This is a genomic window from Agrobacterium vacciniicorymbosi (genome assembly GCF_040427045.1).
Taxonomy (GTDB): domain Bacteria; phylum Pseudomonadota; class Alphaproteobacteria; order Rhizobiales; family Rhizobiaceae; genus Agrobacterium.
On record NZ_JBETMF010000003.1, the window covers coordinates 288,357 to 345,603 of the forward strand.

A 57,247-nucleotide genomic window follows, 5' to 3' on the forward strand; every position below is an offset into this window, starting at 1 on the left:
CCCGTCATACCAGGGTGAGTTCGTCTCGACCGTTACCAACCCCATGCCCTCAAGCATATCCCGGTCGAACTTGGCCGCGCCATCAGCATTGGTGTTGGATATATGGCCTGAAATCGTGAGAATCGGTTTGCCCGCAGGCTGTGGCAGGGAACCGGCCTGAGCAGTGGAAAGCCATGTGATCGCCAAAACGGCGCTGAGAATTAACCGCACAAAACGCATTGTTTTTGTCCTTCGATAGACCTCGATGGCTGACCACTCGCCACATCACGAGCTTTCTAAAATCTTATATCAGGATTCGATACAATATGCTTACTGAGATTTGATGAACATAAAGGCTTGGGCTTTTAGCATATTGAGCAGCGCCTCTGCTTGAAAAGCAATTGCGTCAGACACGTTTACCGAATGTTTTTGATAGTCGTTAGAAAAATCGGTAAATTTTTGCAAAATGGTTTAGGAAAATAAAACACTTAGACACCGGGCGTGGTAACGGCCACGCCCGGTGCTATCTGTGGTTAAACCTGGCTCCCAAAAGGAACCATGGTTCGAATCACCGTCCTTAGTTCAGGTCGAACCGGTCTGCATTCATCACCTTGTTCCAGGCGGAAACAAAGTCTTTGACGAAGCTGTGCTTGGCATCGGATGAGCCATAGACCTCGGCCAGTGCGCGAAGCTGCGAGTGCGAGCCGAAAATCAGATCGACGCGCGTGCCTGTCCACTTCGCTTCACCGGTCTTGCGGCTACGTCCTTCATAGACGCCTTCCTTGCCGGCAACCGGCGCCCACTGAACATCCATGTCTAGCAGGTTTACGAAGAAGTCGTTGCTCAGCGTTCCCGGACGGTTGGTGAAGACGCCCTGTTCCGGCTCACCCACGTTCAGCACACGAAGACCACCCAAAAGGATCGTCATTTCCGGGCCTGTCAGCGTCAGAAGCTGGGCGCGGTCGACAAGCGCTTCTTCCGGCTTCATGAACTGGTGGCGGGTCTTGCTGATGAAGTTGCGGAAACCATCGGCGCGGGGCTCAAGCGCTGCGAAGGATGCAACATCCGTCTGCTCCTGAGACGCATCGGTTCGGCCCGGCGTGAAGGGAACGGTGATGTCGTGACCGCCATCCTTGGCGGCCTTTTCAACACCAACGGCACCGGCCAGAACGATGAGATCGGCAATCGAAATCTTCTTGCCGCCAGTCTGCGCTGCATTAAAGTCGCGTTGAATGCCTTCCAGAGTGCCGAGAACCTTGGCCAACTGTGCGGGCTGGTTGGCTTCCCAGTTCTTCTGCGGCTCCAGACGAATACGCGCACCATTCGCACCGCCGCGCTTGTCCGATCCGCGGAAGGATGAGGCAGAGGCCCAGGCTGTGGAAACCAGTTCCTGCACCGTCAGACCTGACGCTGCCACCTTGGCCTTCAGGCTGGCGATATCGCCATCATCAACAAGCGGATGATCCACCGGAGGAACAACGTCCTGCCAGATCAGGTCTTCGGATGGAACTTCCGGTCCGAGATAACGAACCTTCGGACCCATGTCGCGGTGTGTCAGCTTGAACCATGCCCGCGCGAAGGCGTCCGCAAACTGGTCGGGATTTTCGAGGAAGCGGCGCGAAATCTTTTCATAGGCCGGGTCGAAACGCAGCGCCAGATCCGATGTCAGCATGGTTGGAAGATGCTTGCGCGACGGATCATAGGCATCGGGAATGGACGCCTCGGCGTTCTTTGCCACCCACTGCTTCGCACCAGCCGGACTTGCGGTCAGTTCCCATTCGAAAGCAAAGAGGTTTTCGAAGAAGAAGTTGCTCCACTGCGTTGGTGTCTGCGTCCAGGTCACTTCCGGGCCGCCAGTAATGGCGTCCTTACCGAAGCCGGTACCGAACTTGCTCTTCCAGCCCAGCCCCTGGTCTTCGATGTCGCCACCCTCAGGTTCCGCACCGATCAGCGAAGGATCGCCCGCGCCATGGGTCTTGCCGAAGGTGTGACCGCCTGCAATCAGGGCAACGGTTTCTTCGTCGTCCATCGCCATGCGGGCAAAGGTCGCGCGAATGTCGCGAGCCGATGCCAGCGGGTCAGGATTGCCGTTCGGGCCTTCCGGGTTGACGTAGATCAGACCCATCTGCACCGCACCCAGCGGCTCTGCCAATTCGCGCTCGCCGCTGTAGCGTTCATCGCCCAGCCATGTGCCTTCCGGTCCCCAGAACAGTTCTTCCGGCTCCCAGACATCGGCGCGACCACCGGCGAAACCGAAGGTCTTGAAGCCCATGGATTCCAGCGCCACGTTGCCGGTCAGGATCATCAGATCGGCCCAGGAAATCTGATTGCCGTATTTCTGCTTGATCGGCCAGAGAAGGCGGCGGGCCTTGTCGAGATTGGCATTATCGGGCCAGCTGTTGAGCGGCGCAAAACGCTGTTGACCGGCACCGGCGCCACCACGGCCATCGGTAATGCGGTAAGTACCGGCGCTATGCCACGCCATGCGGATGAACAGACCGCCGTAATGACCGAAATCGGCGGGCCACCATTCCTGGGAATCGGTCATCAGTGCGTGAAGGTCGCTTTTCAGCGCATCCAGATCGAGCTTCTTGAATTCTTCTGCGTAGTTGAATTCCTTGCCCAACGGGTCCGAAAGGGATGAGCCGTGATGAAGAATCTGAATGTTCAGCTGGTTCGGCCACCAATCGCGGTTCGATCTGACGGCTTTCGGCGTTTGGCCGTGGGCGACGGGACACTTAGCCGCGCTATCGGTTTTCTGGTCCATGATATCCTCCATGTCATTTATGAGTGGGCGTTCAAAAAAGAGAGTTCGCAGTCAAAAATCGCAGGATTTCAGTCGTCCCAGCCGCAACCTTCGCGACCGGCAAATCCAACCTAATCTCTCCCCAAGACCTTTTAACGACTGATATCCATAAATTTAAGTTGGATTTACTGATCAGCGCGATAAGCTAAGCTTATGAAAAATCTGACCTTGAAGCAGCTGCGTTATTTCGAAGCCCTCGCACGCCACCGGCGCTTTCGCCTCGCTGCGGATGCCTGCGCTATTTCCCAACCCGCTCTGTCTATGCAGATCAAGGAACTGGAGGAGGATGTGGGGCACGAACTGTTCGAACGCAGCGCCCGGGAAATCCGTCTCACGGGCTTTGGCCAGACATTCGCCATCCGCGTGCGTGAAATCCTGCGCGCCGTGGATGAGTTGGACGAATTGGCCCGGGTTTCGAAAAACTCGTTTCTCTCACGGCTGCGGATCGGCATCATCCCCACCGTCGCCCCCTACCTGCTGCCCACCATCATCAATGATCTCAACAAGGCCTTCGAAGGCATCGAGATTCAGGTGCGCGAAACACAGACCGCCAGATTGATCGAAGAACTGAAACAGGGTGATCTCGACCTTGCAATCGTTGCCCTGCCCATTTCCGAACCGGCACTGACCGAGCTCAAATTGTTCGATGAGGAATTCGTGCTGGTCCGGCGGCATGAGGATGGCGGAAAACCCGTGCCGGAGCGCACCGCCCTGCCCAAGATGCGGTTGCTGCTTCTGGAGGAAGGCCACTGTTTCCGCGATCAGGCTCTGTCCTTCTGCAATGTCGGCTCATCCCAGCCGCGCGAAGTTATGGAGGGAAGCTCCCTGTCCACACTGGTGCAAATGGTCAGCGCCGGTATTGGCATTACCCTCATCCCGGAAATGGCGGTGCCGATGGAAACCCGCTCGGCCCATGTTTCGATATCGCATTTCGAAGCACCCGCTCCGGTGCGTTCCATCGGAATGATCTGGCGAAATGCCTCCCCGCTCATCAAACAGCTGATGCCGATTTCCGAGGTCATCCGGGGTTCGTCCGAGAAGATGCGCGCGCTTTCAGTCGCCAGTTAGGCGCGCCAACATCGCATCTTGCCCAAGCAACATATTGATTTTAAGTCATAACTAATCGTGATGTTTTTTGCGCTTGCTTAAAAACACGAACGTTCGTATTGAAAACCATATTTTAGATTGTGAGCAATTATGGCTAGAACACGTAAGATCAGTGCAGATGATATTCTGGACGCCGCCGAACGCGTTATTTTGCGTCTGGGGGCCGTTGGCGTTTCCATCGATGCGGTGGCGCAGGAAGCGGGCGTCAGCAAATCGCGGGTCGTCTATGATCATAAATCCAAATCCGCGCTGCTGGAAGCCTTGATCGATCGCCGCCTGACCTCGGAAGAGGAGCGTGTCCGTGCGTCTGTGGACGCCAATAGCGACAAGGCGCATCCGGAGCTTTTCGGTCGCATCGCCGTTGCGGAAAAAGAACCGGACGATACCGACAAGGCCGTCTGCCTTGCCATGAGTGCGGCCATGTCGAGTGAAGAAAAGCTGCACGAAAAACTGCGGAACTGGACGCGCAAAGATCTGGCAGACATAGGCAGCGGCAAAAGACCCAAAGCAGCGCTGATCGCCTATCTTGCTCTGACCGGTTTTTACTGCACGGAATATTTCAATTTCTACCAGTGGGAACCAGAAGCCCGGCTGGAAATTCTCGACGATATTCGCGCTATATACCTGAACTCTCCTGACGAAACATGACGATCGCCTGCGGGTGATAAACGAGGACTATACAATGCACAGCAGAACATCTCTGCCGCGACTGCTAACCGTGATGGCTGCCGTTTCTCTGATGGTCGCCCCCCTTGCTGCCAACGCTCAGGAGGGCATGCAGATGCCACCGCCTGCCGTCAGCGTGCTGGAACTGACATCGAAATCGGTACCTGTGGTCAACGAACTGCCGGGCCGCATCGCCGCCACGCGCATTGCCGAAGTTCGCGCCCGGGTCTCCGGCATTTTGCAGGAGCGCGTCTTCGAGCAGGGCACGCTGGTGCAGAAAGACGATGTACTCTACCGCATCGACCCGCGCCTCTTCAAAGTTCGCGTCGCCAGCGCCGAGGCCGCCTTGCAGCGCGCCCAGGCCACGCAGAACAACGCCCGCCAGCAGCTTGAACGTCAGAAGAACCTGCGTGAGCGCAACGTTTCGACCGGCATCGATTACGATACCGCTGCCGTCAATCTGGCTCAGGCCGATGCCGACGTCGCGCTTCAGCAAGCAGCTTTGGATGAAGCACGCATCAATCTGGAATATACCGAAGTCCGCGCACCCATCACCGGCATCATCGGCGGCGCTCTCGTCACCGAAGGCGCGCTGGTCACTGCCGATGGCACGCAGAACCTTGCCCTGATCCAGCAGATCGATCCCGCCTATGCCGACTTCACCCAGTCTGCACAGGATATGATGGCGCTGAAACGCGCCGTGGCAGATGGAAAGCTCGCCAGCCCCGCCCCGGATCAGGCCAGCGTGCGTCTCGTGTTTGATGATGGCTCGCTCTACGCCCAAGCCGGTCGTCTGCTGTTCGCCAGCGCCAGCGTCGATTCCACCACTGGTCAGGTCACGCTACGTGCGGAGTTTCCCAATGCAGGCCGCGATCTTCTCCCCGGCATGTATGTTCGGGTGAGAATTGAGCAGGCCGTGCGTGAAAACGCCATCACCGTGCCTCAGCGGTCCATCGTTCGTACAGCCGACGGCAAGCCACAGGTCTATGTGGCCAAGGAAGACAGCACCGCCGAAGCCCGCCCTGTCGAACTCGGTCAAGCCATCGGTTCGGAATGGGTTGTCGAAAAAGGCCTGACGACTGGCGAAAAAGTCGTGGTCGATGGCGCGCAGAAGGTTCAGCCCGGCGGCAAGATCGCGCCAGAACCATGGCAGCCAGAAAAGCCAGCCGACGCGTCCGCGCAAGCACCCAAGCAGTAAGGTTACCCCATGGCACAGCTTTTCATAAAACGGCCGATCCTCGCCTGGGTTTTTGCGCTGTTCATTTCCATTGCGGGCCTCATCGCCCTGCCCTTCCTGCCGATTGCGCAGTACCCGAAGGTCGCGCCGCCGCAGCTGACGATTTCCACCACCTACCCCGGTGCTTCGCCGCAGGATATCTATCAGGGCGTCACCCGGCTGATCGAAGACGAGCTGAACGGCGTCGAAGGGCTGATGTATTTCGAGTCCACCTCGGATACGTCAGGTCAGGTTTCCATCAACGCCACCTTCCAGGCTGGCACCAACATCAATCAGGCCTCGGTCGATGTGCAGAACGCCATTCGCCGCGTCGAAGCCCGCCTGCCCTCCGCCGTTGCCGCACAGGGTGTGACCGTGGAAGAAGCCGCATCCGGCTTCCTCATGTTCATCACGCTCACCTCCACCGATGGCACGATGGATGAGGTGGCGCTTGGCGATTACCTCAACCGAAATGTCCTTGGCGAATTACGCCGTATCGAAGGTGTCGGTCGTGCCCAGCTGTTCTCGGCGCAGCGCGCCATGCGCGTGTGGATCGATGCCGACAAGCTCGTCGGCCTCAATCTTACCGCTGCCGATATCAACAGCGCCATTACCGCTCAGAACGCGCAGGTTGCCGCAGGCCAGATCGGCGCGGCCCCCAACCCTGTTACGCAGGATTTGACGGCCACCGTCCTCGTCAAAGGACAGCTGACCGATACCGAAGAATTCGGCAACATCGTGCTGCGCGCCAACCCGGATGGCAGCAGCGTGCGGCTGAAGGATGTTGCGCGTATCGAACTCGGCGCGGAGACCTATAACTTCTCCAGCCGTCTGAACGGTCAGGCCAGTGCCGCCGTCGGTATTCAGCTTTCCTCCACCGGCAACGCGGTGGCCACCTCCAAGGCCGTCTCGGCCAAGCTAGAGGAATTGTCGCGCTTCTTCCCAAGCGGCGTTGCCTATTCCGTTCCTTACGACACCAGCCCCTTCGTCTCCGCCTCCATCGAAAAGGTGGTCAGCACGCTGATCGAAGCCGTCGTTCTCGTCTTCGTGGTGATGTTCGTCTTCCTTCAGAATTTCCGATACACGGTCATTCCGACGCTCGTCGTACCGGTGGCGCTGCTCGGCACCTGCGCGGTCATGTATGCCACCGGCTTCTCCATCAACGTGCTGACCATGTTCGCCATGGTGCTCGCCATCGGTATTCTGGTGGATGATGCGATCGTCGTCGTGGAAAATGTCGAGCGCATCATGGCCGAGGAAGGTTTGTCGCCGAAGGCGGCCACGCAAAAAGCCATGACACAGATCACCGGCGCCATTCTTGGCATCACGCTGGTTCTGGCCTGCGTGTTCATTCCCATGGCTTTCTTCCCCGGCTCGACGGGTATCATCTACCGCCAGTTCAGCTTGACCATGGTCGTGTCGATCCTGTTCTCCGCCTTCCTCGCGCTGTCGCTGACACCTGCCCTTTGCGCTACCTTCCTCAAGCCCATCAAGAAAGGGCATCACGAAAAAGGTGGCCTTGGCGGCTGGTTCAACCGCAAATTCGATGGCCTGACCCATGGCTACACCAAGGCAGCCACAGGCGGCGCGCGCCGTGCGGGCCGGATGATGGTCATCTATCTCGCTCTCGTCGCGGGCCTCGGCTACCTCTTCGTCAGCCTGCCAAGCGCCTTCGTGCCGGATGAAGATCAGGGCTTCCTGATCGTTGATATTCAGGGACCACCGGAAGCCAGTGCCAACCGCACGACCGCGTCCATTCAGCAGATCGAAAAGATTTTCGCGGCTGAACCTTCGGTCAAGGATGTCGTCGCCATTCAGGGCTTCAGCTTCTCCGGCAACGGTGCCAACGCGGCTCTCGCCTTCGTCACCCTGAAGGACTGGAGCGAGCGCGGTGCCGATAATTCGGCGCAAGACATCGCCAATCGCGCCAATATGAAGCTCTTCGGCCTGAAAGACGCGACCACCTTCGCCCTTTCGCCACCGCCTATCGAAGGTTTCGGCACATCGGGTGGTTTCAGCTTCCGCCTTCAGGATCGTAACGGCATCGGCCAGGCAGCTCTTTCTGCAGCGGCTGGTGAACTGATGCAGAAGGCAAGCAAGAGCCCGATCCTCGCGGGCATGCGTATCGAAGGCCTGCCGGATGCTGCGCAGATCCTACTGGTCATCGACCGCGAGAAGGCCAACACCTTCGGCATCACCTTTGCCGATATCAACAACACCATCACCGCCAATCTGGGTTCGTCCTACATCAACGACTTCCCCAATTCGGGCCGCATGCAGCGGGTCATCGTGCAGGCACAAGACCGCGACCGTCTTCAGGTTGAGGACCTGATGAAGCTTAACGTCCGCAATTCCAGTGGCGGCATGGTGCCTCTCAGCTCCTTCGCCATCGCACAGTGGCAGAAGGGTTCTCCGCAGATTGTCGGCTATAATGGTTATCCGACCATCCGTATCGCCGGTTCACCGGCCCCCGGCAATTCCACGGGCGCTGCCATTGCCGAAATGGAAAAGCTCGCCTCGGAGCTTCCCGGCGGCATAGGTTATGAGTGGACCGGTCAAGCGCTGGAAGAGATCAAGTCGGGCACACAGGCGCCCTTCCTCTTCGGCCTCAGCATTCTCTTCGTGTTCCTGCTGCTGGCAGGTCTCTATGAGAGCTGGTCTATCCCGCTTGCTGTGATGCTGGTCGTGCCGCTCGGCATCATCGGCTCGGTGCTTGCGGTCATATTGCGGGATATGCCCAACGACATCTACTTCAAGGTGGGCCTGATCGCGATTATCGGTCTATCGGCCAAGAACGCGATCCTGATCGTGGAATTTGCCAAGGACTATTATGCGGAAGGCAAATCTCTGCTGGATTCCGCCGTGGAAGCCGCCCGCGTACGCTTCCGCCCGATCATCATGACCTCGCTCGCCTTCACGCTCGGCGTCGTGCCGCTTGCCATCGCAACCGGCCCCAGCGCCGCCAGCCAGAACGCCATCGGCACCGGGGTTCTCGGCGGCATGGTCTCGGCCACCATCCTCGCTGTCTTCTTCGTCCCGGCCTTCTTCGTCTTCGTCCTCACCTTGATGCGAACGAAAAGGCCCGTGGAAGACCCGGCACCGGATGAGCCGAAACCAGCTCAGCCTTGATCAGAAACAGAAACGCCGCAGACATCGTCTGCGGCGTTTCTGCATGGGGAGGAAAATAAAAGCGATCAGCAATCCCGGCCGCTGGAATAACCATCGACGATGCAGACCGAACCCGGCATGGGCTGGGTGATGCTGCGGCGGATGCTGTAGGATTTCTTGGGCTGTTCCACGCGGTGGATCGAACCGGTGCTGATCATATCGAAACTATCCGGCACCTGCGCGAAACGCGAAGGCGGCATTTTGCCGGCCAGCATCGGCGTGACGATGAGAGAAAGAGCAATGGCCACCATACCGAACAGCAGCGCGACGTTCAAAACGCCGATCCTGCGTGATTTCTCGGAATAGGATTGGCGATCCTCGACTGTTTTCCAGAAATCTTCGTTCATATCAGGCCTCGCTACGCGCCATTTACCAATTATTCAGCCTCTGAATTTGCCAGAGGGTGCTAAACGAAAGGTTAATGGCGGCCCGTTTTGGCACGCACGAAGATGTGTAAGTCCCTTCTTCACAGGATTATTTTAAAAAAGCCTTTACAATAAGTCCTGAAGATAAGGGATCAGCGGCTCATCGGCGGGCGGCATGGGATAATCCCGCAGCGCCTGCGGCTTCACCCATTTGATGGGCTGACCTTCCGCCCCGCGCGGAATGCCCTCGTAACGACGGCAGACGTAAAGGGGCATCAGAAGATGAAATGTCTCATAGGTATGGCTGGCGAAGGTCAGCGGAGCAAGACAAGCGACCTTGGTCTTGATGCCAAGCTCTTCTTCCAATTCCCGGATCAGCGTTTCCTCGGGTGTTTCGCCGCTCTCCACCTTGCCACCGGGAAATTCCCACAGCCCGGCCAGCGACTTGCCCTCAGGTCGCTGCGCCAGAAGAATGCGACCATCCTGATCGATCAGGGCGCATGCGGCAACGAGCAGTATTTTTCTGCCGGTTTCGGCCATCAAGCTGCGTCCTTGCGCCAGTAGCGATAGGTATAGGCCGTGGTAAAACCGAATTTTTCGTAGAGCTTTATGGCCGGGAGATTGGTGGAGACGACCTGAAGCCAGGCGGTCTTTGCGCCGCTAATCCGTGCCCAGCGCAGCGCCGAGGTCAGGATTTGCGAACCCGTTCCCTGCCGTCTGGTCTCGGCAGCCACATCAAGCGAAAGAATACCGGCAAGATCATTATCCTGCACGCAGATCACCGTCGCCTGCGGCTCGCCTTCCACCTCTTCCTTGGTGAAGAGGCCAAGCGTCGGCTTGATGGAGCTGACGATTTCCGCAATGGCTGACCGCAAAGACGGGTCGTCTCCGCTCACCTTCAGGCTCGCCTCGACAAAGCGGCCAATATCGTGGCTGGGCAGGTGTGCCAGGGTTTCCGGCAGTTCGGCGGAAACGATATCGGCGGTCATCACATCGACCTCCTCAAACACCGTCCAGCCGTCGTTGAAAAGATGCTCGCGCAACTGCGGCGGCATCAGCGTCGTTTCCCGCACGATCAGCGGACGCCCAAAGTCTTCAAAACGCTTGCGCGCCTTTTCGAGACGAACATCGCAATTGCCGTAATCCGAGGGATCGAGCGGCACGACGCAATTGATGCGTTTCGACGGGTGCGAACCGGTCAGCCGGATTTGCCAGCTGCCGTCATAGATCACGGATGAGGCGGGCCAAGCCCGGAAGCTGACGGCTTCCAGACGGCGCACGAGGGGAAGGTTGACGGGCACACTGCGCATATCGAGAGACCCCATCGATCAGCTCCGGTAGTCGCCATTGATCTCGACATACTCCTTGGTCAGATCGCAGGTCCACACGGTGGCGGTGCCATTGCCAAGACCAATGTCAACCTTGACCGGAATATCCTCGTTCTTCATCACTGCGCTGGCTTCTGCTTCGGAGTAAGCCGGGTCGCGTTCGCCATTCACAGCCACGCGCACATTGCCGAACCAGATGGCGAGGCGGTCGCGGTCTGCCAGTTCACCGGACTTGCCCACGGCCATGACGACACGGCCCCAATTGGCGTCCTCACCGGCAACAGCCGTCTTCACCAGCGGAGAGTTGGCGATGGAGAGCGCAATCTTTTTCGCAGCCGCATCGCTTTCTGCGCCCGTCACGGTGATTTCCACCATCTTGCGCGCGCCTTCGCCATCGCGAACGACTTGCAGCGCCAGGTCTTTCAACAGCGCGTTCAAGGCATCGCGGAAAGACGCAAGCTTCGGGTCTTCAGCACTTTCGATGCGCGTCTGACCGTCCGCACTGGCGGCACCGGTCGCAAACAGCATCAGCGTATCGGATGTGGACGTGTCGCTATCGACAGTCACCGAATTGAAGGTCGGGCCAACGCCTGCCGCCAGCAAGGCCTGCAGGGCGGGTGCGGCGATGTCCGCATCGGTCACGACGAAGGACAACATCGTCGCCATGTCAGGCGCAATCATGCCAGCGCCCTTGGCAATGCCGTTGATGGTCACGGTCACACCACCGATTTCGGCGGTACGGGTCGCGACCTTCGGATAGGTATCCGTGGTCATGATGGCCTTGGCGGCTTCCTGCCAGAAATCGCCCTGGGCATCTGTATTCATCTGGCCCAGAACGCCAGCAAACTTCATGGCGTCCAGTGGCTCACCAATGACGCCGGTGGAGGCGAGGAAGACTTCGCTTGCCGAACAGCCCACGGCTTCAGCCGCAGACTTGCCGGTCAGTTCGGTCGCGGCCTTGCCCTTAACGCCCGTAAAGGCATTGGCATTGCCGGAATTGACAACAACCGCGCGGGCAACGCCGCCTGCCAGATTGGTGCGGCAAAAATCCACCGGGGCGGATGGGCAGCGCGATTTCGTGAAAACGCCTGCAACACTGGCAGGCTTGTCAAACACCATCAGCAGAACATCGGTGCGGTTCTTGTACTTGATACCGGCGGCAGCCGTTGCCATGCGCACACCGCGAAGGGCAGGCATGTCAGGATAGGATTTCGGGGCAAGCGGAGAAACGGCAGCGGACATTGCGATGGAACCTGCATTTTTCGTGAAGAGATGAAATGAAACAGGGCGGCTCATCGCCGCCCCGCATAGTGCCTAAGACTTACTGCTGCGCAGGCGCATCGGCCTGCTGCTTGCTGGCGTCTTCATAACCCTTGCGCAGCGTCTCGTCAGGAATTTCGATCTTCTGCTCGGCCTTGGCCTTCTCGATCAAAGCGACATACTTGTCGCGCATGACGAGCTGACGAACCTGTGCTTCGACCTGGTCGAATGCCGGTGGCGGAGCAACGCGCTTGTCTTCCAGCTTGATCACGTGGAAGCCGAACTGCGACTTGACCGGTTCTTTGGTGTAGGCACCCTTTTCAAGCTTGAACGCAGCTTCTTCGAATTCAGGAACCATACGGCCCTTGCCGAACCAGCCCAGATCGCCGCCGTCATCCTTGTTGGAATCGGTGGACTTCTCCTTGGCCAGCGCTGCGAAATCCTTGCCAGCGTCCAGCTGCTTGATCACATCCTTGGCTTCCTCTTCGGTCGCAACCAGAATGTGGGCCGCCTTGACTTCCTCTTCCTGTGGCAGAGCCGCGACTTCCTTGTCGTAGCGGGCCTTCACTTCAGCATCGGTGACGGCGTCCACAACGTGCTTGCGGAAGTAAGCGTTGTGCAGTTCACGGTCGGAAATGAAAGCCAGACGCTTCTTGAAGTCTTCGGTCTTTTCCAGACCTTCGGCTGTGGCATCCTTCACCAGCAGCTTCACGTCGATGGCACCGGAGAGGGCCGCGACCTTCTTCTGTTCATCGGGAAGCTGGGCAAGCTGCGGATCGAGATTGCTCATGGCCAGGTCCAGTTCGGACTGGCGGATTTCCAGATCGCCGACTTTCGCGACCACGGTGTCTTCCTGCGCGAAAGCGGGAAACTGAAGACCAAGCGTAGCCACGATGACAGCAGCCGCAATTCTATTATAGCGCAACATATTAAACCTTTCGGAGACAATGCCGGCTCCAGACGTGGTTTTCCGGCTGAAAAAACTTCCAAACACCGGAATGTGGCCATTCTGTAACGGGCAGAACCGTTGACATCATTTGCCCCCCCTCTTATCTGTCGCGTAACCTCGCGTCCAGATACGTTTCAGGGTCAAGTCTGTCATTTGTACTTTATTGCAGTGCCAGACCGCCACGCCCCGGAAAAAACGGAATTTCAGAAAGGGCCACTAAGATGGTCAGTCTCGGCGGAATAGCCCGCAAGTTGTTCGGTTCGGCAAATGAACGCCGTGTCCGCTCCTATCGCAGCAATATCAACGCCATCGGCGCACTCGAAGAGCAGATGAAGGCTCTTTCGAACGACGAGTTGGCAGCCAAGACGGTGGAGTTCCGCCAGCAGCTTGCCGAAGGACAGACGCTCGACAGCCTTCTGGTGCCGGCATTTGCCGTGGCGCGTGAAGCGTCCCGCCGAGTCCTCGGCATGCGCCCCTTCGACGTCCAGTTGACCGGCGGTATGATTCTCCATTCCGGCGATATTTCTGAAATGAAGACGGGTGAAGGCAAGACGCTGGTGGCAACGCTGGCGGTTTACCTCAATGCGCTGGAAGGCAAGGGCGTTCACGTCGTGACCGTGAACGACTATCTCGCCCAGCGCGACGCCGCCACCATGGCACGCCTTTACAGCTTCCTCGGCCTGACGACCGGTGTCATCGTGCACGGTCTGGACGATGACCAGCGTCGCGAGGCCTACGCCTGCGACATCACCTACGCCACCAACAACGAACTCGGCTTCGATTATCTCCGCGATAACATGAAGTACGAAAAGTCGCAGATGGTGCAGCGCAGCCACCATTACGCCATCGTCGATGAAGTGGACTCCATTCTGGTGGATGAGGCGCGCACGCCTCTTATCATCTCCGGCCCGCTGGACGACCGCTCGGAACTCTACAACACCATCGACGCCTTCATTCCGGTACTGACACCGGAAGATTACGAAATCGATGAGAAGCAGCGTTCGGCCAACTTCTCCGAAGAAGGCACCGAAAAGCTCGAAAACCTGCTGCGGGACGCAGGTCTTCTCAAGGGCGAATCACTTTACGACGTCGAAAACGTCGCGATCGTTCACCACATCAACAACGCGCTGAAGGCCCACAAGCTGTTCCAGCGTGACAAGGACTACATCGTCCGTAACGGCGAAATCGTCATCATCGATGAATTCACCGGTCGCATGATGCCGGGCCGCCGTTATTCCGAAGGTCAGCATCAGGCGCTCGAAGCCAAGGAAAAGGTGCAGATTCAGCCGGAAAACCAGACGCTGTCTTCCGTTACCTTCCAGAACTATTTCCGCATGTATAAAAAGCTTGCGGGCATGACCGGTACGGCATCGACCGAAGCCGAAGAATTCAACAACATCTACGGCCTCGACGTCATCGAAGTGCCGACCAACCTGCCGATCCAGCGTATCGACGAAGACGACGAAGTTTACCGGACCGGCGAAGAGAAGTTCAAGGCGATCATCGAGGAGATCAAGGCTGCGCATGAGCGTAACCAGCCGGTTCTCGTTGGTACGACCTCGATTGAAAAGTCCGAACTTCTGGCCACCATGCTGCGCCAGACGGGCTTTGAAAACTTCCAGGTTCTGAACGCCCGTTATCACGAGCAGGAAGCCTATATCGTTTCGCAGGCTGGTGTTCCGGGTGCGGTCACCATCGCCACCAACATGGCCGGTCGTGGTACCGATATTCAGCTCGGCGGTAACGTCGATATGCGTCTCGAGCGTGAGCTCGAAGGCATGGAGCCGGGCGAAGAGCGCGATGCGCGCGAAAAGACGATCCGCGAAGAAATCAAGGTTCTGAAGGACAAGGCACTTGCTGCCGGTGGTCTGTTCGTCATCGCGACAGAACGCCACGAAAGCCGTCGTATCGACAACCAGCTGCGTGGTCGTTCCGGCCGTCAGGGCGACCCCGGCCGTTCGAAGTTCTACCTCTCGCTTCAGGACGACCTGATGCGCATTTTCGGCTCCGACCGCATGGACTCAATGTTGCAAAAGCTCGGTCTGAAGGAAGGCGAAGCCATCGTCCATCCATGGATCAACAAGGCCCTCGAGCGCGCTCAGAAGAAGGTCGAAGCCCGTAACTTCGAAACCCGTAAGAACCTTCTGAAATATGACGACGTCCTCAACGACCAACGCAAGGTCATCTTCGACCAGCGTCTGGAACTGATGGAGGCCGAAAATATCGGTGAAACCGCATCGGATATGCGCAACGAGGTCATCGAAGTTCTCGTCGCAAAGCATGTTCCAGAAAACGCCTATGCCGAGCAGTGGGACATCGTCGGCCTCAAAGCCGCCGTCGAACAGGCACTCAATCTCGACCTGCCCGTTGATGAGTGGGCGAAGGAAGAAGGCATTGCGGAAGACGATATTCTGCAGCGCATCACCGAAGCGGCAGACAAGGCCGTGGCTGAAAAGACCGAACGTTTCGGCCCAGAGGTCATGACCTATGTCGAGCGCTCGGTCATCCTCCAGACCATCGACCACCTGTGGCGCGAACACATCGTCAACCTAGATCACCTGCGCTCCGTTGTCGGTTTCCGTGGTTACGCCCAGCGCGATCCATTGCAGGAATACAAGGCTGAAGCCTTCGAACTCTTCCAGGCGCTTCTCGCCAACCTGCGTGAAGCCGTTACGGCACAGTTGATGCGCGTCGAACTCGTGCGCGACCAGCCGCAGCCCGAACTGCCGGAAATGACGGCCCATCACCTCGACCCGCTGACCGGCGAAGATGATTTCGCACAGTCCGCCCAAGGCGAACCAGCCGTCTTCGTCCCACCCGAACAACGCGACCCCAACAACCCAGCCACCTGGGGCAAAATCGGCCGCAACGAAGCCTGCCCTTGCGGCTCCGGCAAAAAATACAAACATTGCCACGGGATTTTTGAGCAGGCGTAAGCCGACTTGAAATAACGACAGTTTCGAATGGCCTGCAAACCAGTTTGCGGGCCATTTTATTGTGAAGCAGAGTGCCGTTGGCCAAAAATGGTCGCGTATACCAACCGCTACCCACTTACCGCCCTTCCATTTTCCGCCTAAGACGGTCGATATCCTCAACCTCGTTTTTTTAGGTGAACACCATGCGTCATTTTTACATTGCATGCCTTGCAGCAGCCACTTCCATTGCGTTGGCGACACCGTCCATGGCGGAAGATCTGGTGTTTACGTTGAAGAACGGGACCGATTCGGTTCTGACCCATTTCTTCACATCGCCGGTGAACGAGAACAGCTGGGAAGGCGACGTTTTTGGTAATCAGACCCTGAATCCTGGCGAGAGCATGAGAATCACCATCGCCGATGGTCGTGAGGTGTGCAAATACGACATGCGTTTCGAGTTTCAGGACAGCCCTGATCTGGATACGACCACCGATACGCAGGATTTGTGCGAACTCGGCGAATACACGATCGAAGAGTAAGCTAGCCCCGATCACGGTCCAGACGAAGGCTCCTGCGTCGAGAAGCCGCTGCGGGCGGATTGTGGATGTGGAGCTTCGTCTATAATTCGTTTGACGCTGCGGATCGGCTCTCCTATCCGTTTTGCCAGCTTTCCATTGCCGGACGTGAAGACATGAAACCCGCAGAACTGGCCGCCTATATGTTTCTCGCCGTGGCGTGGGGCTTGTCATTTCTGCTCGTCCTTCATGCGGTTGCTGCCTTTGGCTGGGTCGGTGCCGTGACGCTGCGGTGTTTTATCGCCAGTTTCACGCTGCTAATCATTGCGCGGATGACCAAGCGAAGGCTTGACTTCAGCGCTGGCTGGCGAGCCTTTGCGGCGGTTGGCGCCACCACGGTTGCGGGCCAGCTGATCGGCCTCTCCTATGCGACACCAGTCATCGGCACCGCCATGGCGGCCATCCTCGTAGCCAGCATACCGCTGTTTTCCATGCTGATCGGGCAACTGTGGGGGTTGGAGAAGATATCGCCACAAAGCCTTCTCGGCTTGTTTTTCGGTTTCAGCGGCATCGTCATTCTCGTCGGTTTTCCTGCCGTGCCCGTCACATCGAGTTTTGTCATCGGCTGTATCGCCTGCCTGCTCGGATGCATCTGCGCCGCCTTTGGTAGCAATTATGCAAGCCGCCACCTCAAAAGCTCGGGCTCGTGGGAAATCACCATCGGCTCTTTTCTGGCTGGTGGCCTCATCACTCTACCATTCCTCATCGCGGTGCCTGTGCCGACAACGCCGAGCCTTTCGGACTTCGCTTACCTCTTCAGCCTTGCAATCATCATGAGTGCGCTGACTTACGTCACCTATTTCCGACTTGTTTCCCTAATTGGCGCGACGAAAACCATCAGCGTCGAATTCGTCGTGACAGTCATTGCGGTCAGCGTCGGCGCGGTTGTGCTGGACGAACCCCTGTCTGCCATTCAGTTCGTCGGCGCTGTCATTATCATTGCCGGTTGCGCGCTGGTTCTGGGGCTTTATCCCAAGCGCCGCAATGCTCCGATTTTGCCTTAAGATCAAAGAGTTGAGTCACATATTTCTACGCACGCGCAATTTACTATCGCCGTACACTCAACATTGCTAATGTTTCGATGTAAGATTGAAATAGTTAGATCGTTAAAATTGAAAACATGATATGGATCGGTTCTCGACTGAAAAAGTTGATGCTTAGGAACGGGTCGCGTTTGCAACCAGATTGTCGCGGAAACGCATGAGAAAGACGGTATAAGGCAGGAATGGCAAGCGACCCTAACGATCCAGATATGCGAGACAATCGTTTCGCGATGCTGCTGGCGAAAGCTGCGTCGGATCGTCCGGCCGCAGACAGCAGTGTCCGTGTCGGTCGTGCCGGGCGCGAATTCTGCATTTACCCCGCACAACTGGGCTACGATCTTCAGGAAGAACTGGATTTCCTGTCGAACCGGGTCATGGAACCCAATATCTTTTTTACCGGCAAGCTGCTGGCCCCCGCCATGCCCCGCGTCGATGACCGTTCCGTGCGTTTCGCACTGATGCGCGATGAGAATGGGGCGCGCAGCCGCATGCGGTTTCTGATGCCCTTTACCGTGGAAAAGCCCGGCTTTTCTGTAGGCCCCTCCATCTTGCGCGCCTGGGCCAATCCGTTCGGCCCTCTGGGTACACCGCTGGTGGATTCCGAAGGTGCAGCCGAGACCATCGATAACCTGCTGGACGCGCTGTCACAGCCGGACCTTCGTCTACCCGAAATCCTCGTTCTGCCCCAGCTTCGTCTGGATGGGGCATTCGTGCGCATGATCAAAGCGATCGCACTCAGCCGCAACCTGCCTCTGGCCACCGCCGAGCCACATCGTCGCATGATGCTGGAAAGCCAGGTGGATGCGGAAGCCTATCTGCACAACACGCTTCCACCCGTGCAGCTGCAGACCTTGCAACAGCATTGGCAGCATCTGGAGGGTCTAGGCTCTCTCTCTCACGACATCGCCCGACAGCCGCAGGATATCAGGCTGCGCACCGAAGAATTTCTGGCGCTGGAAGCCAGCGGCTCCAAGGGCCGCAAGCGCTCCGCACTCGTCAGCGATCGTTATCGCGCGGCCTTCGCCCGTGAGGCGATAACCAATCTGGCAGAGATCGACGCAGTTCGTATTCACACGCTCAATCTTAACGGCGTTGCGATTGCATCAGCCGTCGTCTTCATGACCATGGGTGAGGCCTATGTCTGGAAACTGGCGGTCAATGAAGATCACGAGCGTCATTCCATCGACCGCCTGCTGATGCAGCGCCTGACGGAATGGCATCTGGACGATGCCAATATTCTTAGAACCGACAGCTGCGGTGCTTATGAAGATCGCAATCTGGATGGCTTCTGGGGCGAGACTGCCGAAATGGGCACGTTGGTCATTGGTCTGGCGCAAAACAGCGACCGTGATGTGCGTCAGGTGGCAGCGCAGGTTCATATGTATCGCAACACCCGCAACCTCGCCAAGGTTCTGCGCGAGCGTATCATGTCTCTCGGTCGCAAGTAACGGCCTGAAAGCAGGCAGAGAAAAGGGGTGACGTGCACCCCTTCTCTTCATCAAAATCCTCAGCGAGATGCTGTCTGGATCATTTTGCACAGCTTCGTCAAAGCTGCGTCATATCCACCGCCCAGAATATCCACGCAACGCTTGGCAAGCTTTATCTGCTCGGTGCGCGACATGTTGTTATAGGAGTTGATGGCTTCACGGATCGCACCGGGAGGTACTGTTCCCGGGTTGACCGGCCCGCCGGGAACACCCGGTGTGCCAATGCCTACGCCAACATTCACGCCCACGCCGGTCGTTCGTCCAACGCCGACATTGGCATTCGCGTTAAGCCCTCTCGCGCCACCCACGGACGCGTTGACATCGGCGTTCACGCCACTTTTTCCACCAACGCTAGCGCTGGTATTGGCATTGACGCCGTGACTACCGCCGACTGAAGCACCGACATCGGCCCCAAGTCCGCCGCCGCTTCGACCGCCAACATCGGCGCCCGCATTCACACCGCCGCTTCCTCCCACAGAAGCACTGGCACTGACCCCGCCACGGTCGTTACCGCCCACACTTGCACTGACGCCTCCCACGCTGACATCCAGTGCCTGCGCCTGAAACGGCAGCGCCAGACAGGCCGTGATAAACAAAGAAGATGTTATTGTTCTCATTTCTCTCTCCTCCTCCGTGGGTTGCGTTAGACACAAAGACAATCTAACCCACTGGGATTGCTAATATATAAGTATTTGCTTTAATTAAGAAGGCCGCACAATTAGATATCACTAATATTTGATTGAGATGGATCATTTTGGGACAGGTCTGACCTTGACCGGCGCAAAACTGCTATCGAATCATTAAACAGCAGCTTCAGGAGCCGCATATTCCGACTGATATGCGTCGTATGCGGCCTGTACGAAGTGCCTTGGCAGCTGACACCAAACGCTTAATTCCACTAGGGTGAGCAAAGCATTCTTCCTCTCAGCCCCTCCATGCAACAATCATTTTTCCAGCGGTCGGGCCGGATAAAATCATTGCTATCAAGCATTTGATTTCTCATGGACACTGCGAGGGCCGAGGCTTTACACTGTGCCGCGCGGCATTTTCGACAGCCGTTCCATTTCCGGAGTTTGCCATGCTTTCAACACCGCTCTCACGCCGCTCTCTGATGAAAAGTGCTGCCATTCTGGCGGCGTCCACAACGCTTGTGCGGCCGGGCTTTGCGTGGGCGGCAGGTGGCAGCGGGCGGCTTGTGGTGGCCGCGGATTCGGAGCCGAAGAACCTCAACCCGGCCATCGTCGCTTCGAACGGCGTGTTTTACATTTCCAGCAAGATCGTGGAGCCGCTGGCCGAAGCATCCTTCAAAGGCAAGGATGGGCTGGAGCCACGCCTGGCTACGGCCTGGGAAGGTTCTGATGATGGCTTGAGCGCCACGTTCAAGCTGCGCGAAGGCGTGACATGGCAAGATGGCAAGCCCTTCACCTCCGCAGATGTCGCCTTCTCCGCGCTATCGGTCTGGAAACCTCTGCAGAATCTGGGACGGCTTATCTTCGCCAATCTGCAATCGGTCGATACGCCTGACGATCACACCGCGATTTTCCGCTTCTCCAAACCTACGCCGTTTCAGCTTATCCGCAACGCCCTGCCGGTCGTCACCAGCGTCATTCCAAAGCATCTCTACGAAGGCACGGATATCGCCACCAATCCCGCCAACACAAAGCCTGTCGGCACCGGGCCATTCGTCTTTGCGGAATATAAGCCGGGCGAATATTACCGGCTGACTCGCTATGACAAATATTGGGCGAAGGACGCGCCAAAGCTGGAAGAAATCATCTACCGCGTCCTGCCGGACCGTGCAGGCGCAGCGTCTGCGCTTGAAGCTGAAGAAATTCAGCTGGCCGCCTTCTCTGCCGTGCCCCTGTCCGATCTCGCCCGCATTGCCAAGGAACCTGGCATCAAGGTCATTGCGGATGGTTATGAGGCGCTCACCTACCAGCTCGTCGTGGAAATCAACCATCGCCGCAAGGAGCTGGCAGACCTCAAGGTTCGCCAAGCCATTGCCCACGCAATCGACAAGAAGCTGGTCATAGACACCGTCTTTCTCGGTTATGCCACCGCTTCCACCGGCCCGGTGCCGAAAAATGCCCCTCAGTTCTACACATCCGATGTCGAGACCTATGATTTCGACGTCGAGAAGGCCAATGCGCTGCTGGATGAGGCCGGTTACAAGCGCGCCACAAATGGCACGCGCTTTTCACTGAAGCTGCTGCCAGCACCCTATTTCAACGAGACCAAACAGTTCGGCGCCTATCTGCGCCAGGCGCTGGCGGAAATCGGTATCGATGCGGAACTCGTCAACAACGATGCCGCCGCCCATCAGAAGGCTGTCTACACCGATCACGCTTTCGATCTGGCAGTTGCGCCGCCCGTCTTCCGGGGTGACCCGGCAATTTCCACTACCATCCTTGTCAGATCCGGCACGCCTGCGGGCGTCGGCTTCTCCAATCAGGGCGGTTATGAGAACAAGGAACTGGATGCACTGATCGACAAGGCGGCAGAAACCGTCGATGAAAAAGCCCGCACAGACCTTTACAAGCAGTTCCAGAAACAGGTCACGCAAGACCTGCCGCTCATCAATGTTGCCGAATGGGGCTTCATCACCGTGGCGCGCGATACGGTGCAAAACGTTGCCAGCAATCCGCGCTGGGCCGTTTCGAACTGGGCGGACACGGCTTTACAGGAGTAGCGGTGAAGCGAGCAGCACGCATTGTCGGTCGCAGAATGCTCAGCGCCATTCCGGTGCTGGTCATCGTGCTTCTCTTGACCTTCCTGCTGCTTGAAAATGCCTCTGGCGACGCGGTTGATGCCTATCTGGTGTCGATTGGCGGCGGTGACGCTGCCTTGCGGGAAACGCTGCGTGCCCAATACGGGCTCGATCAGTCCATGCTCGCAAGGCTGTGGCTCTATATCTCCTCCGTGGCCAGGCTCGATCTCGGCTGGTCCGTCGCTTTCGACCGACCGGTCCTGTCGCTTATTCTCGAGCGTCTGCCCAACACGCTGTTGCTCATGGGCAGCGCAACGGCGCTGTCCTTTGTGCTTGGCTCGGCCCTTGGCATTATTGCCGGGGCAAGACCGGGCAGCGTGCAGGACCGTGCACTCTCCACCCTGTCACTGGCGCTTTACGCCATGCCGGGCTTCTGGCTTGGCCTCGTGCTGGTCATCGCCTTCTCCGTCAAGCTGCGCTGGTTTCCCACATCGGGCATCGAGACGATTGCCTCGGGCAAGCAGGAGCTGGAGCGGGCTCTGGATATCGGGCGGCATCTCGTTCTCCCCGTCGCAAGCCTCGGCTTCATCTATCTCGCCCTCTTCCTGCGTGTCATGCGCAGCGCCATGGCAGAAATCTGGCGGCTGGAATTCGTGGCTTTCGCGCAATCGAAAGGCCTGTCCCGCAGCCGCATCGTGCTTCGCCATGTTGCCCGCAACGCTGCGCTTTCGCTCGTCACCGTTCTCGGCCTTCAGTCTGCGGCCATGCTCGGCGGCAGCGTCGTCATCGAAAGCGTCTTTGCCGTTCCCGGCTTCGGCAGACTGGCACAGGAGGCTGTCACCGGGCGCGACGCCCCGTTGTTGATGGGCATCATCCTGACAAGCGCCGTCTTCGTCATCCTCGTCAATCTGGTTGTCGATCTGCTCTATGCCGTGCTTGATCCGCGCATCGGCGCGCAGGAGGGCAGCGCGTGAGGTTTTTACGAAACATCACCCGAAACCCGGAGGGTCTTATCGGCCTGCTGATCCTCGTTCTCATCGCCGGTGCTGGCATCGCTGCACCGTTTCTGTTTCCCAAAGACCCGCTCTCCATCGTCGGCGCGCCACTCACGCCGCCTTTCGTCAATCCCGCATGGCCACTTGGCACGGATAGTCTTGGGCGTGATGTGCTAGCCGGGTTGTTCCACGGCGCGCGCGTGTCGCTTGCCGTCGGCATCAGCGCCGCCGCCGCCGCCCTCTTCATCGGCGCGGTCATGGGCACGCTCGCCGGCTTTGCCGGAGGCCTTATCGATGAAGCTCTGATGCGCGTCACCGATGCCTTTCAGATCGTGCCCAGCTTCCTCCTCGCTCTCGCCTTCGTCAGCACCATCGGCGCATCCATACCCGTCGTCATTCTCGCCATTGCTCTCGGCGCGTGGGCCGATCCGGCGCGGCTGACGCGGGCACAGGTTCTCTCCATCCGCGAGCGCGATTATGTGGCCTCTGCCCGCACCATCGGCATGCACCCGCTGGAGATCGCCTTCCGGCAAATCCTGCCAAATGCCCTGCCGCCGGTTTTGGCGCTGGCTGCCATTATCGTCGCCGCCGCGATCCTCACCGAAGCCGCCCTCTCCTTCCTTGGCTTGGGTGATCCCAATGTCGTCACATGGGGCTCGATGATTGCGCAGGGCCGAAATGTCCTGCGCTCCGCCGCCTATCTCTCCATCATTCCAGGCATCGCGCTGCTGCTCACGGTTCTCGGCGTCTATCTTCTGGCAGAAGGCATCAACAAGGCGCTGGCAGCGCAGGTGAAGACGCCATGAGCCAGATCCCGCTCTGCTGCATCGAAAACCTCAGCGTCACCTATGCCGGAGCAACACAGCCAGCACTGAAAGACCTATCCCTTTCGCTGGCGGCAAATCGCCGTCTCGCGATTATCGGGGAAAGCGGCTCCGGTAAAAGCACCCTTGCAAAACGGTTCGCCGGTTTGCTGCCACGCAGCGTCAAATCCTCCGGCACCATCACATGGAATCTGGAGCCCGCCACAACGCCCCGCCCCGGTCGCGATATCGGTTATGTCTTTCAAGACCCCGGCGCCAGCCTCAATCCGGTGCTGACGATTGGCGAACAGGTGGCCGAAGCCGCCGTCCGCCATCTTGGCCTGTCGTGGAAACAGGCGACCGCCCATGCCCGTGATCTTCTGGAACAGGTGCAATTGCCGCACCCCTCATCGCTGCTCAAGGCCTATCCGCACCAACTCTCCGGCGGCCAGCGCCAGCGCGTGGCGATTGCAGCCGCCATCTCCGCCCGCCCCAAAATCCTGATTGCGGACGAGGCGACGAGCGCGCTCGACACCATCACACAGGGTGCCATCGCCCGACTGCTCGACAGGCTGGTGCGTGAAAACGGCATGATGCTGATCTTCATCACCCACGATATCGCCCTCGCCTCGTCTCTGGCGGATGATATCGCCGTGCTGAAATCAGGCCGCTTGATCGAAGCGGGCGAAGCATCCCGCATTCTGTCACACGCGACTGACGCCTACACCCGAACATTGATCGCGGCGCATCTGGATCTCTCCACGCCGCCGCTGATCGAGAGTGTGCGCTGATGGCCGCGCTCCTTGCCGTCGAAGGCCTGTCAAAAACCTACCGCGCTCAAGGTCGCGAGATACAGGCCGTTGCCGATGTCTCCTTTTCTCTCGATCGCGGTGAAACGCTCGGCCTTGCCGGCCCATCCGGTTGCGGCAAATCCACCCTTGCCCGCCTCATCATGCGATTGATCGAGCCAGATACGGGTAGCGTCACATTCGAAGACCGCAACTGGCTGGCGCTGTCAGGATCAGACCTTCGCCACGCGCGCCGCCATATGCAGATGGTGTTTCAGGACACACACGCTGCCTTCAATCCCCGCTCCACCGTAGAAACCGCCATTGGCGAGCCGCTGCGCATTCACCAGATCGTGCCCGCCCGAGATCGACCCGCAGAAATCGCGAAGCTTCTGGAGCGTGTAGGCCTGTCGCCGGATTTTGCGGCGCGCCCTGTGCTGGAACTTTCTGGCGGTCAGCGGCAGCGTGTGGCGCTGGCGCGCGCGCTGGCACCGCGCCCCGCTCTCCTCGTCATGGATGAAGCTGTGTCCGCACTCGATGTATCGGTGCGTGCGCAGATTCTGGACCTGCTCGTTTCCATCCAGCGGGAAACCGGCCTTGCCTGCCTGTTCGTCTCCCATGATATCGCCGTCATCCGCGCCGTCTGTCACCGCGTCGCGGTAGTGGAAGCAGGCCATATTGTCGAATATGGTGAGACCCGGCGCATCATTTCCGCCCCGCAATCCGATACCGCCCGACGTCTGATTGCAGCTGTTCCCAAGCTCCAGCGTGATCAAGGAGACCACCATGCCCAACCGTGACTGGAGCCATCTGCTCGACATCCCCTCTTTCCCGGCAGAGCGATACGCTATCCTCGCCGACCGGCTGGGCAAGCTCATGGGCACGAAAAACGATGTGTTGCTGATTCAGGCGGAAGCCGTTCTGGCATTGGAGGCGGTAGCGACCAGCCTTGCGCATCCCGGCGTCACGGCGCTCAACATCGTCACAAGCCCCTATGGCACATGGTTCGGGCAATGGCTGGAACGCGGTGGCGCAGCGGTCCATAATCTCACCGCCGAGCCCGCCTGCCCCATCACAGTCGAGGCGGTCAAGGCCTCCATCGAGGCCAATCCCGGCGTCACTCTTTTGTCTGTCGTCCACGCGGAATCCGCCAGCGGCATTCTCAACCCGCTGGAAGAGATCATCGCGCTTGCCAAACAACGCGGCATTCTCACGGTCGTTGATGCGGTCGCATCCATCGGCGGCCATGCGCTCAATGTGGATCGCCTCGGCATCGACATTGCCGTCATTGGCCCACAGAAATCGCTTGCCGGCCCAGCGGGCATTTCCGCCCTCTCCGTCAGCCCAAAGGCGTGGGGCCTCTTGCAGCACGATAAGGCTCCCCGGATCTCCATGCTCTCTCTTCTCGATCAGAAGGAGCAATGGCTCGACCTCGGGCGACCTGCACTGCCCGGTACGGCCGCCCCGCTTGAACTCTTCGCCCTTCAAACCGCTCTGGACCGGATCGAGGCAGAAGGCATCGAGGCGGTTCAGAAACGCCACCGCCTCGCCCGAGACGCAACCCGCGCCGGACTGGAAACGCTCGGCACCACTTTATGGACACCGGCCACATCGGCATCCGCACTGATCACAACCGCCATCCTGCCGCCCGACATAAACCGCGACACATTCCTCTCCCGCCGAAACATCGCTGGTGCGGATTTGACGGCAGGCGTTGGACCCGGCACGGAACATTTGTTGCGGTTGAACCATACCGGCAGGCGCGCAACGGAAGAGGCGGTTCTGGCAAATCTCACCGCATTTTCTCAGGCGCTGGAGGCGCATGGACACCGCGCCAACCTCGACAACGCCCTCAAAACCGCAACCGAAATCTACCGTTCAAGCCGCTTCGCTTGAACGCACTGTTTTTCAATGTAGAAATGAAGCTTCGTATATTAGCGGTTTTTAGAAATGAATTTTCTAAAGTCGTCCACAGCTGTAACAGACTAATCCGCTAGCCAATCTTGACGAAATCGTGGCAACGCGCAAAACTTTACACCTTGTTAAAGATTGTGACGAAGAGGAACGAAAAATGGTTGCTGGCTTCAATATGCTTTCATTCGATCTGTTCGGTCTTGGTCGCAAGGCCCAGGAAGAAAAACTGAAACGCGACAGCGGCGCGCCTTCAGAGTCAAAGACCAAAGACGACTCGGAACAGCACGACCGCGATCAGGAACACGAGCTGTTCTTCTGGTCGCTCTATCCAGTGATTTAGAGAGTTTCATTGAATTGAGGGGCGTGTCTGCGATCTTACTCCCAAGCCAACGCTAACAAGACGCCCAACAAAAAAGCCCGACATCGCTGCCGGGCTTTTCCTTTTCCGTCTCAACTGGCCTTTGCCAGCTTCTTTGCTTCCACGCGGGCGCGGATGGAGTCCACGTCGGCTTTGGGGGTGGCGGCGAAGAGAGTGCGGGTATAGCTGTGCTTGGGGTCGGAGAAGACCTCGTCGCGGGTGCCGTATTCCACGGCCTCGCCGAAATACATCACCATGACTTCATCCGCGATGTATTTCACGACGGACAGGTCGTGGGAGATAAAGACATAGGTCAGGCCAAACTCGTCCTGCAGGTCGGCGAGTAGGTTCAGCACCTGGGCCTGAACGGAAAGGTCGAGTGCGGAGACCGGTTCGTCCAGCACCAGTAGCTTCGGGTTCAACATCAGAGCGCGCGCAATGGCGATACGCTGGCGCTGGCCGCCGGAGAACATGTGCGGGTAGCGGTTGTAATGCTCCGGCCCCAGACCCACACGCACCAGCATGTCGTTTGCCTTTTCGCGACGCTCGGCGGCGGACATGTTGGTGTTGATGAGCAGCGGTTCGCCCAGCACGTCACCGATTTTCTGGCGCGGGTTCAGTGAGCCATAGGGGTTCTGGAACACGATCTGCACCTTCTGGCGCATTTCGGCGGTCAGATGACCCGGACGCGTATCGACCTTCTGGCCGTCGATCAAGAGATCGCCGGAGGTCGGCTCATCGATGAAGGTCAGCATGCGGGCGAGCGTGGACTTGCCGCAGCCGCTTTCGCCGACGATGGCGAGCGTCTTGCCGGTTTCCAGCGCAAAGGACACGCCCTTGACCGCATGGACGGTCTTGGCCGGCTTCATGAAGCCACCGGGCAGGTGATAATCGCGCTTCATGTTGCGGATTTCGAGCATGGTGTTTTTGTCGGTCATGCTGTTTCTCCCGCGGATGTCGGGGCAGGTGTCGGTGTACCATCGAAGAATTGCGAAACGGTGGTCAGGCGATCACCCGTCGCATTTTCAGGAAGGGCAGCCAGAAGCGCCTTGGTGTAATTGCTCTTGGGGTTTTCAAACAAAGACAGCACATCGGCTTCCTCCATCTTCTTGCCCTTATACTGCACCACCACGCGGTCAGCCGTTTCAGCCACCACACCCATGTCGTGGGTGATCATGATGAGGCCCATGCCGTTTTCGGCCTGAAGCTTCATCAGAAGGTCGAGGATCTGCTTCTGGATCGTCACGTCGAGCGCGGTCGTCGGCTCATCGGCGATGAGGAGCTTCGGATTGCAGGCGATGGCAATCGCGATCATCACGCGCTGGCACTGGCCACCAGACATCTGGTGCGGGAAGTGCTTCAGGCGCTCTTCCGGGTCCGGCAGACCGACGAGCTTGAACAGCTCGATGGCGCGCGCATGGCGGGCCTTTTTGTCCAGACCCATGTGAATGCGCAGGACTTCCTCGATCTGGAAGCCGACCGTGAAGCACGGGTTGAGGCTTGCCACCGGCTCCTGAAAGATCATGGCAATATCCTTGCCGATCAGCTTGCGGCGTTCCGACGCGCTGATCTTCTGGATATCCTTGCCTTCAAACAGCATGCGGTCGGCGGTGATCTTCGCGGTCCAGGGCAGAAGGCCCATGACGGCGAGCATCGAGACCGATTTACCGGAGCCGGATTCTCCGACGATGGCGAGAACCTCGCCCTTTTCGACGGACACGGAAATGCCGTCCACGGCACGGAACCAGCCGCTGGCGGTTTCGAACTCGACGGTCAGATTATCGACTTGCAGAAGTGCCATGTCAGGACCTCTTCAGTTTCGGGTCAAGCGCATCTCGCAGACCGTCGCCTACCAGATTGATGGCGAGAACGGTGATGAGGATGGCAAGGCCGGGGAAGGTGACGACCCACCAGGCGCGCAGAATGAATTCGCGTGCTTCGGCAAGCATGGTGCCCCATTCGGGCGCTGGCGGTTGTGCGCCCATGCCGAGGAAGCCAAGGGCGGCTGCATCGAGAATGGCGTTCGAAAACGACAGCGTGGCCTGCACGATAAGCGGGCCCATGCAGTTGGGCAGAATGGTCTTGAACATCAGGCGCAGGGGTCCGGCGCCAGCCAGACGTGCGGCGGTGACGTAATCGCGTTCCTTTTCCGTCATCACGGCGGCGCGCGTCAGGCGCACGAAATGCGGCTGAAGAACGAGCGCGATGGCGATCATGCCGTTGGTGAGGCCGGGGCCGAGAATAGCGACCAGAACCAGCGCCAGAAGCAGCGACGGGAAGGCGAGGATGATGTCCATCAACCGCATGATGACCGTGTCCAGCCAGCCGCGATAGTAACCGGCGATAACGCCGATGATGATGCCGGTGGACAGGGACAGTGTCGTGACGAAGACGCCGATGAACAGCGAATATTGCGCACCGTGGATCAGGCGCGACAGGATATCGCGACCCAGCGGATCGGTGCCGAGCGGGAAGCTCCAGTTGCCGCCTTGCAACCATGCGGGCGGCAGGAGGATAGTCTCGCGATACTGCTGAAACGGCGAATGCGGCGCGATGAACGACGCAAATACCGCCACGAAGACGATGATGGCGAAAACATAGAGGCCGATGACGGCGCCGCGGTTTTCGGAGAAGTAATGCCAGAATTCGGACAGCATCTGGCGGCGCATCGCCGCGCTGCTGACCGGCTGGCTCTGAGTGGTTTCAGCCATGGGAAAAGTCACCTCTTAGTGGCGGATGCGCGGGTTGATCAGGCCATACAGCACGTCGACAATCAGATTGACGAACATGATGATGCCGGCGATCAGCAGCAAGCCACCTTGAATCACGGGATAATCGCGGCGGAAGACGCTATCGACCATCCATTTGCCGATGCCCGGCCAAGAGAAGATCGTCTCGGTCAGGATCGCACCCGCCAGCATGACGCCGATCTGAAGACCGATCGTCGTGATGACCGGGATCAGCGCGTTGCGCAAAGCGTGCAGCCCGACAACACGGAACGGCGAAAGGCCCTTGGCGCGGGCGGTGCGGATATAATCGTCCGACAGCACTTCCAGCATGGCCGAGCGCGTCTGGCGCGCAATAACGGCAAGCGGAATGGTCGCCAGCACGATGGACGGCAGGATCAGGTGGCTGACGGCAGAGGCAAAAGCGCCCTTCTGGCCCGACAGCAACGAGTCGATCAGCATGAAGCCGGTGACGGGCGGGAAGAAGAACATCAGCGAAATGCGACCCGATACCGGAGTCCATTGCAGAATGCCCGCAAACAGGATGATGAGCAGCGGTCCCCACCAGAAGATCGGCATGGAGTAGCCGACGAGCGAAACGCCCATCATGGTCTGGTCGAAGAACGAACCGCGCTTGATGGCTGCGATCACGCCGGCGGGAACGCCGATGACGATAGCAAGGATGATGGCGCACAAGGACAGTTCGACAGTCGCTGGAAACAGCGCAAAGAACTGGTCGATGATCGGCGACTTGGAAACGATGGATGTCCCGAAATCACCCGACAGGATGCCCTTCAGATAATCTAGATACTGGACGACCATGGGCCGGTCCATGCCAAGGGCGGCGCTGATCTGCGCATGCCGCTCCGGCGACATGACGCGTTCACCCGACAGCAATGCGACGGGATCGCCCGGCAGGAGCCGGATGAACATGAACGCGATAATGGAAACCCCGATGAAAGTCGGGATGAGCACGGCAATGCGCCGCACGAGAAAGCCAATCATGAAAAACCTTCGATCTGTTCCGCCTGGAACCTATGCGCTGGCAGTAGCGACCTTTTCGGTCTGCTTCTTTGTTGTTTAGGGATGCTTCAGAACGCAAGTGCCGCGCGCCTTGAGACAAGACACGCGGCATTTGCAGATGCGTCGAATGTTACTCGGAGATATCCACGTTTTCGAACGTGAAGTCACCCAGCGGGCTCTGAACGAAGCCCGTGACTTCCTTGCGCATCGGAACGACGGACAGGGAGTGGTCAATGGTGGCCCAAGGTGCCTGCTTCTTGAAGACGACCTGCGCCTCTTCGTAAAGCTTGGTGCGTTCTGCCTGATCGGTGGTGATCTTGGCCTTCTTCACGAGAGCGTCGAAGTCCTTATCGCACCACTGTGCACGGTTGTTGCCGCCAACGGCATCGCAACCAAGCAGCGTGTCGAGGAAGTTGTCCGGATCGCCATTGTCACCGGTCCAGCCGAGGAACACGGCGCCGTCACGGTCCTTTGCCTTCGAACGGTCGAGATATTCAGCCCATTCGTAGGAAACGATCTCAACCTTCACACCAATCTTTGCGAAGTCGTCCTGGATAACTTCGGCAGCGCGGCGGGCGTTGAGCATGTAAGGACGCGAAACCGGCATTGCCCAGACCTTCATCGAAAGGTCCTTGACGCCTGCGTCTGTCAGCATCTTCTTGGCTGCTTCCAGATCGTAGGTGTCGTCTTCAACCTTGTCGTTATAAGACCACATGGTTGGCGGCAGCGGGTTCTTGGCAGGTGTTGCCATGCCCTGGAACACGGCGTCAACGATGGCCTTCTTGTTGATGGCCTTGTTCAGCGCCTTGCGCACTTCTGGCTTGTCGAAAGGAGCCTGCGTGGTGTTGTAGGCGAGGTAGGCAACGTTGAGGCCTTCCTGCTCCATAACCGTCAGGGTCGGGTCTTTCTTCATGGAGGCAACGTCAGCTGCGTTCGGGTAAGGCATCAGGTGGCATTCGCCAGCCTTGAGCTTCTGGAAACGAACGGCGGCATCGGTGGTGATGGCGAAAACGAGATCATCGATCTTCGGTGCGCCGCCCCAATAGTCCTTGTTGGCCTTGTAGCGGATGACGGCATCCTGCTGGTAGGCGACGAAGGCGAACGGGCCGGTGCCGACTGGCATCTGGTTCAACTGTGCCTGCTTGCCATCAGCAGCCAGCTTGTCCGTGTATTCCTTCGAAACGATGGAAGCGAACGGCATGGCAAGGTTGGCAAGGAACGGTGCTTCAGGACGGTTCAGTGTGAACTTGACCGTCATGTCGTCGACCTTTTCGACGGACTTGATCAGCTTGGGGAAGCCCATGCCTTCGGCATATTCCCAGGACGTGCCCGGCACATACTGGTGCCATGGGTTGTCGGTCTTGATCTGGCGCTCAATGGAGAAAACGACGTCGTCGGCATTCAATTCACGCGTTGGCGTGAAGAAATCTGTGGTCTGGAACTTCACGCCCTTGCGCAGCTTGAAGGTGTAGACGGTACCGTTCTCGGTCACGTCCCAGCTTTCAGCCAGGCCAGCAACTGGCTTGGTGGTGCCGGGTTCGAATTCCAGAAGGCGGCTGTAAACGGTGTGGGCAGCGGCATCGAAAGTGGTGCCGGCGGTATAGAGACCGGGGTCGAAACCTTCCGGGGAACCTTCAGAGCAATATACGAAGGTTTTTGCGCTTGCAGCGGCAGGTGCAAAGCACGTCGCCGAAAGCAAGGCTGCAGCGATTAGGCCAAGTTTGTATCTCATAATTGAGCTCCCAATTTTTGTATCCGGCTCGCTTATTCCGCGACTACCGATGCAACGTGGTTATAAGAAACTTTGCACATACTCAAGCGGGCAACCGAAACGATTCAAGTCATTTTTGACCAAATGTTCAACTTCCCGCGATTTTGATACTAATTTAGGCGTATGGATTAGAATCTTTGTTTCGAAAACAGGAAATAACCACTGTGTTTTTGTCAGAAACACCTGCGCCAAACGAATGAAAGCGCCCTGAACCATCAGAGCGCTTTCAACGTGAAGACCATATGACAGGCGTCAGGCCTGGGTTATCTTGTCGCCGACGACCCGCCAGTTGACGAGGTTTTCCAGCACCTTTTTGATATGCTCTGGCTTGCGGTTTTCGTAATCGACGTAATAGGCATGTTCCCAGATGTCGATGCCGAGATAGGCGGGCCTGCCGACGGCAACCGGATTATTGGCATCTTCATAACCGACAAGCGCGAGCTTGTTCTGGTCATCGCGGGTCAGCCATACCCAGCCGGTTCCGAAGACTTCGTCGGATGTGGCAACGGCTTTTTCGATGAACTTGTCGTAGTCACCAAATGCGGCGTTCAGCTCGTCTGCGGCCTTGCCATCCGGCCTGTTCGGGCCGCCGGGCGTAAATTGCTCCCAGTAGACGACATGGTTCCACGCCTGTGCTGCGTTGTTGAAAATCTTCTTGTCTGCGGTTTTGCCAGCGGAGGCTTTAACGATCGCCTCAAGCTCCATGTCTGCGTAGGGCGTGCCTTTGGCCAGCGTATTCAGCTTGTCGAAATAGGCCTTGTGGTGCTTGCCGTAATGCAGGGCGACTGTTTTGGCGGAAATGTGCGGGGCAAGCGCATCTTCGGCAAAGGGCAGCGCGGGTTGCTTCAGCGGCAATGCGGCTTGGGCAATGGAAGGCGCGGAAAGGGCGGATGCTGCCGCCGTTGCGGCGGTTGCCGCCATGATGGCGCGTCTTGTCATTAACATGTGTCGGTCTCCTCTGGGTGTGTCCTCGAGAGCAAACAGGTTCACCCTTGAAAAGTTTCTTTTAGACCTTGCTTATTCGGGTTCTTCGCGATTTTGTTATCCGCAACATGCATGTTGAGAGTCGAGGAGGACAGAATGCAGTCTCAGGGAAAATCGGGCGAAGAGCGCGCACTTGTTCTGGAAGAAATGGGCAAGCTGTCCCTGCGTTCATTTCCACTGGAGGAGCAAGTCGGCCCTCACGATGTGCGCATCGCCATCCACACCGTGGGTATTTGCGGCAGCGACGTGCACTATTACACCCACGGCGCCATTGGCAATTTCGTGGTGCGCGAGCCGATGATTCTCGGCCATGAGGCATCCGGCACCGTGACCGAGGTCGGCTCGCAGGTGACGACGCTTGCCGTGGGTGACCGCGTGTGCATGGAACCGGGCATCCCGGACCCGATCAGCCGCGCAAGCCGCACCGGCCACTACAATCTCGACCCAGCCGTTCGGTTCTGGGCAACGCCGCCGATCCATGGTGTGCTGCGCGCATCCGTCGTGCATCCGGCTGCCTTCACCTTCAAGCTGCCTGACAATGTCTCCTTTGCCGCAGGCGCGATGGTGGAGCCCTTGGCCGTTGGCGTGCAGGCGGCAACGCAGGCCAAAGTCAAGCCGGGCGATATCGCCGTCGTTATCGGTGCCGGTCCCATCGGCCTCGTTACCGTGCTGGCAGCGCTCGCCGCCGGTTGCGCCCGCGTTATCGTCTCGGATGTCGATCCGGTGAAGCTGGACATGGCGCGTGGTCTTGGGCCGGTCGAAACCGTCAATGTGCGCGAGCATAATCTGGCCGAGCAGGTGTTGAAATCGACAGCGGGTTGGGGGGCGGACGTCATTTTCGAATGCTCCGGCGCGGAAGCGGCCATTACCCATGTGTTCGAACCGCTGCGGCCTGCTGGCACGGTCGTCTTCGTGGGCATGCCGACCAAGCTTGTGGCCTATGACGTGGTGGCCGCGCAAATTCGCGAGGCGCGCGTCGAGCATGTTTTCCGCTACGCCAACGTGTTTGGCCGCTGCGTGGACATGCTGGCCTCCGGCGCTATCGATGTCGCGCCGCTGATCACCCGCACCTTCGAATTCGAAGACAGCATCAAGGCGTTCGATATCGCCGCTTCTGCCCCTGCGGGCGAGGTGAAGATGCAAATTATCATGCCTGAGTGATGATTGAGGGTTGCACGAAATTTACGAGCGGTTAGCTTGTGTGCCGTTGACGGGCGGAGGCTGGAACCGTTCAACTGTATCGATGCAGGAGGAATAATTCATGAAGACGATCAAGGGACCGGGGCTTTTTCTCGGTCAGTTTGCGGGTGATGCTGCGCCGTTCAATACGTGGGATGGCATTACCAAGTGGGCGGCTGAAAAAGGTTATCTGGGCGTGCAGGTGCCAACCTGGGCCGGACAGTTGATCGACCTGAAAAAAGCAGCGGAATCCAAGGATTATTGCGACGAATTTGCCGGTGTCGCACGCCAGAACGGCGTTGAGGTCACCGAGCTTTCCACTCACTTGCAGGGCCAGCTGGTAGCCGTGCACCCGGCCTATGACGAAGCCTTTGACGGATTTGCCGCACCCGAAGTGCGCGGCAACCCCAAGGCACGCCAGGCATGGGCCGTGGAGCAGGTAAAGCTAGCGCTGAAGGCATCGCGCAATTTGGGCATCAACGCCCATGCCACCTTCTCCGGTGCGTTGGCTTGGCCGTTTATCTACCCTTGGCCGCAGCGTCCCGCCGGTCTGGTAGAAGCCGCCTTCGATGAGCTGGCCAAGCGATGGACACCGATCCTCGATTATGCCGACGAGCAGGGTGTCGACGTCTGCTACGAAATTCACCCCGGCGAAGACCTGCATGATGGCGTGACATTCGAGATGTTTTTGGAGCGTGTGAAGAACCACAAACGCGCCAACATGCTCTACGACCCCTCGCATTACGTGCTGCAATGCCTGGATTATCTCGACAATATCGACATCTACAAAGACCGCATCAAGATGTTCCACGTCAAGGATGCCGAGTTCAACCCGACCGGTCGTCAGGGTGTTTATGGCGGGTATCAGGGCTGGGTTGAACGGGCCGGACGCTTCCGGTCGCTGGGCGACGGACAGGTGGATTTCGGCGCGGTATTCTCGAAAATGGCCGCCAATAATTTCGATGGCTGGGCTGTTGTTGAGTGGGAATGCGCGCTGAAGCACCCCGAAGACGGCGCTGCCGAGGGTTCTGAATTCGTTAAGGCGCACATCATCCGCGTTACGGAAAAGGCGTTTGACGACTTCGCTTCCAGCGGTACGGATGATGCCGCCAACCGCCGCATGCTGGGCCTTTAAGAGAGTTTTCGAGGATATTTCATGGCTATTGAAGGAAAGACGACCGACAAGGCGAACAAACGGATTCGCCTTGGCATGGTGGGTGGCGGCGCAGGCGCCTTCATTGGCGGCGTGCACCGCATGGCGGCACGGCTGGACAATCGCTTCGAGTTGGTCGCAGGCGCTTTGTCGTCCACGCCCGAGAAATCGAAAGCATCCGGGCTGGAGCTTGGGCTGGACGAAGACCGTTGCTACGGCTCCTTCGAGGAAATGGCAGAAAAGGAAGCGGCACGCGAAGATGGCATCGAGGCCGTTGCCATCGTCACGCCCAACCACGTGCACTACCCGGCGGCGAAAGCCTTTCTGGAGCGTGGCATCCACGTCATCTGCGACAAGCCGCTGACCTCCAATCTGGAAGACGCCAAAAAGCTGAAGGCCGTGGCCGACAAGGCCGATGCGCTCTTCGTGCTGACGCATAATTACACCGGCTATCCTATGGCGCGCCATGCGCGTGAACTGGTGGAAACCGGCGCGCTGGGCGACATCCGCCTCGTGCAGATGGAGTATCCCCAGGACTGGCTGGCAGAACCCGTCGAGCAGACCGGTGCCAAGCAGGCGGTGTGGCGTACGGACCCGGCTCAATCCGGTGCCGGTGGATCGACCGGTGATATCGGCACACACGCCTATAATCTCGGCTGCTTCATTTCCGGCCTCGAAGCCGATGAGCTGGCAGCGGATGTGCATACATTCGTGGAGGGCCGTCGTCTGGACGATAACGCCCATGTCATGCTGCGCTTCAAGGCCAAGGACGGTAAAGCGCCTGCAAAGGGCCTGCTATGGTGCAGCCAGGTGGCCGTAGGCAACGAGAACGGCCTCAAGGTCCGCATTTACGGCACCAAGGCTGGCATCGAGTGGACACAGGCGGACCCGAACTATCTGTGGTTCACCAAGCTTGGCGAGCCGAAACAGCTGATCACCCGTGGCGGCGCCAGTGCCGGTGCAGCCGCCGCCCGCGTCAGCCGCATCCCCTCCGGCCACCCGGAAGGCTACCTCGAAGCCTTCGCCACCATCTACACCGAAGCCGCCAATGCCATCGATGCACGGCGCAACGGTACGGAGTTGGATAAGGCGGTTGTTTATCCGACCATTGATGACGGCGTTAAAGGCGTTGCCTTTGTCGAGGCTTGTATTGCTTCGTCGAAGCAGAATGGTGGATGGGTGAAGTTGTAAGGCTAATGGGGTTGGGCCACATCAACGGCACGCGATGTCGGGTGTGGCTCAGTTCTTGCTGCCTACTTTTATCGCTCACTTCACCGCAACTTGGCTGGAGAATTGCTTGGCGGCATGCACCGCTCCAAGCCCGTCTCCTTCTGCAGCCATTCTTATGCACGGGCTTAAGTTTGTTGGTCTGCGATCTCTGCTATTGGAGTGGTGAGCATGCCTCTTGCCAATCTCCCCCGTGGGGGAGATGCCCGGCAGGGTAGAGGGGGGTAAGCGGCGTACACCGACCTTTCGATGGAGCAGGGCAACCACACCCTCCGCCCTCATGCTGAGGCGCTTTGACCGTAGGGCAAAGCCTCGAAGCATCCGCCGCAAACTCTGCCCCGGGCACGCACTGCCCCAAGTCCGCAACCCTCGTCCTTCGAGGCCCCTGCGGGGCGCCTTTCCTTCGACAGGCTCAGGATGATGGATGAGGGTTGCTGTCGTCGCACCCTGCCTGCAGCCTCCAGCCTATTACTCTGCACTATCAAAAGGTAGGGCTGCCACACCCACCGCCCTCATGCTGAGGTGCTTTGGCCGAAGGGCAAAGCCTCGAAGCATCCGCCACGCGCACTGCTCCAAGCCCGCAACACTCGTCCTTTGAGGGGCGCTTTGCTCCCGCCTCAGGATGAGGGTTGCTGCGGTGTGCCTTGGCTTTCCACGTCAACTACAGTGATTCTGTGTTACACCTAGAGCAATCGAGAAGCCTGTCGCGCGCCCGTCCCCTGCCTTTACCTAAACCCGACAAAAGACCATGCGGCGCGGCACCTCCAAGCATCCCAACCACAAAAACGAAAAAACCCCGGCAAGACCGGGGTTCTTTAACTCACAAAAGCACGCGCAGATTACTCGGCGGCGTTTTCCAATGTTGGGGCTTCGCCGCCTTCGGTGCCTTCGGCTGCTGCTTCGCCATCTTCGCTGCCGGCTGCGCGGCGGGGGCGACGGGGGCGGGGGCTGGTGCTGCGGGGGCGGCGGGGGGCGCGCTCGGTTGGAGCGGTGCTGACCTGCGCTTCCTCTTCTACGGCAACTTCCTTGGGCGTGCCTTCGATGACAGGCTGCGGAGCGGAGCTGGCGTCGTAGACGGGGGATGCGGCAACCGGAGTGGCAGCAACGGGCGAAACAGTATTTTCATCCTGCTCTTCGCGCGGCTGGCGTTCCTGACGGGCGGGACGCTCGCGACGGTCGCGGCGTTCGTTCCGGTCCTGACGCTCTGGGCGATCCTGTCTGTCCTGACGCTCCTGCCGTTCAGGCTGGTCATTGCGCTGCGACTGATCGTTACGCTGGGCGCGCTGCTGGTTGTGATCCTGTTCGCCGGGCATGGAAACGATGACGTCGTCGTTGTCATCGCCGTCGATATCGTCACCATCGCGCTCCTGCTGGAACTCACCGCGATCATCGCGCTGGAAGCGCTCCTGCATCTGCGCCTGGGCAGAAGCAATGATACGGTTGTAGTGTTCCGCGTGCTGCAGATAGTTTTCGGCCATGACGCGGTCGCCGGAGCTTTGGGCATCCCGCGCAAGCGTCGAATATTTTTCGGCTATATGCTGGGCCGTGCCACGGATCTTGACGTCGGGGCCGGAGCTGTCATAGGTGCGGGTCAGCGGGTTACCGCCTTTGCGGTTAAAATTGTTGTTGTTGTTATTGCCGCCACCGCCGCCATTGTTATTGTTGTTGCTACCACGCCCCCGGCCGCGCTTGTTTTGCTGTCCTGGCCTCATCAATTGCTCACCTGAATTCTGTTTTGCTGATAATTCTCGTTGTTACGATGCAATCCGGAAGGAGGCGCCCGAAGTCCTGATTTCCGAAATTGCTCCCATCGCGCGTCTTGACCCAAGGACCAAGACCTCGCGTATAATGCCCGGATGCGCAAATGCTGCATCGAGCCGCCTGCGAACAAAGTTTACTGATTCACATGCCGGGAATGCCCAGCCTTTCAGGGTTCTCAAAAAGAAACCCGCTTCGGGACTGATCCATACCATGGCGAATCTAAAATTCGCCTTCAGCCACCCAGCATGTGGCCGCAAACTAGCCCGCTTCCTGCGGAAATCCAAGCCTTTTCTTTTGCTTTGCAAAATATCCTTGAACAAAACAGATATAGGAACGATCAAACCTATCTGCAAAAGATCAAGCCGCGGTCGTTGCCACCATAATCCTTGATCGCTTCGACACTGTTATAGCCGTGCGCCGCAAAGATGGCCGTGACATCCGCCTTCTGATCATAGCCGATTTCCAGCCCGATCAACCCGCCATCTACAAGGAAATCCACTGCTTTTTCGGCAATTGCGCGATAGGGAGAAAGACCGTCTTCGCCGCCATCGAGTGCCGCCATCGGATCGAAATTGCGCACATCCCGATCAAGCGTCCGGATGACATCGCTTCTTATATAGGGTGGATTCGACACGATTATGTCGAAGCGACCGGAAATGCGCTCAAACCAGTTGCTTTCCACCGTCTCGAAGCGATCTTCCAGGCCGTGGCGCTGCGCGTTGTTGCGCGCCGTTTCCATGGCGTCGCGGGAGATATCAGAGCCGACGCCCGACGTGCCGGGGCACTCATGCAAGAGCGCAAGGCAGATGGCGCCGGTGCCGATGCCCATGTCCAGAATGCGGGCCTGCCCCCGCCGGGCGACGATGCCGCGCAGATGCGGCAGCAGTGCATCCACCAGCACTTCCGTATCGGGCCGAGGCTCCAGCGTGCCGGGCGAGAGGATGAGATCGAGGCCGTAGAATTCACGGTGGCCGAGAATGCGGTGGACCGGCTCGCCTTCTCCTCGGCGGACAATCATGGTTTCGATACGGGCGATGTCATCGGCACTGACGATGCGACTTGCGTTCAGCACGAAATCGGTCAGCGAAAAGCCGATGACCTCCCCGATCAGCAGGCGCGCATCGGTCAGCGGATCGGCTACGCCTGCGGCATCGAGCCGTTGGCGCATCTGCGCGACCAGCTGCTGGACGGTTTGCGGTGACGATGTCAATGCTGCTCGCCGAGCTGGGCCAGCTGACCGGCCTGATAATCGGCAATCAGCGCATCGACCATTTCATCGATATCGCCTTCGATCATGCGGTCGAGCTTGTAGAGCGTGAGGTTGATGCGGTGGTCCGTGACGCGGCCCTGCGGAAAGTTATAGGTGCGGATACGCTCAGACCTGTCGCCGGAGCCGACCTGGCTTTTTCGGTCTGCGGAACGTTCGCTGTCAACCTTCTGACGCTCGATATCGTAAAGGCGCGAGCGCAGAACCTGCATGGCTTTGGCGCGGTTCTGGTGCTGGGATTTTTCCGATGAGGTGACGATGAGGCCGGTGGGCAAATGGGTAATGCGCACCGCCGAGTCCGTGGTGTTGACGTGCTGGCCGCCAGCGCCGGATGCGCGCATCGTATCGATACGAATATCTTCGGCGCGGATTTCGATGTCGATTTCTTCGGCTTCCGGCAGCACCGCGACAGTGGCGGCCGAGGTGTGGATGCGACCGCTGGCTTCGGTTTCCGGCACCCGCTGGACGCGGTGGACGCCGGATTCAAACTTAAGCTTGGAGAAAACGCCACGCCCGGTGATGGTGGCGATGATTTCCTTGAAGCCACCCGCCTCGCCTTCGCTGGCCGAAAGGATTTCCACCTTCCAGCCCTTGGTGCTGGCGAAACGCTCATACATCCGAAACAGATTACCCGCGAAAAGCGCGGCTTCCGAACCACCGGTGCCAGCGCGGATTTCGACAATGGCGCTTTTCTCATCCGCGGCATCCTTGGGCAGAAGAAGGATCTGCATGTCCTTCTCGAGCCCGTCGATTCGCTCCGACATCTCGGGAAGCTCGGCTTCGGCCAGATCGCGCATGTCCTTATCCGTGGACTTGTCGGCCAGAAGGGCTTCGAGATCGGCCACTTCGGCAAGCGCCTTCTCATATTCGCGGATGGTTTTGACCACCGGCTGCAATTCCGAATATTCAGACGCCAGCTTCACATAGACATCGGCGGCAGGGCCAGCCGACATGCGCGCTTCGATTTCACCGAAACGCCGCTCAAGCTCACGCATTTTTTCGACGGGAAGCTTCGCCACCTGTCACGCACTCCAATTTTTCTTGGCTTTCAAATAGGGATGGAATGGGTCGCTGCAAAGCGCAAAAGCAGCTGACGCGTGCTTTCCACCGACTTGTTATCGTCCAGTGCCGCTTCCAGCTCTTCCGACAGGGCCGCCACATCCAGCCCCAGCAGCATGGCCTTGACCGGGCCAATGGAGGTTGGGGACATGGAAATGGAGCGGAAGCCAAGCCCCATCAACGCCATGGCTGACAGTGGTTTGCTGGCCATTTCGCCGCACAGCGTGACCTGCGTGTTGTTGCGCGTACCGGCACGGACGATATCACGCAAAATGCGCAGGAAGGGCTTGCCGAGATTGTCGAAACGATCCGACACGCGGGCATTGCCGCGATCGACAGCCATGGTGAACTGGAACAGATCGTTGGAACCGACCGAGACGAAATCAACCTCTGCCATCAACTCATCCAGCTGCCACATCAAGGACGGCACTTCAAGCATGGCGCCGAACTGCAGCTTGCGCGGCAGGGAATGGCCGAATTTCGACAGGTGCTGCACTTCCTTTTGCAGCAGTTCCCGCGCGACGCGGATTTCCGAGACTTCGGTGATCATCGGCAGCATGATGCGCAGTTCGGCACCCGAGGCAGCACGAAGCAGAGCACGTAGCTGGGTACGCATCAGGCCTGGACGGTCGAGCGACAGACGGATGGCGCGCCAGCCGAGAGCCGGGTTTTCCTCTTCCTGACCGCGCATGTAGGACACGACCTTGTCGCCGCCGATGTCGAGCGTGCGGAAGGTGACCGGCTTGCCCTTGGCATTGCGCAGAACGCTGCGGTAGAAGGCTTCCTGCTCCTCGCCCTTCGGCATGTTGGAGGCGATCATGAATTGCAGTTCGGTGCGGAACAGGCCGATGCCGTCAGCGCCGGATTCGTCCAGTTGCGGCAGATCGACCAGCAGACCGGCATTCATCTTCAGATCGACGCGCTGGCCATCCTTGGTCACGGGCTCGACATCGCGAAGTGCTCGGAACTGTTCCTGACGCTTGGCGCGCAGGCGGACTTTTTCCTCATAGGCGCGCTGCAAATCGAGAACCGGACGCAGATGCACCTGTCCGTCATCACCATCGATGATGATGGGGTCGTTGTTTTCTGCGAGCGCGACGATGCCAGCGACCTGACCGATGATGGGAATGCCCATGGCGCGTGCGACGATGACGACGTGGCTTGTGACCGCACCATCTTCCAGCACCAGACCGCGGAGCTTTTCACGCGGATAATCCAGCAACTCGGCAGCACCCATGGCGCGCGCGAGAACGATGGCGTCGGCTGGAAAATCTTGTTCGGGACCGCGACCGCCATAACCGATCAGCTGCCGCAGCAGACGGTTGGCGAGATCGTCGAAATCATGCATCCGCTCACGCAGATAGGGGTCTGTCAGGCGCATCATGCGCGCCTTGGTGTCGCTCTGGACCTTTTCGACCGCCGCTTCCGCCGTCAGGCCGTTGCGAATGGCCTCTTCCATGCGGCGCACCCAGCCCTGGTCATGGGCGAACATGCGGTAGGTTTCCAAGACTTCGCGGTGTTCGCCTTCGGTGGCGACATCGCGGCGCTGGAGCATGTCATCGATGGACAGGCGCAGCGAGCCGATAGCTTCGGCCAGCCGCCGGATTTCCATATCGGCATCTTCGTTGAGAAGATTGGTCACGACGATGCGTGGATCATGCAGAACGACATGGCCAAGGCCGATGCCTTCGCCATAGGCATCGCCATCGATGGAGACTGCCCGTGTCAGGTCCAGTTCCACGCCGGGACGGGTGATTTTTTTCAATTCACCGCTCGCCACGATTTCCGCGATAAGCATCGCAGTTGTCTCAAGCGCTTCAACTTCATCCTCCCGGTATGTTCGGCTGGTCTTGTTCTGGACGACAAGAACGCCAAGAGTGCGACCGGATCTCAAAATCGGCACACCAAGGAATGAATGATAAATTTCTTCACCCGTTTCAGGGAGATAGCGGAAAGCGGGATGCGCCTGCGCATCGGAAAGATTGAGCGGCTGGGCAGATGCGGCGATGGTGCCGACGAGACCTTGCCCCATTTTCAGCTGGGCAAGATGGACTGCGTCTTTATTGAGTCCTTCGGTGGCGTAAAGCTCCAGAACGCTGTCGGAGCGCAGCACGTAGACGGAACACACTTCTGCGACCATGTTGCTGGCAATCTGCCGAACAATCTGGTCGAGACGCTCCTGCGGCTCAAGATGCTCCGCCATCATTTCGCGAAGCCGCTTGAGGAGGACGCGCGGACCTGCTGATAGGTCTCTCATCGCGTGTGCTCCCTGACACTACCACGCGCGGATCGATATGATCCGCACGAAAGGATCGATCAAAAACTATACCGCCTGCACAGCAAGCCGCAAGGCAGGGATGCACAGTCGATCTAACATCGCATCAACACGTCACTCAAAAGAATCGGATGACGTGTATCGACGTTACAGAATCAACTCTTATCCAGACCGTAAGCAGAATGCAAAGTGCGAACTGCAAGTTCCGCATAGGCGCCATCAATAAGAATGGAAATCTTGATTTCCGATGTCGTGATGGCTTTGATGTTGATGTTTTTTTCAGCAAGTGCCTTGAAAGCGCTTGCCGCCACGCCCGCATGGCTGCGCATGCCGATGCCGATAACCGAGACCTTGGCGAGGCCGGTTTCGTTCTGCACGACATCGAAGCCGATCTGCGCCTTGTTGTCTTCCAGCACCTTCAGCGCCTTGGGGGCATCGCCCGAAGGAACGGTAAACGTCATGTCGGTGCGCGAACCATCTTCGGAGATGTTCTGCACGATCATGTCCACATTGATATGCGCTTCGGCCAAAGGTCCGAAGATGGCAGCGGAAACACCCGGCCGGTCCGACAGGCGGCGCAGCGAAATTTGTGCTTCGTCCTTGGCATAGGCGATGCCGGTTACGACTTCCTGTTCCACGATTTCTTCCTCGTCACAAATCAAAGTACCGGGCGGATTTATAAGGTCACCCATGCCCGGCGCATCGGGATCCTCGAAACTGGAGCGCACGAAGGTCCGAACCTTGTGCACCATGGCAAGCTCGACAGAGCGAACCTGCAAAACTTTTGCGCCCAAGGATGCCATTTCGAGCATTTCCTCGAAGGCGACCTTCTTCAGGCGGCGTGCCTTGGGCACGATGCGCGGGTCCGTAGTGTAGACGCCGTCAACGTCGGTATAGATATCGCAGCGATCAGCTTTCACGGCAGCGGCAATGGCGACAGCCGATGTATCGGAACCACCGCGACCGAGGGTCGCGATACGGTTATCTGGGCCGAGGCCCTGGAAACCGGCAACGACGGCGACCTGACCTTCGCCCATGCGGCGAACGATATCGGAACCGTCGATTTCCAGAATGCGGGCAGCGCCGTGGGCGTTGTCCGTGCGGATCGGTATCTGCCAGCCCTGCCAGGAGCGGGCATTTACGCCGAGCGACTGAAGCGCAATCGCCAGAAGACCCGATGTGACCTGCTCACCCGAGGCGACGATGGCGTCATATTCACGCGCATCGTAAAAGGACGCGGCGCTGGCGCCTGCGACCTTCGGCGTGTTCTGAACCCAGTCCACCAGCTCGTTGGTTTTGCCGGACATGGCGGAAACGACGACGGCCACTTCATGGCCTGCATCCACTTCACGTTTCACATGCCGTGCGACGTTGTGAATACGTTCGAGGTTTGCGACGGACGTGCCGCCGAATTTCATGACAATGCGAGCCATAGTTTTGACCAGTACCATCCCATTTTGCCGCCAGACCCGGCGGACAAGAGCACAACCCCAGTCGGCTTTATCTGACGAAAAGCCTCAAGTTGCGGGTCTCATAGCGAAAAGGCATGGTCCACGCAATGCCGTTTATGAACCATGCGGTACGCCTTTAGGGTGCGTTTGCGTGGCGCGACATGGTGTCCTCATGAAAGGAGCGTACCGCTTTGGTCTGTACAAACGCCGCTATTCACAGTATGAGCGCGTCAATTCAACTGGCTGAATGGCCGAAATGGCCGGTATCGGCTGCTTATGACCCTTATGATCTAATGGTTTCGAGCGGATGCAGGCAGCCCAATATCCGAAAGACGGTAGATGACAGAAACCCAGGGTATCGCCCCGGCGATTGCACAGGCGTTGGAAAAACGCGGCTATAAAGATTTGACCCCTGTTCAGAAGGCAATGCTTGCCCCTGAGCTGGACGGACAGGACGCGCTGGTTTCCGCCCAGACGGGCTCTGGCAAGACCGTTGCCTTCGGCATTGCGATTGCACCGACACTGCTGGAAAAGAACGGCCGTTTCGGCCCTGCCGGTGCGCCGCTGGGCATCGCAATCGCCCCGACCCGCGAACTGGCCATGCAGGTCAAGCGCGAACTGGAGTGGCTTTACGAATTCACCGGCGTTTCCATCGCATCCTGCGTTGGCGGCATGGACATTCGTTCCGAGCGTCGCACTCTGGAACGCGGTGCGCATATCATCGTCGGCACGCCGGGTCGTCTTTGCGACCACATCAAGCGCAAGGCGCTGGACCTGTCCTCCATCCGCGCCGTAGTGCTGGATGAGGCCGACGAAATGCTCGACCTCGGTTTCCGCGAAGATCTGGAATTCATTCTGGAAGAATCGCCAGCAGACCGCCGCACGCTGATGTTCTCTGCCACGGTTTCGCGCAGCATTGCGAAGCTTGCCGAAAGCTATCAGAAGAACGCCGTGCGCGTGGCAACGACATCCGAGCAGAAGCAGCACGTCGACATCGAATACCGCGCCATGATGGTTTCGCCATCTGACCGCGAAAATGCGATTATCAATGCGCTTCGCTTTTATGAAGCCCGCAACGCGATCGTGTTCTGCTCGACCCGCGCTGCCGTCAACCATCTGACAGCACGCCTGAACAATCGCGGCTTCTCCGTCGTGGCGCTTTCGGGCGAGTTGAGCCAGAACGAGCGTACGCATGCGCTTCAGGCCATGCGTGATGGCCGCGCCCGCGTTTGCGTGGCGACCGACGTTGCCGCACGCGGCATCGACCTGCCGGGTCTCGAGCTGGTTATCCATGCCGATCTGCCGACCAATTCCGAGACATTGCTGCACCGTTCCGGCCGTACCGGTCGTGCGGGACAGAAGGGCGTCAGCGCCATCGTGGTGCCGATGAGCCAGCGCCGCAAGGCCGAACGCCTGCTGGAAGGTGCCAAGGTCAGCCCTGCCTGGGTGCGCCCGCCATCTGCCGAAGAAATCATCGAGCGCGATGGCGAACGCCTTCTGGCCGATGCTGCCTTGCAGGAAAACGTCAACGACGACGAACGCGATTTCGTCACCAAGCTGCTAGAGCAGCACGGTGCCGAAAAGGTCGCCGCTGCCTTCGTACGCCTTTACCATGCGGGCCGTTCCGCACCGGAAGACATTGCAGAAGTTTCGCTCGACGCCCGCAAGCCACGTCGTGACAGCTTCGAGCAGGTGGAAAACAACGCGCCACGCCGCGACCGTTCCGACTTCTCCGACAGCGGCTGGTTTACGCTCTCTGTCGGTCGCAAGCAGAATGCCGAGCCACGCTGGCTGATCCCCATGCTGTGCCGCTTCGGCAAGCTGACGCGTCAGGACATTGGCGCGATCCGCATGCAGCAGACGGAAACCTATGTGGAACTGGCTGCGGATGCGGTGGACCGTTTCACCTCCGCGCTGGGCAAGGACATGATGCTGGAAAAAGGCATCCGCGTGAAGGAAATGGAAGGCAAGCCCGACATGACGGGTGCCCCACGCGAAGACACGCGCCCACCAAGAGCGCAGAAGAAATTCGTGAAATCCGACAATGCGGGCGGACGCCCTGCCGGCGACGACAAGCCTTGGAAGAAGAAGGCCAAGCCTGCCGGTGACCATTCCAGTGGCGGCAAGCCTTCAAAGTTTGAAGGCAAGAAAGACAAGCCTTTCGAAAAGCGCGGCCCGAAGAAGCAGGATCGCTAAAGACTAAAAACCCGGCGGATGTGATCCGCCGGGTTTTTCTTTACATAACTAACGGCCTGTTATGGGCAATCTGGAGCGCCGGGGGCGCAACCGGGGCGCTGACCTTCCTGTGGCGGTCTTGGTGGCCGGTTATCGTCGGGACGGCGGTTATCGTCCGGGCGGCGTCTGCCCTCATCATTCTGACGGCGCTGGTCACCCTGGTTGAAATCGCGGTTACGGTCGCGATTTTCGCCTCTCATGCCATCACGGCCACGATTGTCGTTGTTGTCCCAGCGTGGGCGGTCATCGCCACGCATGGGTGGGCGTGGACGATCATTCTGGTTCCAATCGCCATGGCGCTGTTCCCAACGTCCATCATTCGGACCACGACCCCGCTGGTCGTCCCGGCCACGCTGGTCATCGCGACCGCGCTGGTCGCGCCAGTCATCGCGTGGGCGTGGTGGCGGGCCACCGAAATCACGGCGAGGTGGCGGGCCGCCCCAATCGCGCGGTGGCGGTGCGTTCCAATAACCACCGGATGGTGGCGGGCGGCGCCAGCGATCACGTTCACGATAGAAATCGCGGTCGCGGTAATAGCGATCCCAGTAACGTCCGGCTTCGAAGGTGATGATCGGAACGCCGAGATCACGGTAATAACGCGGCTCTACATAGACACGGTTCTGGCGATAGACCGCCTGAACGTAACGGCCTGCGACCCAGCCACGGCCATAGCTGAACGAGACATCGCACCAGGGCGTGTCGGACAGGCAGCCGTGGATCGTCAATGGCTCACCATTCGGGATGACTACAACGGCGGGGTACGCCGTGCTGGGTCCTGAACGCATATTGACGTTGGCGGTGGCGAAGCCCTGCGTCGCCGCTTCAGCCAGAGCCGGGGCGGCAACAAGCGCAAGCAGCGCAATGGCACCAAACAGTTTCTTCTTCACTTCATTCTCCCTCAAGCAAAGGCTTGACCGCCGAAATCGGCTTTCAACGCTTTCGAAAATACGCGCTTCATGATGAACGCAGCATGAAACGAAAATCCCCTGTTTTCAGTTCCTTGCGACAGCAAAGCGCAGGCGGTTTAGACCTCGACCATGATGACCGCCCCTTGACTTCGCGGGGCAATCATCCGACTTCAGGGGGTAGGACAGAATGGAGTACCACCATGAGCGAGAGCGCAAAAACGACCGTCGACCAGAGCGAAGTGGACCGGTTTTCCGCCATGGCCGCGGAGTGGTGGAGCCCGACCGGCAAATTTCGGCCGCTGCACAAGTTCAACCCGGTGCGGCTGGAATATATCCGCAACCGCGTCTGCGAGAATTTCGGCCGCGACCCCAAGGCACACCGTCCGCTGGAAGGCCTGCGGGTTCTCGACATTGGCTGCGGCGGCGGCCTCCTCTCGGAGCCGGTGGCCAAGATGGGTGCGGATGTGGTGGGGGCTGACCCCTCCGAAAAAAACATCGGCATTGCCTCCACCCATGCGCGGGAAAACAATGTGCCTGTCGATTACCGTGCCGTGACCGCCGAGCAGTTGCTGGCGGCGGGCGAGACATTCGATGTCGTTTTGAATATGGAAGTGGTGGAGCATGTGGCGGATGTCGATTTGTTCGTGACCACCTGCGCCAAGATGGTGCGCCCTAACGGGCTGATGTTTGCTGCCACCATCAACCGCACGCTAAAGGCTCGCGCTCTGGCCATCTTCGCGGCTGAAAACGTTTTGCGCTGGTTGCCGCGCGGCACGCACCAGTATGAAAAGCTGGTGCGCCCGGATGAGTTGGAAAAGCCGATCACCGCTGACGGCATGGAGATCATCCACTGCACCGGCGTGTTCTACAACATGCTGCAGGACCGGTGGAATCTCTCGTCCGATATGGAAGTGAACTACATGGTGCTGGCAAAGCGCCCGGCATAACCCGGGCGACCTCTCAGTTCTTGATGTCAGGCTCGACCACGCGGGCAAGATTTTGCAGCGACTGCTGCCAGCCGAGATAGCAGGCATCGACCGGAATGAGATCGGGGATGCCTGCCTGCTGTACAGTGATTTCGGTGCCGACCGAGACCTTTTTCATTGTCACCACCACTTCCATTTCGCCAGCTACGGCGGGGTTATCGAACCTCTCGGCGTAACGGATCAGCTCACCGGGTACGAGTTCGAGATACTCGCCGCCGAAGCCGTGGATTTCGCTCGTGGTGAAATTGCGGAACGACATTTTGAAGCTGCCGCCGACGGTGGGCTCGAACGCATGGACCGTGCAGAGAAACCCGTTGGGCGGAAGCCATTTGGCAATCGCATCGGCTTCAAGGAAGGCGCGGTAGACTTTTTCCGGGCTGGTGGACAGAACGCGGTGGAAGTTGATGGTGTTTGGCATGATCGTGATCCTTTCTGCAAGGGTTTGACGATACCAAGGACGGATGGCGGCAGACCGATCCGACACTGCTCATAAAAATTTTCGAGCTGCTGTAAGGACGCAAAGCGCCGTCTTCAGTTCACATCGTCAGGCAGCACGGGCAGAGGCGCGACCTCGATGCCTTCCTCGATCAGTGCCTTGGCTTCCTGCGGGGATGCCTGGCCGATGATACCGCGTTCTTCGGCCTCACCATAATGGATCTTGCGGGCTTCTTCCGGAAACTTATCACCGACATCTTCCGCATTGGCGCGGATGCTGGCCAGCGTCTCCTTGATCTTGGTGAAGGCCTGTTTCTGGGCCGCATCCAGGGCGAGCGTGCGCGTCGCTTCTTTTTCACGCGCCGTCGAGACCGATGGGGCCATCAGCATTTTGGAGACGCTTGCCGAGCCGCAGACCGGGCAGCTGATCAGGCCGCGCTGCTGCTGCGCGTCGAAATCGGCACTGCCGGAAAACCAGCCCTCGAATTCATGGGCTTTTTCGCAACGGAGCGAATAGCGGATCACTGCAGACCGCCTCCCGCAGCAGCCGCGTTTTTGACCGTATCGAGGTTGAAATCACGGGCGTTCTTGAGGTTAGGGATTTTGCCGCGGGCAGCGGCAACGGCGGATGGGTCGATATCCGCATAGACGATTTCCTCGCCTTCCCCACCGGCCACCGCCAGCACCTTGCCCCACGGATCGATGATCATGGAATGGCCGAAGGTTTCGCGACCGTCCTCATGCGTGCCTGCCTGGGCCGCGGCGATGAGGAAAGCGCCGTTTTCGATGGCGCGGGCGCGCAAAAGGATTTCCCAGTGCGCCTCGCCCGTCTGGCGGGTAAAGGCGGCGGGAACGGTCAGGATTTGAGCGCCAGCGACGGCCTCCGTGCGAAAGAGTGACGGGAAGCGAACGTCATAGCAGATGGCAAAGCCGAAAGTTGCAAGCGGCAGTTCGGCAACGCGCGCATCCGTGCCGGGCTCATAGGCCGCACTTTCCCGCCAGCTTTCGCCATTGTCCAGATCGACATCGAACATGTGGATCTTGTCATAGGTGCAGATGCGCTCGCCGTCGGGCGCAAATAGAAACCCGCGGTTGGCAATCTTGCCATCGGGCCGCGCGATGGCAGTGGAGCCGACATGGACATAAATGCCGAGTTCGCGCGCAAGCTTCGCCGCCGTCAGAACGACGATATCGCCTTTCTCATCCTTGAGAGCAGCTTTCAGAGCCGCGCGATCCTTCTGGATGGCGCCGGTCATTTCCGGTGTCTGGACATAGACCGCGCCTTGCGCCGCTGCTTCCCGCACGAGACGTTCCATGGTGGCGGCATTGGTTTTCGGGTCCACGCCCGAGCACATCTGGATTGCGGCGGCCTTGAAGCTCATTTTTCCGTTCCCTTATATCGTCTTCTTTTTATCGATTTCAGTTGGCCAGAAGCGCGTCCAGCTTGCCTTCGCGGTCCAGCGCATGCAGATCATCGCAACCGCCAACATGGCTCGTGCCGATGAAGATTTGCGGGAATGTGTTGCGGCCGGATTTGTCCATCATTTCCTGACGATAATCAGGATTGGTCGTGGCGTTATATTCGGTGAAATCCACGCCCTTGCTGTCCAGAAGAGCCTTGGCGCGGGCGCAGAAACCGCAAAAATCCCGCGTATAAATCGTAACGGATGCCATCAGTCATAATCCTCGCATTATGGGACCGAGCCCTTTGTCTGCCGTGTCATATAGGCCCGGAAATCGCCATTGCAAAGGTCAAAACAGTGACATCTGCGGCACCGGCCCTCTTCAATCTGCGTGCCGCTGCCGCAACGGTTGCGCCTGTGGTGTAGACATCATCGACCAGAATGACGCGCTTCCCCAGAATATCCGCCTCCCGCCCCGGCGCGATGGCAAAAGCGCCGCGCACATTCTGCTTGCGGGCGCGGGCCGATAGGCCCACCTGCCGGCTGGTCGGCTTGATCCGGACGAGCGTGGAGGCCAGAAACGGCTTGGCCGACAAGACGGCCAGATGCCGGGCCAGTTCCGCCGACTGATTGAACCGCCGCGCCAGAAATCGCCGTCGGTGCAGTGGCACCGGTATGATGCAGTCACAGGCCGCGACTGTGCCATCGCTCGCGCGCAGCATCCACGAAGCCATGAGCCGGGCGAGATCGGTGCGATCCAGATATTTGAGTTGGTGCACCAGCTTTCGGGCCGGGCCATCATGAACGGTGGCGGCGCGAAGACGCTCGAAGGGCGGCGGCTCGGCAATGGCTTGAGCGCTGAGAATGCCGGGGCCATGATCATGAGCGAAGGGAATGCCCAGCACCTCGCAAAAAGGCCGCTCGATAAATTGAACACCTGCCCAGCATTGCACACAGAGTGCGCCGCCATTCTGCGTCTTGCAGCCGCAGCCGACGCAGGACGGCGGATAGACGAAATCCGCGACGGCACGCAGAAGGCCGCGCAGCACGCCCGCCCCGTCATCTCTCGAAAACAGCTTTTCCCCTTGGCCCATGCAGTTGACAATAGGCGCGAACGGGTGCCTTTGCGACAGCAAAGTTTGGATGGACAACGGCATGGACATAGTTTTCGACCCGGCGCTGATTGAGAAAAACCGCGAGCGCGCCTTGCGTTCAAGAGACGACAAGGCGCTGTTCCTGCTGGATATCGCCGCCGAAGAAATTGCGGATCGCATCGCCATCGTGGAGCGGCATTTCGATACAGCAGTCGAACTGCATGGCGCGACCGGTGTGACGGCGCAGCGGCTGATGCAGACCGGCAAGGTCGGCTCCGTGACCCGTGTGGAGACGGACGCGGCTTTTGCCGCCGAAGGCGATGCCCTTCAGGTAGCACCTATCGAGGAATTGCCGCTGGAACCGGCATCGGCCAATCTGATCGTTTCGCCGCTATCGCTGCACCTGACCAATGACACGCCGGGAACGCTGATCCAGATTCGCCGCGCCTTGAAGCCCGACGGCCTGTTTCTGGCCGCCATTCCCGGCAGTGGCACCTTGCAGGAACTACGCGACGTGCTGCTGACAGCGGAAGCGGAACTGACCGGCGGCGCAAGCCCGCGCGTCGCCCCTTTTGCCGATGTTCGCGATGTTGGAGCGCTGTTGCAGCGGGCGGGCTTTGCCCTGCCGGTGACGGATGCCGAGACCTATACGGTGCGCTACGATTCCATTCTACCGCTGATGCGCGACCTGCGCGCCATGGGCATGGCAAACCCGCTGATGGGACGCAGCCGCAAGCCGTTGAACCGTCGCTTCTTCATGCGCGCAGCTGAACTTTACGCCGAAAAATACAGCGATGCCGATGGCCGCATCCGCGCCACCTTCTCGATCATCTATGTTTCGGGATGGGCGCCACATGAGAGCCAGCAAAAACCGCTCAAGCCCGGCTCGGCAAAGGTGCGCCTTGCAGACGCACTGAAAACGGCGGAGATCACGCTGCCGTCAAAGGATGAGCGATAGGAAGTTTTCGACCTTACGCCATGGCGTTGGCGAAGGTCGTCGCCAGTATCTCGAACACGCTCAGCAGACCGTCTCTCACGCTTCCCAGCCCAAAGACGATGGCCATGGAGATGATGCCGATGATGAGGCCATATTCGATGGCGGTGGCACCCTGCCGGTCCGCATAAAGCGAAAACAGCTTCTGCACCAAGAAATCCGCCCTGTCTGCCATCCCCGAAAGCCCCTTTACCCTGCCGCAGCTGGCACACCGCAGCTGAAACGAGCCACCAAGATACCGCAATAAAGTGTGCAATGTGTTACGCTGCACCTTAAGTTTTGCGCCATCTGATTTGCGCGTTTTCATGCACCCCTAACGATCCAGATCAAACCGCCGTATGCGGGCCACGCACGGACAATTGACGATCATCAATGACGTTGGTCAGTAGATTTCCAGTCGGTGCGCATTGATTTTGCTGCGCAATACTGTGCTAATAAGCCCAAGCGGTTGGTGGGAGCGGGATTCTTGTCCTGCCTCGCCGGAGCCTTTTTTAACACAGCGTGTTATCGTAGCAGCCGATACCTACGTTTGAACGATGAGCGATATGCCCCAGCTTGAAATTGACCGTCCGCTTCAGGATTTCTTCCAAAAATCATCCATTGCACTGGCACTTGCTTATGCGGACGCTGATAATCATCTGGCTTTGGTCAATGAGCCCTTCTGCAAGCTGACGGGTTATGACAGCAGCGATGTGGTGGGCAAGAACTGCCGGATGTTGCAGACCAGCCCTAAAGGCACGCATGCGCCCAATGATGAGGCACGCGACAAAATTCATGAATTTCTGGAGGCGGATGGGCCGGCGACGGTGCGCACACCTATCGTCAATTTTCGAAAAGACGACCAGCCCTTCGTCAATCTGCTCTTCATGTCAAAGTTGAAGGCGGGGTCTGGCCAAGTGCGGTATATTCTGGCGTCGCAGTTTGATGTCAGCCGTGCGCATGCACATTTGCTGCAAGCCTATGACCTTGAGCTTGGCGACACATTGGCGAAGATCAAACCGCTTCTGGACGACCACAACATCATGATCGAGGGCACGCTTGCCACGATTGCGAATTCAACCACCACCATTGCACAGGCAAAACTGACATTAGCGGAACTGGAACAAAACTCCCCCTATTGATCGTTCAGCTTTTGAAATTTCAAGGACTCATGTTTGCCTCAAGATTCTAGTGTTCATCCCGTACCCGTCGTCGGCGTCGGCTCTTCTGCCGGTGGTCTGGAAGCGTTGCGTGAAATGTTGAGCCCGGCGGAAGTGCCGACCGGCCTTGCTTTTGTTGTGGTCCAGCATCTGGACCCACACCATGAAAGCATGCTGGCCGAACTTCTTGACCGTCATACGCAACTGACCGTTCGCCAATGCGAGGGTGGAGAAGCGATTGAAGCCGACACGGTTTTCATCATTCCACCCGGCAAGGGCTTGAGCATAGAACAGGGGCGGCTTGTTCTCAACGACTTCGCCCAGCCGCGGGGCCTGCGCCGACCCATCGACGATTTCTTCATTTCGCTGGCAAACGACCAGCAGGCGAATGCCGCCTGCGTTATTCTGTCAGGCACCGGTGCGGATGGGTCTACGGGACTGCGCGCCATCAAGGAAAATGGCGGGCTCTGCGTCGTACAGGAGCCTTCGACAGCGAAATATGACGGCATGCCGGTCTCTGCGACCGGCACCGGCCTTGTCGATTTCGTGCAGCCGCCGCAAAATATTCTCTCCTGCATCGGCGGGTTCTTTTTCCGCCGAAGCCAGGGCGGTGACAAGCGAGAAGCCTCGAAGGTTGCCGATATCGTTGACGATCTTTGCACCGCACTGCGGCGCACGATTGGCCATGACTTTACCGGCTACAAGCAGACGACCTTCGTGCGCCGCGTGGAGCGCCGCATGCATGTGCTTGGCATCAGCAAGGGCTATGAATATCTGGCGCGTGTGCAGACCGACCATGACGAATGCGATGCGCTGTTTCGTGATCTGCTGATCAATGTGACGCGGTTCTTCCGCGACCGGCATTCCTTCGATGTGCTGAATGAACTGGCCATCACCAACCTGATGCAGGATGCGGCGGGCAGCGAAGATGGCGTGCGGGTGTGGGTGCCCGGCTGTTCCAGCGGTGAAGAGGCCTATACGATTGCCATTCTGTTTGCGGAGGCTGCGCGCAGGCTGAACCTGCCCTGCAACGTGCAAATCTTTGCGACCGACATCGATGAAAGCATGCTGAAGATTGCGCGCGAAGGCTCCTACCCCATCGCGTCTTTGGCCGATATTCCGCAGGAATTGCAGGAATATTACATCATTCCCCACAAGGAGCGGTTCAACTTCATCGGGCAAATCCGCGATATGATCCGCTTTTCCGGCCACAGCCTGATCAAGGACCCGCCATTTTCCAAGGTCGATCTGGTCTCCTGCCGCAACCTGCTGATCTATTTCGATGACAAGCTGCAAAAGACGGTCATGCCACTGCTGCACTATGCCATCCGGCCCGGCGGTTTTCTGTTTCTTGGTTCATCTGAAAGCGTTGGCCGGTTCGACAGCGTGTTTGCCGTGATAGACCAGAAAGCGCGGCTGTTCGAGCGGCTTCCGGGCTCTCCCAGCTATCCCATTCCGCTACCGGGAGAGCGGCACGACCGCCGTCCGGCCGTCTCGCGGGCCGAGGCACCTGCCGTTTCCCACAGCATCGAGCAGCTTGCCACCAGCCGCCTGATGGAGCGCTATGTGCCAGCGAGCGTGGTGCTGGACAGCGACGGGCAAATCGTTGCTGCCTTTGGCCGGTTGAGCCGTTTTTTTGAATTTCCGGTATCCGGCGTGAACGAGACGAGCGCGGCGACGCTGGCGCGACCCGGTGTGAAAGAGCAGCTGGGAGCGCTGGTTCGGCAGGCACGGACGGAAAAGCGACGCGTGGTGGCACGCAACGTCAATGTCGTCACCGATTTCGGCGCGTTGAAAACGGAAATCATCTGCGATCCGCTGGAAGAGAATTCGTTTCTGATCGTGTTTCACGAATCCTCGCAATTCACGCCACTGGAGCCCAGCGACCTGATTGAGCTGGAGCCGGGCAACGGGCACGTCGAAGCGCTGGAGCGGGAGTTGCGGTCCGCGAAATACCGGCTGAGATCTGCCACGGAAGAGCTGGAAACGGCCAATGAGGAGCTGAAGAGTTCCAACGAAGAAATGATGTCGATGAACGAGGAGCTTCAATCGACCAACGAGGAATTGACGACCGTCAATGACGAGTTAAAAACCAAGGTCGATGAGGTGACTGTCGCCAATACCGACCTGCGCAACTTCTTCGATTCCACCAGCCTTGCCGTCATCGTTCTGGACAAGGGCATGCGACTGCGGTCCTACACCCGCGCGGCGACGGCAATTTTTCCATTGCAGCCGACGGATCGCGGGCGGCCTCTTTCCGATGTCGCGAGCCGTTTTCCATCTCTGGATTTCACATCGCGCGTCCAAAGCGTCATGGCCGATGGTACCGAATATAACGAGACCGTCATGGACCGGGAGCAGGAGCGCACTTTCTCGCTGCGCATTCTGCCCTATCGCACCGCCGACGGCGCAATAGACGGCGCGACCATCGTCATGACGGATATTTCGCATGCGCTGAGCGTCGAAAGCCAGCTGGCCGCCGAACAGGAGCGCCATGAGCTTGCCATCGAGGCAGCGGGCATTGGCGTTTGGGAATATCTGCCGGACCGTGGCGAGTTCGTGTTGGGTGGGGCGGCGATGGAGCTGCTTCAGACCCGCGACGGAAGGCCTGCCTTGCAGGCGGTGCTGCAAAACTTCAACGATGTCGACCGGCAGCAGCTGCGCGAAGCGCTGGATGCCGCCGTTGACGACCACACCGGTTTCGAGCTGACATCGCGCATCACCGGCCTCAATGGCAAGCCGAGATGGCTGAAGACATTTGCCCGGCATGTGGCAGACAGCGAGCCGGTGCGGATCATCGGCGTCAGTGTCGATGTGACGCCAGAGCATGAGCTTTCCGAAGCGCGTGAGCTGATGCTCAACGAGATGAACCACCGCGTCAAAAATCTGTTTGCGATGATCGGTGGCATTTTGCGCATGGCGGCGCGCAAGCATGACAGCGTCAAAAGTCTGGTGGAAGATGTCGAGGGGCGAATATTGGCGCTGGGCAGCGCGCATTCGCTGGCATCCAACCAGAAGCGTACCTCTGCGGTTCATATTCATGAGCTGATCGACACCATCCTCACGCCCTACAACAGGCACGCTTCCATCGATGTCGAGGGTCGCGATTTTCTGATTGCGGTGAATTGCATTACGCCGCTGACGCTGATCTTGCACGAGTGGTCCACCAATGCGCTAAAACACGGTGTGCTGGGCAAAGCGGGCGGGCAATTGCGCATCAACTGGCAGGAAAGCGACCACGCAATCAAATTGGTTTGGAACGAAATCGGCACTGAGGTCGTTGAGGCGCCGGGAGCGGCTGGATTTGGGACAGTGCTCCTGACGAGCGCCGCCAAGCAACTGGGTGGCGCCGTTGCAACCGAGGTGGACGGGGCAAGCTTGACGCACACCCTGACGATGCAGATCAAGGTACGACATGACGCATAAGACTGTTTTGCTGGTGGAAGACGAAATCTTCGTTGCTATGGATATCCAGATGACTCTCGAAGATGAGGGCTGGACCGTTGCAGGACCGTTTCCCAGCACAGCCGAGGCTTTGTCCTATCTTGATGAGAATGTGCCGACCTGCGCCATTCTCGATGTTCGCCTGACCGATGGCGATGTGTTTCCGGTGGCGGATCGCCTGCGGGAAACCAACGTTCCCTTCGTTTTCCACTCTGGCCATGCCGATGGCCGGGCGCTGGAAGAAGCCTATCCCGACTCCGCTTTCTGTCAGAAGCCATGTCTTCCGACGAGCCTGGCGCAACAG

General features: G+C 58.7%; 50 protein-coding genes (2 of these 50 only partly in view). 24 read left to right on the plus strand and 26 right to left on the minus strand.

Annotated elements, in window-relative coordinates:
* On the minus strand, window positions 1–219 hold the 5' end (the start) of the coding sequence (locus ABUK73_RS07220; protein WP_113089999.1) for a molybdopterin-dependent oxidoreductase. The gene continues 288 nt to the left of window position 1, outside the view; only the first 219 of its 507 coding nucleotides appear in the window; it begins with the start codon at window positions 217–219; the stop codon falls past the left edge of the window.
* A gap of 337 nt (window positions 220–556) precedes the next feature.
* The gene (katG, locus tag ABUK73_RS07225; protein ID WP_353576686.1) at window positions 557–2,746 is read right to left on the minus strand and encodes a catalase/peroxidase HPI; all 2,190 of its coding nucleotides are present in this window, start codon (window positions 2,744–2,746) and stop codon (window positions 557–559) included.
* 192 nt (window positions 2,747–2,938) lie between these two features.
* Here katG and ABUK73_RS07230 point away from each other — a divergent pair, with 192 nt between their 5' ends.
* From ABUK73_RS07230 to ABUK73_RS07245, 4 genes are all read left to right on the plus strand, one after another.
* Entirely contained in the window at window positions 2,939–3,853 is a 915-nt protein-coding gene (locus tag ABUK73_RS07230; protein ID WP_113090000.1) for a hydrogen peroxide-inducible genes activator, read from the plus strand.
* A 129-nt stretch (window positions 3,854–3,982) separates the two neighbouring features.
* The gene (locus ABUK73_RS07235; RefSeq protein WP_353576687.1) at window positions 3,983–4,540 is read left to right on the plus strand and encodes a TetR/AcrR family transcriptional regulator; all 558 of its coding nucleotides are present in this window, start codon (window positions 3,983–3,985) and stop codon (window positions 4,538–4,540) included.
* 73 nt (window positions 4,541–4,613) lie between these two features.
* On the plus strand, window positions 4,614–5,756 hold the full coding sequence (locus tag ABUK73_RS07240) for an efflux RND transporter periplasmic adaptor subunit (RefSeq protein WP_353576755.1): 1,143 nt from the start codon (window positions 4,614–4,616) through the stop codon (window positions 5,754–5,756).
* A 9-nt stretch (window positions 5,757–5,765) separates the two neighbouring features.
* The gene (locus ABUK73_RS07245) at window positions 5,766–8,903 is read left to right on the plus strand and encodes a multidrug efflux RND transporter permease subunit (RefSeq protein ID WP_113090003.1); all 3,138 of its coding nucleotides are present in this window, start codon (window positions 5,766–5,768) and stop codon (window positions 8,901–8,903) included.
* A gap of 65 nt (window positions 8,904–8,968) precedes the next feature.
* Here the strand turns inward: ABUK73_RS07245 and ABUK73_RS07250 are convergent, their stop codons facing one another.
* From ABUK73_RS07250 to ABUK73_RS07270, 5 genes are all read right to left on the minus strand, one after another.
* A complete protein-coding gene (locus tag ABUK73_RS07250) occupies window positions 8,969–9,289 on the minus strand; it encodes a hypothetical protein (RefSeq protein ID WP_113090005.1) in 321 nt (106 codons plus the stop codon).
* 144 nt (window positions 9,290–9,433) lie between these two features.
* Entirely contained in the window at window positions 9,434–9,847 is a 414-nt protein-coding gene (mutT, locus tag ABUK73_RS07255; RefSeq protein WP_353576688.1) for an 8-oxo-dGTP diphosphatase MutT, read from the minus strand.
* Window positions 9,847–10,632, minus strand: coding sequence for a GNAT family N-acetyltransferase (locus ABUK73_RS07260; RefSeq protein ID WP_353576689.1), 786 nt, complete (start codon window positions 10,630–10,632; stop codon window positions 9,847–9,849). Before ABUK73_RS07260 ends, mutT begins: the two co-directional genes overlap by 1 nt.
* A gap of 3 nt (window positions 10,633–10,635) precedes the next feature.
* Entirely contained in the window at window positions 10,636–11,877 is a 1,242-nt protein-coding gene (gene argJ / locus ABUK73_RS07265) for a bifunctional glutamate N-acetyltransferase/amino-acid acetyltransferase ArgJ (protein ID WP_353576690.1), read from the minus strand.
* 79 nt (window positions 11,878–11,956) lie between these two features.
* Entirely contained in the window at window positions 11,957–12,823 is an 867-nt protein-coding gene (locus tag ABUK73_RS07270; RefSeq protein WP_353576691.1) for a peptidylprolyl isomerase, read from the minus strand.
* A gap of 242 nt (window positions 12,824–13,065) precedes the next feature.
* Here ABUK73_RS07270 and secA point away from each other — a divergent pair, with 242 nt between their 5' ends.
* From secA to ABUK73_RS07290, 4 genes are all read left to right on the plus strand, one after another.
* A complete protein-coding gene (gene secA / locus ABUK73_RS07275) occupies window positions 13,066–15,780 on the plus strand; it encodes a preprotein translocase subunit SecA (RefSeq protein WP_353576692.1) in 2,715 nt (904 codons plus the stop codon).
* 182 nt (window positions 15,781–15,962) lie between these two features.
* Window positions 15,963–16,298: a hypothetical protein gene (locus ABUK73_RS07280; RefSeq protein ID WP_353576693.1), complete on the plus strand. Its 336-nt coding sequence runs from the start codon at window positions 15,963–15,965 to the stop codon at window positions 16,296–16,298.
* A 152-nt stretch (window positions 16,299–16,450) separates the two neighbouring features.
* Window positions 16,451–17,338, plus strand: coding sequence for a DMT family transporter (locus tag ABUK73_RS07285; RefSeq protein WP_353576756.1), 888 nt, complete (start codon window positions 16,451–16,453; stop codon window positions 17,336–17,338).
* Window positions 17,339–17,559: 221 nt separating this feature from the next.
* On the plus strand, window positions 17,560–18,825 hold the full coding sequence (locus ABUK73_RS07290) for a GNAT family N-acetyltransferase (protein WP_454892334.1): 1,266 nt from the start codon (window positions 17,560–17,562) through the stop codon (window positions 18,823–18,825).
* 59 nt (window positions 18,826–18,884) lie between these two features.
* Here the strand turns inward: ABUK73_RS07290 and ABUK73_RS07295 are convergent, their stop codons facing one another.
* Window positions 18,885–19,481 carry a hypothetical protein gene (locus tag ABUK73_RS07295; protein ID WP_353576694.1) on the minus strand — a complete coding sequence of 199 codons (597 nt, stop codon included), beginning with the start codon at window positions 19,479–19,481 and terminating at the stop codon, window positions 18,885–18,887.
* Window positions 19,482–19,942: 461 nt separating this feature from the next.
* On the opposite strand from ABUK73_RS07295, the gene ABUK73_RS07300 reads away from it, so the two are divergent.
* The 7 genes from ABUK73_RS07300 to ABUK73_RS07330 all read left to right on the plus strand — a co-directional run bounded on the left by ABUK73_RS07300 (window position 19,943) and on the right by ABUK73_RS07330 (window position 26,411).
* Window positions 19,943–21,553 (plus strand): ABC transporter substrate-binding protein, encoded by a 1,611-nt coding sequence (locus ABUK73_RS07300; RefSeq protein ID WP_353576695.1) that lies wholly within the window; start codon window positions 19,943–19,945, stop codon window positions 21,551–21,553.
* A 35-nt stretch (window positions 21,554–21,588) separates the two neighbouring features.
* Window positions 21,589–22,545, plus strand: a complete 957-nt coding sequence (locus ABUK73_RS07305; RefSeq protein WP_454892337.1) for an ABC transporter permease — start codon at window positions 21,589–21,591, stop codon at window positions 22,543–22,545.
* On the plus strand, window positions 22,542–23,372 hold the full coding sequence (locus ABUK73_RS07310) for an ABC transporter permease (protein WP_353576697.1): 831 nt from the start codon (window positions 22,542–22,544) through the stop codon (window positions 23,370–23,372). Before ABUK73_RS07305 ends, ABUK73_RS07310 begins: the two co-directional genes overlap by 4 nt.
* Window positions 23,369–24,160 (plus strand): ABC transporter ATP-binding protein, encoded by a 792-nt coding sequence (locus ABUK73_RS07315; protein WP_353576698.1) that lies wholly within the window; start codon window positions 23,369–23,371, stop codon window positions 24,158–24,160. Before ABUK73_RS07310 ends, ABUK73_RS07315 begins: the two co-directional genes overlap by 4 nt.
* Window positions 24,160–24,957, plus strand: a complete 798-nt coding sequence (locus ABUK73_RS07320) for an ABC transporter ATP-binding protein (RefSeq protein WP_454892335.1) — start codon at window positions 24,160–24,162, stop codon at window positions 24,955–24,957. The genes ABUK73_RS07315 and ABUK73_RS07320 overlap by 1 nt, the downstream gene beginning before the upstream one ends.
* Complete coding sequence (locus tag ABUK73_RS07325) at window positions 24,944–26,053, plus strand: pyridoxal-phosphate-dependent aminotransferase family protein (RefSeq protein WP_353576699.1); 1,110 nt, start codon at window positions 24,944–24,946, stop codon at window positions 26,051–26,053. Before ABUK73_RS07320 ends, ABUK73_RS07325 begins: the two co-directional genes overlap by 14 nt.
* 175 nt (window positions 26,054–26,228) lie before the next feature.
* Window positions 26,229–26,411: a hypothetical protein gene (locus tag ABUK73_RS07330; RefSeq protein WP_353576700.1), complete on the plus strand. Its 183-nt coding sequence runs from the start codon at window positions 26,229–26,231 to the stop codon at window positions 26,409–26,411.
* 110 nt (window positions 26,412–26,521) lie between these two features.
* Here the strand turns inward: ABUK73_RS07330 and ABUK73_RS07335 are convergent, their stop codons facing one another.
* From ABUK73_RS07335 to ABUK73_RS07360, 6 genes are all read right to left on the minus strand, one after another.
* Window positions 26,522–27,367: a dipeptide ABC transporter ATP-binding protein gene (locus tag ABUK73_RS07335; RefSeq protein WP_113090032.1), complete on the minus strand. Its 846-nt coding sequence runs from the start codon at window positions 27,365–27,367 to the stop codon at window positions 26,522–26,524.
* On the minus strand, window positions 27,364–28,230 hold the full coding sequence (locus ABUK73_RS07340; RefSeq protein WP_113090033.1) for an ABC transporter ATP-binding protein: 867 nt from the start codon (window positions 28,228–28,230) through the stop codon (window positions 27,364–27,366). The genes ABUK73_RS07335 and ABUK73_RS07340 overlap by 4 nt, the downstream gene beginning before the upstream one ends.
* A gap of 1 nt (window position 28,231) precedes the next feature.
* On the minus strand, window positions 28,232–29,140 hold the full coding sequence (locus ABUK73_RS07345) for an ABC transporter permease subunit (RefSeq protein ID WP_113090034.1): 909 nt from the start codon (window positions 29,138–29,140) through the stop codon (window positions 28,232–28,234).
* A 15-nt stretch (window positions 29,141–29,155) separates the two neighbouring features.
* Complete coding sequence (locus tag ABUK73_RS07350) at window positions 29,156–30,160, minus strand: ABC transporter permease subunit (protein WP_113090035.1); 1,005 nt, start codon at window positions 30,158–30,160, stop codon at window positions 29,156–29,158.
* A gap of 148 nt (window positions 30,161–30,308) precedes the next feature.
* Window positions 30,309–31,910, minus strand: a complete 1,602-nt coding sequence (locus tag ABUK73_RS07355) for an ABC transporter substrate-binding protein (RefSeq protein WP_353576701.1) — start codon at window positions 31,908–31,910, stop codon at window positions 30,309–30,311.
* 291 nt (window positions 31,911–32,201) lie between these two features.
* Window positions 32,202–32,894: a superoxide dismutase gene (locus tag ABUK73_RS07360; protein WP_353576702.1), complete on the minus strand. Its 693-nt coding sequence runs from the start codon at window positions 32,892–32,894 to the stop codon at window positions 32,202–32,204.
* A 135-nt stretch (window positions 32,895–33,029) separates the two neighbouring features.
* On the opposite strand from ABUK73_RS07360, the gene ABUK73_RS07365 reads away from it, so the two are divergent.
* From ABUK73_RS07365 to ABUK73_RS07375, 3 genes are all read left to right on the plus strand, one after another.
* Window positions 33,030–34,094, plus strand: a complete 1,065-nt coding sequence (locus ABUK73_RS07365) for an NAD(P)-dependent alcohol dehydrogenase (RefSeq protein WP_353576703.1) — start codon at window positions 33,030–33,032, stop codon at window positions 34,092–34,094.
* Between the two features lie 100 nt (window positions 34,095–34,194).
* Window positions 34,195–35,247 (plus strand): sugar phosphate isomerase/epimerase family protein, encoded by a 1,053-nt coding sequence (locus ABUK73_RS07370; RefSeq protein WP_353576704.1) that lies wholly within the window; start codon window positions 34,195–34,197, stop codon window positions 35,245–35,247.
* Between the two features lie 21 nt (window positions 35,248–35,268).
* Window positions 35,269–36,456 (plus strand): Gfo/Idh/MocA family protein, encoded by a 1,188-nt coding sequence (locus tag ABUK73_RS07375; protein WP_353576705.1) that lies wholly within the window; start codon window positions 35,269–35,271, stop codon window positions 36,454–36,456.
* 875 nt (window positions 36,457–37,331) lie between these two features.
* On the opposite strand, the gene ABUK73_RS07380 is transcribed toward ABUK73_RS07375, so the two are convergent.
* From ABUK73_RS07380 to ABUK73_RS07400, 5 genes are all read right to left on the minus strand, one after another.
* Window positions 37,332–38,204, minus strand: coding sequence for a DUF4167 domain-containing protein (locus tag ABUK73_RS07380; protein WP_353576706.1), 873 nt, complete (start codon window positions 38,202–38,204; stop codon window positions 37,332–37,334).
* A 392-nt stretch (window positions 38,205–38,596) separates the two neighbouring features.
* A complete protein-coding gene (gene prmC / locus ABUK73_RS07385; RefSeq protein ID WP_454892338.1) occupies window positions 38,597–39,421 on the minus strand; it encodes a peptide chain release factor N(5)-glutamine methyltransferase in 825 nt (274 codons plus the stop codon).
* Between the two features lie 38 nt (window positions 39,422–39,459).
* Window positions 39,460–40,539, minus strand: a complete 1,080-nt coding sequence (gene prfA / locus ABUK73_RS07390; RefSeq protein WP_353576708.1) for a peptide chain release factor 1 — start codon at window positions 40,537–40,539, stop codon at window positions 39,460–39,462.
* Window positions 40,540–40,568: 29 nt separating this feature from the next.
* The gene (ptsP, locus tag ABUK73_RS07395) at window positions 40,569–42,836 is read right to left on the minus strand and encodes a phosphoenolpyruvate--protein phosphotransferase (RefSeq protein ID WP_353576709.1); all 2,268 of its coding nucleotides are present in this window, start codon (window positions 42,834–42,836) and stop codon (window positions 40,569–40,571) included.
* A gap of 173 nt (window positions 42,837–43,009) precedes the next feature.
* Window positions 43,010–44,287: an aspartate kinase gene (locus tag ABUK73_RS07400; RefSeq protein ID WP_353576710.1), complete on the minus strand. Its 1,278-nt coding sequence runs from the start codon at window positions 44,285–44,287 to the stop codon at window positions 43,010–43,012.
* A gap of 357 nt (window positions 44,288–44,644) precedes the next feature.
* On the opposite strand from ABUK73_RS07400, the gene ABUK73_RS07405 reads away from it, so the two are divergent.
* Window positions 44,645–46,501 carry a DEAD/DEAH box helicase gene (locus ABUK73_RS07405; RefSeq protein ID WP_113088417.1) on the plus strand — a complete coding sequence of 619 codons (1,857 nt, stop codon included), beginning with the start codon at window positions 44,645–44,647 and terminating at the stop codon, window positions 46,499–46,501.
* Window positions 46,502–46,560: 59 nt separating this feature from the next.
* On the opposite strand, the gene ABUK73_RS07410 is transcribed toward ABUK73_RS07405, so the two are convergent.
* The gene (locus ABUK73_RS07410) at window positions 46,561–47,427 is read right to left on the minus strand and encodes an SH3 domain-containing protein (protein WP_353576711.1); all 867 of its coding nucleotides are present in this window, start codon (window positions 47,425–47,427) and stop codon (window positions 46,561–46,563) included.
* Between the two features lie 221 nt (window positions 47,428–47,648).
* Between ABUK73_RS07410 and ubiG the strand changes: the two genes are divergently transcribed.
* Window positions 47,649–48,395 carry a bifunctional 2-polyprenyl-6-hydroxyphenol methylase/3-demethylubiquinol 3-O-methyltransferase UbiG gene (gene ubiG, locus ABUK73_RS07415; protein WP_353576712.1) on the plus strand — a complete coding sequence of 249 codons (747 nt, stop codon included), beginning with the start codon at window positions 47,649–47,651 and terminating at the stop codon, window positions 48,393–48,395.
* A 13-nt stretch (window positions 48,396–48,408) separates the two neighbouring features.
* Here ubiG and ABUK73_RS07420 read toward each other — a convergent pair whose 3' ends face one another.
* The 5 genes from ABUK73_RS07420 to ABUK73_RS07440 all read right to left on the minus strand — a co-directional run bounded on the left by ABUK73_RS07420 (window position 48,409) and on the right by ABUK73_RS07440 (window position 51,366).
* Window positions 48,409–48,852, minus strand: a complete 444-nt coding sequence (locus ABUK73_RS07420) for an SRPBCC family protein (RefSeq protein WP_353576713.1) — start codon at window positions 48,850–48,852, stop codon at window positions 48,409–48,411.
* Window positions 48,853–48,965: 113 nt separating this feature from the next.
* Window positions 48,966–49,394: a DUF1178 family protein gene (locus ABUK73_RS07425; protein ID WP_353576714.1), complete on the minus strand. Its 429-nt coding sequence runs from the start codon at window positions 49,392–49,394 to the stop codon at window positions 48,966–48,968.
* Window positions 49,391–50,251: a carbon-nitrogen hydrolase family protein gene (locus ABUK73_RS07430; protein WP_353576715.1), complete on the minus strand. Its 861-nt coding sequence runs from the start codon at window positions 50,249–50,251 to the stop codon at window positions 49,391–49,393. The genes ABUK73_RS07425 and ABUK73_RS07430 overlap by 4 nt, the downstream gene beginning before the upstream one ends.
* Before the next feature lie 37 nt (window positions 50,252–50,288).
* Window positions 50,289–50,543, minus strand: coding sequence for a glutaredoxin 3 (gene grxC, locus ABUK73_RS07435; RefSeq protein ID WP_353576716.1), 255 nt, complete (start codon window positions 50,541–50,543; stop codon window positions 50,289–50,291).
* A gap of 46 nt (window positions 50,544–50,589) precedes the next feature.
* Complete coding sequence (locus tag ABUK73_RS07440) at window positions 50,590–51,366, minus strand: ComF family protein (protein ID WP_353576717.1); 777 nt, start codon at window positions 51,364–51,366, stop codon at window positions 50,590–50,592.
* A 61-nt stretch (window positions 51,367–51,427) separates the two neighbouring features.
* Between ABUK73_RS07440 and ABUK73_RS07445 the strand changes: the two genes are divergently transcribed.
* The gene (locus ABUK73_RS07445) at window positions 51,428–52,324 is read left to right on the plus strand and encodes a methyltransferase domain-containing protein (RefSeq protein WP_353576718.1); all 897 of its coding nucleotides are present in this window, start codon (window positions 51,428–51,430) and stop codon (window positions 52,322–52,324) included.
* Window positions 52,325–52,337: 13 nt separating this feature from the next.
* Here ABUK73_RS07445 and ABUK73_RS07450 read toward each other — a convergent pair whose 3' ends face one another.
* Window positions 52,338–52,535: a Flp family type IVb pilin gene (locus tag ABUK73_RS07450; protein ID WP_353576719.1), complete on the minus strand. Its 198-nt coding sequence runs from the start codon at window positions 52,533–52,535 to the stop codon at window positions 52,338–52,340.
* A gap of 370 nt (window positions 52,536–52,905) precedes the next feature.
* Between ABUK73_RS07450 and ABUK73_RS07455 the strand changes: the two genes are divergently transcribed.
* The 3 genes in view from ABUK73_RS07455 to ABUK73_RS07465 are tightly spaced (at most 33 nt apart) and all read left to right on the plus strand, a layout consistent with a single transcriptional unit that may run on beyond the window.
* Entirely contained in the window at window positions 52,906–53,481 is a 576-nt protein-coding gene (locus tag ABUK73_RS07455; protein ID WP_353576720.1) for a PAS domain-containing protein, read from the plus strand.
* 33 nt (window positions 53,482–53,514) lie between these two features.
* On the plus strand, window positions 53,515–56,925 hold the full coding sequence (locus ABUK73_RS07460) for a chemotaxis protein CheB (RefSeq protein WP_353576721.1): 3,411 nt from the start codon (window positions 53,515–53,517) through the stop codon (window positions 56,923–56,925).
* Window positions 56,915–57,247: the 5' portion of a response regulator gene (locus ABUK73_RS07465; RefSeq protein WP_353576722.1), read on the plus strand. Its footprint extends 54 nt past the window's final position; 333 of the gene's 387 nt are visible here — the first part of the coding sequence; its start codon is at window positions 56,915–56,917; the stop codon falls past the right edge of the window. The genes ABUK73_RS07460 and ABUK73_RS07465 overlap by 11 nt, the downstream gene beginning before the upstream one ends.

What these genes read in the sequence shown, in the direction of transcription:
- katG (WP_353576686.1), bottom strand. Translation starts at nt 2,746, where the DNA reads ATGGACCAGAAAACCGATAGCGCGGCTAAGTGTCCCGTCGCCCACGGC.
- ABUK73_RS07230 (WP_113090000.1), top strand. Translation starts at nt 2,939, where the DNA reads ATGAAAAATCTGACCTTGAAGCAGCTGCGTTATTTCGAAGCCCTCGCA.
- ABUK73_RS07235 (WP_353576687.1), top strand. Translation starts at nt 3,983, where the DNA reads ATGGCTAGAACACGTAAGATCAGTGCAGATGATATTCTGGACGCCGCC.
- ABUK73_RS07240 (WP_353576755.1), top strand. Translation starts at nt 4,614, where the DNA reads ATGGCTGCCGTTTCTCTGATGGTCGCCCCCCTTGCTGCCAACGCTCAG.
- ABUK73_RS07245 (WP_113090003.1), top strand. Translation starts at nt 5,766, where the DNA reads ATGGCACAGCTTTTCATAAAACGGCCGATCCTCGCCTGGGTTTTTGCG.
- ABUK73_RS07250 (WP_113090005.1), bottom strand. Translation starts at nt 9,289, where the DNA reads ATGAACGAAGATTTCTGGAAAACAGTCGAGGATCGCCAATCCTATTCC.
- mutT (WP_353576688.1), bottom strand. Translation starts at nt 9,847, where the DNA reads ATGGCCGAAACCGGCAGAAAAATACTGCTCGTTGCCGCATGCGCCCTG.
- ABUK73_RS07260 (WP_353576689.1), bottom strand. Translation starts at nt 10,632, where the DNA reads ATGGGGTCTCTCGATATGCGCAGTGTGCCCGTCAACCTTCCCCTCGTG.
- argJ (WP_353576690.1), bottom strand. Translation starts at nt 11,877, where the DNA reads ATGTCCGCTGCCGTTTCTCCGCTTGCCCCGAAATCCTATCCTGACATG.
- ABUK73_RS07270 (WP_353576691.1), bottom strand. Translation starts at nt 12,823, where the DNA reads ATGTTGCGCTATAATAGAATTGCGGCTGCTGTCATCGTGGCTACGCTT.
- secA (WP_353576692.1), top strand. Translation starts at nt 13,066, where the DNA reads ATGGTCAGTCTCGGCGGAATAGCCCGCAAGTTGTTCGGTTCGGCAAAT.
- ABUK73_RS07280 (WP_353576693.1), top strand. Translation starts at nt 15,963, where the DNA reads ATGCGTCATTTTTACATTGCATGCCTTGCAGCAGCCACTTCCATTGCG.
- ABUK73_RS07285 (WP_353576756.1), top strand. Translation starts at nt 16,451, where the DNA reads ATGAAACCCGCAGAACTGGCCGCCTATATGTTTCTCGCCGTGGCGTGG.
- ABUK73_RS07290 (WP_454892334.1), top strand. Translation starts at nt 17,560, where the DNA reads ATGGCAAGCGACCCTAACGATCCAGATATGCGAGACAATCGTTTCGCG.
- ABUK73_RS07295 (WP_353576694.1), bottom strand. Translation starts at nt 19,481, where the DNA reads ATGAGAACAATAACATCTTCTTTGTTTATCACGGCCTGTCTGGCGCTG.
- ABUK73_RS07300 (WP_353576695.1), top strand. Translation starts at nt 19,943, where the DNA reads ATGCTTTCAACACCGCTCTCACGCCGCTCTCTGATGAAAAGTGCTGCC.
- ABUK73_RS07305 (WP_454892337.1), top strand. Translation starts at nt 21,589, where the DNA reads ATGCTCAGCGCCATTCCGGTGCTGGTCATCGTGCTTCTCTTGACCTTC.
- ABUK73_RS07315 (WP_353576698.1), top strand. Translation starts at nt 23,369, where the DNA reads ATGAGCCAGATCCCGCTCTGCTGCATCGAAAACCTCAGCGTCACCTAT.
- ABUK73_RS07320 (WP_454892335.1), top strand. Translation starts at nt 24,160, where the DNA reads ATGGCCGCGCTCCTTGCCGTCGAAGGCCTGTCAAAAACCTACCGCGCT.
- ABUK73_RS07325 (WP_353576699.1), top strand. Translation starts at nt 24,944, where the DNA reads ATGCCCAACCGTGACTGGAGCCATCTGCTCGACATCCCCTCTTTCCCG.
- ABUK73_RS07330 (WP_353576700.1), top strand. Translation starts at nt 26,229, where the DNA reads ATGGTTGCTGGCTTCAATATGCTTTCATTCGATCTGTTCGGTCTTGGT.
- ABUK73_RS07335 (WP_113090032.1), bottom strand. Translation starts at nt 27,367, where the DNA reads ATGACCGACAAAAACACCATGCTCGAAATCCGCAACATGAAGCGCGAT.
- ABUK73_RS07340 (WP_113090033.1), bottom strand. Translation starts at nt 28,230, where the DNA reads ATGGCACTTCTGCAAGTCGATAATCTGACCGTCGAGTTCGAAACCGCC.
- ABUK73_RS07345 (WP_113090034.1), bottom strand. Translation starts at nt 29,140, where the DNA reads ATGGCTGAAACCACTCAGAGCCAGCCGGTCAGCAGCGCGGCGATGCGC.
- ABUK73_RS07350 (WP_113090035.1), bottom strand. Translation starts at nt 30,160, where the DNA reads ATGATTGGCTTTCTCGTGCGGCGCATTGCCGTGCTCATCCCGACTTTC.
- ABUK73_RS07355 (WP_353576701.1), bottom strand. Translation starts at nt 31,910, where the DNA reads ATGAGATACAAACTTGGCCTAATCGCTGCAGCCTTGCTTTCGGCGACG.
- ABUK73_RS07360 (WP_353576702.1), bottom strand. Translation starts at nt 32,894, where the DNA reads ATGTTAATGACAAGACGCGCCATCATGGCGGCAACCGCCGCAACGGCG.
- ABUK73_RS07365 (WP_353576703.1), top strand. Translation starts at nt 33,030, where the DNA reads ATGCAGTCTCAGGGAAAATCGGGCGAAGAGCGCGCACTTGTTCTGGAA.
- ABUK73_RS07370 (WP_353576704.1), top strand. Translation starts at nt 34,195, where the DNA reads ATGAAGACGATCAAGGGACCGGGGCTTTTTCTCGGTCAGTTTGCGGGT.
- ABUK73_RS07375 (WP_353576705.1), top strand. Translation starts at nt 35,269, where the DNA reads ATGGCTATTGAAGGAAAGACGACCGACAAGGCGAACAAACGGATTCGC.
- ABUK73_RS07380 (WP_353576706.1), bottom strand. Translation starts at nt 38,204, where the DNA reads ATGAGGCCAGGACAGCAAAACAAGCGCGGCCGGGGGCGTGGTAGCAAC.
- prmC (WP_454892338.1), bottom strand. Translation starts at nt 39,421, where the DNA reads ATGCGCCAACGGCTCGATGCCGCAGGCGTAGCCGATCCGCTGACCGAT.
- ptsP (WP_353576709.1), bottom strand. Translation starts at nt 42,836, where the DNA reads ATGAGAGACCTATCAGCAGGTCCGCGCGTCCTCCTCAAGCGGCTTCGC.
- ABUK73_RS07400 (WP_353576710.1), bottom strand. Translation starts at nt 44,287, where the DNA reads ATGGCTCGCATTGTCATGAAATTCGGCGGCACGTCCGTCGCAAACCTC.
- ABUK73_RS07405 (WP_113088417.1), top strand. Translation starts at nt 44,645, where the DNA reads ATGACAGAAACCCAGGGTATCGCCCCGGCGATTGCACAGGCGTTGGAA.
- ubiG (WP_353576712.1), top strand. Translation starts at nt 47,649, where the DNA reads ATGAGCGAGAGCGCAAAAACGACCGTCGACCAGAGCGAAGTGGACCGG.
- ABUK73_RS07420 (WP_353576713.1), bottom strand. Translation starts at nt 48,852, where the DNA reads ATGCCAAACACCATCAACTTCCACCGCGTTCTGTCCACCAGCCCGGAA.
- ABUK73_RS07430 (WP_353576715.1), bottom strand. Translation starts at nt 50,251, where the DNA reads ATGAGCTTCAAGGCCGCCGCAATCCAGATGTGCTCGGGCGTGGACCCG.
- grxC (WP_353576716.1), bottom strand. Translation starts at nt 50,543, where the DNA reads ATGGCATCCGTTACGATTTATACGCGGGATTTTTGCGGTTTCTGCGCC.
- ABUK73_RS07440 (WP_353576717.1), bottom strand. Translation starts at nt 51,366, where the DNA reads ATGGGCCAAGGGGAAAAGCTGTTTTCGAGAGATGACGGGGCGGGCGTG.
- ABUK73_RS07445 (WP_353576718.1), top strand. Translation starts at nt 51,428, where the DNA reads ATGGACATAGTTTTCGACCCGGCGCTGATTGAGAAAAACCGCGAGCGC.
- ABUK73_RS07450 (WP_353576719.1), bottom strand. Translation starts at nt 52,535, where the DNA reads ATGGCAGACAGGGCGGATTTCTTGGTGCAGAAGCTGTTTTCGCTTTAT.
- ABUK73_RS07455 (WP_353576720.1), top strand. Translation starts at nt 52,906, where the DNA reads ATGCCCCAGCTTGAAATTGACCGTCCGCTTCAGGATTTCTTCCAAAAA.